This window comes from Acinetobacter sp. TSRC1-2, from assembly GCF_049895885.1.
Taxonomy (GTDB): domain Bacteria; phylum Pseudomonadota; class Gammaproteobacteria; order Pseudomonadales; family Moraxellaceae; genus Acinetobacter.
Genome location: NZ_JAFCTF010000006.1, coordinates 114,155 through 171,374 on the forward strand (window position 1 = coordinate 114,155; position 57,220 = coordinate 171,374).

The 57,220-nt window shown below is 38.9% G+C and carries 57 protein-coding genes, 1 tRNA gene and 3 pseudogenes (2 of these 61 cut by a window edge); 31 read left to right on the forward strand and 30 right to left on the reverse strand.

The genetic code is table 11. From position 1 onward, the window contains the following. The 4 genes from rnk to ACP69Y_RS08410 all read left to right on the forward strand — a co-directional run. Positions 1-33: the final stretch of a nucleoside diphosphate kinase regulator gene (gene rnk / locus ACP69Y_RS08395; RefSeq protein ID WP_425917824.1), read on the forward strand. Its footprint begins 372 nt before the window's first position; 33 of the gene's 405 nt are visible here — the last part of the coding sequence; the start codon falls outside the window, past its left edge; its stop codon occupies positions 31-33. Positions 34-73: 40 nt separating this feature from the next. Then, positions 74-217 carry a hypothetical protein gene (locus tag ACP69Y_RS08400; RefSeq protein WP_425917826.1) on the forward strand — a complete coding sequence of 48 codons (144 nt, stop codon included), beginning with the start codon at positions 74-76 and terminating at the stop codon, positions 215-217. Positions 218-332: 115 nt separating this feature from the next. Further along, on the forward strand, positions 333-569 hold the full coding sequence (locus ACP69Y_RS08405; RefSeq protein ID WP_425917827.1) for a TauD/TfdA dioxygenase family protein: 237 nt from the start codon (positions 333-335) through the stop codon (positions 567-569). A 301-nt stretch (positions 570-870) separates the two neighbouring features. Continuing rightward, complete coding sequence (locus tag ACP69Y_RS08410) at positions 871-993, forward strand: hypothetical protein (protein WP_425917829.1); 123 nt, start codon at positions 871-873, stop codon at positions 991-993. Between the two features lie 121 nt (positions 994-1,114). On the opposite strand, the gene slyD is transcribed toward ACP69Y_RS08410, so the two are convergent. From slyD to ACP69Y_RS08425, 3 genes are all read right to left on the reverse strand, one after another. Further along, entirely contained in the window at positions 1,115-1,597 is a 483-nt protein-coding gene (gene slyD / locus ACP69Y_RS08415) for a peptidylprolyl isomerase (RefSeq protein WP_131213491.1), read from the reverse strand. 136 nt (positions 1,598-1,733) lie between these two features. After that, positions 1,734-3,035: an NAD(P)/FAD-dependent oxidoreductase gene (locus ACP69Y_RS08420; protein WP_425917831.1), complete on the reverse strand. Its 1,302-nt coding sequence runs from the start codon at positions 3,033-3,035 to the stop codon at positions 1,734-1,736. Between the two features lie 120 nt (positions 3,036-3,155). Further along, positions 3,156-4,466 (reverse strand): D-alanyl-D-alanine carboxypeptidase PBP6B, encoded by a 1,311-nt coding sequence (locus tag ACP69Y_RS08425; RefSeq protein ID WP_425917833.1) that lies wholly within the window; start codon positions 4,464-4,466, stop codon positions 3,156-3,158. Between the two features lie 179 nt (positions 4,467-4,645). Here ACP69Y_RS08425 and ACP69Y_RS08430 point away from each other — a divergent pair, with 179 nt between their 5' ends. The 3 genes from ACP69Y_RS08430 (at position 4,646) to ACP69Y_RS08440 (ending at position 10,167) form a co-directional block, all read left to right on the forward strand. Next, entirely contained in the window at positions 4,646-6,349 is a 1,704-nt protein-coding gene (locus ACP69Y_RS08430) for a M61 family metallopeptidase (protein WP_425917835.1), read from the forward strand. A 64-nt stretch (positions 6,350-6,413) separates the two neighbouring features. Continuing rightward, complete coding sequence (locus ACP69Y_RS08435; protein ID WP_425917837.1) at positions 6,414-7,175, forward strand: hypothetical protein; 762 nt, start codon at positions 6,414-6,416, stop codon at positions 7,173-7,175. A gap of 754 nt (positions 7,176-7,929) precedes the next feature. Next, positions 7,930-10,167 (forward strand): NADP-dependent isocitrate dehydrogenase, encoded by a 2,238-nt coding sequence (locus tag ACP69Y_RS08440; protein ID WP_425917839.1) that lies wholly within the window; start codon positions 7,930-7,932, stop codon positions 10,165-10,167. Positions 10,168-10,291: 124 nt separating this feature from the next. Here ACP69Y_RS08440 and ACP69Y_RS08445 read toward each other — a convergent pair whose 3' ends face one another. Then, positions 10,292-11,113, reverse strand: a complete 822-nt coding sequence (locus ACP69Y_RS08445; RefSeq protein WP_425917841.1) for an rRNA large subunit pseudouridine synthase E — start codon at positions 11,111-11,113, stop codon at positions 10,292-10,294. A gap of 522 nt (positions 11,114-11,635) precedes the next feature. On the opposite strand from ACP69Y_RS08445, the gene ACP69Y_RS08450 reads away from it, so the two are divergent. The 3 genes from ACP69Y_RS08450 to ACP69Y_RS08460 all read left to right on the forward strand — a co-directional run bounded on the left by ACP69Y_RS08450 (position 11,636) and on the right by ACP69Y_RS08460 (position 14,567). Next, complete coding sequence (locus tag ACP69Y_RS08450) at positions 11,636-11,776, forward strand: hypothetical protein (protein WP_425917843.1); 141 nt, start codon at positions 11,636-11,638, stop codon at positions 11,774-11,776. Between the two features lie 837 nt (positions 11,777-12,613). Next, entirely contained in the window at positions 12,614-13,867 is a 1,254-nt protein-coding gene (gene icd / locus ACP69Y_RS08455) for an NADP-dependent isocitrate dehydrogenase (RefSeq protein ID WP_425917845.1), read from the forward strand. A gap of 154 nt (positions 13,868-14,021) precedes the next feature. Beyond that, the gene (locus ACP69Y_RS08460) at positions 14,022-14,567 is read left to right on the forward strand and encodes a M23 family metallopeptidase (RefSeq protein WP_425917847.1); all 546 of its coding nucleotides are present in this window, start codon (positions 14,022-14,024) and stop codon (positions 14,565-14,567) included. A 45-nt stretch (positions 14,568-14,612) separates the two neighbouring features. Here ACP69Y_RS08460 and ACP69Y_RS08465 read toward each other — a convergent pair whose 3' ends face one another. Beyond that, positions 14,613-15,791, reverse strand: a complete 1,179-nt coding sequence (locus ACP69Y_RS08465; RefSeq protein WP_425917849.1) for a YbfB/YjiJ family MFS transporter — start codon at positions 15,789-15,791, stop codon at positions 14,613-14,615. Positions 15,792-16,022: 231 nt separating this feature from the next. On the opposite strand from ACP69Y_RS08465, the gene ACP69Y_RS08470 reads away from it, so the two are divergent. Continuing rightward, positions 16,023-17,999 (forward strand): acyltransferase family protein, encoded by a 1,977-nt coding sequence (locus tag ACP69Y_RS08470; RefSeq protein WP_425917851.1) that lies wholly within the window; start codon positions 16,023-16,025, stop codon positions 17,997-17,999. A 54-nt stretch (positions 18,000-18,053) separates the two neighbouring features. Here the strand turns inward: ACP69Y_RS08470 and ACP69Y_RS08475 are convergent, their stop codons facing one another. Then, positions 18,054-19,289, reverse strand: a complete 1,236-nt coding sequence (locus ACP69Y_RS08475) for a pyridoxal phosphate-dependent aminotransferase (protein ID WP_425917853.1) — start codon at positions 19,287-19,289, stop codon at positions 18,054-18,056. A 151-nt stretch (positions 19,290-19,440) separates the two neighbouring features. On the opposite strand from ACP69Y_RS08475, the gene msrB reads away from it, so the two are divergent. Continuing rightward, positions 19,441-19,860 carry a peptide-methionine (R)-S-oxide reductase MsrB gene (msrB, locus tag ACP69Y_RS08480; protein WP_425917942.1) on the forward strand — a complete coding sequence of 140 codons (420 nt, stop codon included), beginning with the start codon at positions 19,441-19,443 and terminating at the stop codon, positions 19,858-19,860. Continuing rightward, positions 19,857-20,339: a glutathione peroxidase gene (locus tag ACP69Y_RS08485; protein ID WP_425917855.1), complete on the forward strand. Its 483-nt coding sequence runs from the start codon at positions 19,857-19,859 to the stop codon at positions 20,337-20,339. Before msrB ends, ACP69Y_RS08485 begins: the two co-directional genes overlap by 4 nt. A gap of 549 nt (positions 20,340-20,888) precedes the next feature. Here the strand turns inward: ACP69Y_RS08485 and dapC are convergent. From dapC to ACP69Y_RS08510, 5 genes are all read right to left on the reverse strand, one after another. Continuing rightward, positions 20,889-22,058: a succinyldiaminopimelate transaminase gene (gene dapC, locus ACP69Y_RS08490; protein ID WP_425917857.1), complete on the reverse strand. Its 1,170-nt coding sequence runs from the start codon at positions 22,056-22,058 to the stop codon at positions 20,889-20,891. A 24-nt stretch (positions 22,059-22,082) separates the two neighbouring features. After that, on the reverse strand, positions 22,083-24,749 hold the full coding sequence (gene glnD / locus ACP69Y_RS08495; RefSeq protein ID WP_425917859.1) for a [protein-PII] uridylyltransferase: 2,667 nt from the start codon (positions 24,747-24,749) through the stop codon (positions 22,083-22,085). 30 nt (positions 24,750-24,779) lie between these two features. Further along, positions 24,780-25,994, reverse strand: a complete 1,215-nt coding sequence (purT, locus tag ACP69Y_RS08500) for a formate-dependent phosphoribosylglycinamide formyltransferase (RefSeq protein ID WP_425917861.1) — start codon at positions 25,992-25,994, stop codon at positions 24,780-24,782. Positions 25,995-26,154: 160 nt separating this feature from the next. Beyond that, positions 26,155-26,502 carry an L-valine transporter subunit YgaH gene (gene ygaH, locus ACP69Y_RS08505; RefSeq protein ID WP_425917863.1) on the reverse strand — a complete coding sequence of 116 codons (348 nt, stop codon included), beginning with the start codon at positions 26,500-26,502 and terminating at the stop codon, positions 26,155-26,157. After that, entirely contained in the window at positions 26,492-27,244 is a 753-nt protein-coding gene (locus ACP69Y_RS08510; protein ID WP_425917865.1) for an AzlC family ABC transporter permease, read from the reverse strand. The genes ygaH and ACP69Y_RS08510 overlap by 11 nt, the downstream gene beginning before the upstream one ends. A 101-nt stretch (positions 27,245-27,345) precedes the next feature. Here ACP69Y_RS08510 and ACP69Y_RS08515 point away from each other — a divergent pair, with 101 nt between their 5' ends. Both ACP69Y_RS08515 and ACP69Y_RS08520 read left to right on the forward strand, forming a co-directional pair. After that, positions 27,346-27,828 carry a hypothetical protein gene (locus ACP69Y_RS08515; protein ID WP_425917867.1) on the forward strand — a complete coding sequence of 161 codons (483 nt, stop codon included), beginning with the start codon at positions 27,346-27,348 and terminating at the stop codon, positions 27,826-27,828. A gap of 225 nt (positions 27,829-28,053) precedes the next feature. After that, entirely contained in the window at positions 28,054-28,230 is a 177-nt protein-coding gene (locus ACP69Y_RS08520; protein ID WP_425917869.1) for a hypothetical protein, read from the forward strand. Between the two features lie 128 nt (positions 28,231-28,358). Here the strand turns inward: ACP69Y_RS08520 and ACP69Y_RS08525 are convergent, their stop codons facing one another. Beyond that, positions 28,359-29,060: a Crp/Fnr family transcriptional regulator gene (locus tag ACP69Y_RS08525; RefSeq protein ID WP_425917871.1), complete on the reverse strand. Its 702-nt coding sequence runs from the start codon at positions 29,058-29,060 to the stop codon at positions 28,359-28,361. A 96-nt stretch (positions 29,061-29,156) separates the two neighbouring features. Between ACP69Y_RS08525 and ACP69Y_RS08530 the strand changes: the two genes are divergently transcribed. Further along, complete coding sequence (locus ACP69Y_RS08530) at positions 29,157-29,690, forward strand: DUF962 domain-containing protein (RefSeq protein WP_425917873.1); 534 nt, start codon at positions 29,157-29,159, stop codon at positions 29,688-29,690. Between the two features lie 74 nt (positions 29,691-29,764). On the opposite strand, the gene ACP69Y_RS08535 is transcribed toward ACP69Y_RS08530, so the two are convergent. The 4 genes and pseudogenes from ACP69Y_RS08535 to ACP69Y_RS08550 form a co-directional block, all read right to left on the reverse strand. Further along, the gene (locus tag ACP69Y_RS08535; RefSeq protein ID WP_425917875.1) at positions 29,765-30,091 is read right to left on the reverse strand and encodes a hypothetical protein; all 327 of its coding nucleotides are present in this window, start codon (positions 30,089-30,091) and stop codon (positions 29,765-29,767) included. 519 nt (positions 30,092-30,610) lie between these two features. Further along, positions 30,611-31,702, reverse strand: a complete 1,092-nt coding sequence (ychF, locus tag ACP69Y_RS08540) for a redox-regulated ATPase YchF (protein ID WP_425917876.1) — start codon at positions 31,700-31,702, stop codon at positions 30,611-30,613. 112 nt (positions 31,703-31,814) lie between these two features. Next, positions 31,815-32,208, reverse strand: a pseudogene (locus ACP69Y_RS08545) (ABC transporter permease subunit); the annotation flags it as partial. Continuing rightward, a pseudogene (locus ACP69Y_RS08550) lies at positions 32,188-32,472 on the reverse strand (SfnB family sulfur acquisition oxidoreductase); the annotation flags it as partial. The pseudogenes ACP69Y_RS08550 and ACP69Y_RS08545, both read right to left, overlap by 21 nt. Before the next feature lie 379 nt (positions 32,473-32,851). Between ACP69Y_RS08550 and ACP69Y_RS08555 the strand changes: the two are divergent. Then, on the forward strand, positions 32,852-33,616 hold the full coding sequence (locus ACP69Y_RS08555; RefSeq protein ID WP_425917878.1) for a glutathione S-transferase family protein: 765 nt from the start codon (positions 32,852-32,854) through the stop codon (positions 33,614-33,616). Between the two features lie 87 nt (positions 33,617-33,703). Here ACP69Y_RS08555 and ACP69Y_RS08560 read toward each other — a convergent pair whose 3' ends face one another. Then, a complete protein-coding gene (locus tag ACP69Y_RS08560; RefSeq protein ID WP_425917879.1) occupies positions 33,704-33,898 on the reverse strand; it encodes a hypothetical protein in 195 nt (64 codons plus the stop codon). Between the two features lie 1,018 nt (positions 33,899-34,916). Here ACP69Y_RS08560 and ACP69Y_RS08565 point away from each other — a divergent pair. Next, positions 34,917-35,387, forward strand: coding sequence for an Lrp/AsnC family transcriptional regulator (locus ACP69Y_RS08565; RefSeq protein ID WP_131213428.1), 471 nt, complete (start codon positions 34,917-34,919; stop codon positions 35,385-35,387). Between the two features lie 95 nt (positions 35,388-35,482). On the opposite strand, the gene ACP69Y_RS08570 is transcribed toward ACP69Y_RS08565, so the two are convergent. Both ACP69Y_RS08570 and ACP69Y_RS08575 read right to left on the reverse strand, forming a co-directional pair. After that, complete coding sequence (locus ACP69Y_RS08570) at positions 35,483-36,232, reverse strand: YebC/PmpR family DNA-binding transcriptional regulator (RefSeq protein WP_425917880.1); 750 nt, start codon at positions 36,230-36,232, stop codon at positions 35,483-35,485. 113 nt (positions 36,233-36,345) lie between these two features. Then, positions 36,346-36,927 (reverse strand): 1-acyl-sn-glycerol-3-phosphate acyltransferase, encoded by a 582-nt coding sequence (locus ACP69Y_RS08575; protein ID WP_425917881.1) that lies wholly within the window; start codon positions 36,925-36,927, stop codon positions 36,346-36,348. A gap of 1,334 nt (positions 36,928-38,261) precedes the next feature. Here ACP69Y_RS08575 and ACP69Y_RS08580 point away from each other — a divergent pair. Together ACP69Y_RS08580 and ACP69Y_RS08585 are read left to right on the forward strand one after the other, a co-directional pair. Beyond that, positions 38,262-38,549 carry a hypothetical protein gene (locus ACP69Y_RS08580; protein ID WP_425917883.1) on the forward strand — a complete coding sequence of 96 codons (288 nt, stop codon included), beginning with the start codon at positions 38,262-38,264 and terminating at the stop codon, positions 38,547-38,549. 198 nt (positions 38,550-38,747) lie between these two features. Further along, a complete protein-coding gene (locus ACP69Y_RS08585; RefSeq protein WP_425917884.1) occupies positions 38,748-38,924 on the forward strand; it encodes a hypothetical protein in 177 nt (58 codons plus the stop codon). 67 nt (positions 38,925-38,991) lie between these two features. Here ACP69Y_RS08585 and ACP69Y_RS08590 read toward each other — a convergent pair whose 3' ends face one another. The 3 genes from ACP69Y_RS08590 to ACP69Y_RS08600 form a co-directional block, all read right to left on the reverse strand. Beyond that, complete coding sequence (locus ACP69Y_RS08590) at positions 38,992-39,255, reverse strand: DNA-binding protein (protein ID WP_425917886.1); 264 nt, start codon at positions 39,253-39,255, stop codon at positions 38,992-38,994. 128 nt (positions 39,256-39,383) lie between these two features. Next, complete coding sequence (locus ACP69Y_RS08595; protein ID WP_425917944.1) at positions 39,384-39,587, reverse strand: hypothetical protein; 204 nt, start codon at positions 39,585-39,587, stop codon at positions 39,384-39,386. Between the two features lie 50 nt (positions 39,588-39,637). Next, entirely contained in the window at positions 39,638-39,928 is a 291-nt protein-coding gene (locus tag ACP69Y_RS08600) for a hypothetical protein (RefSeq protein WP_425917887.1), read from the reverse strand. A 173-nt stretch (positions 39,929-40,101) separates the two neighbouring features. Between ACP69Y_RS08600 and ACP69Y_RS08605 the strand changes: the two genes are divergently transcribed. Beyond that, a complete protein-coding gene (locus tag ACP69Y_RS08605; RefSeq protein WP_425917888.1) occupies positions 40,102-40,677 on the forward strand; it encodes a lysozyme in 576 nt (191 codons plus the stop codon). Positions 40,678-40,715: 38 nt separating this feature from the next. Here the strand turns inward: ACP69Y_RS08605 and ACP69Y_RS08610 are convergent, their stop codons facing one another. Continuing rightward, a complete protein-coding gene (locus ACP69Y_RS08610; protein ID WP_425917889.1) occupies positions 40,716-40,928 on the reverse strand; it encodes a hypothetical protein in 213 nt (70 codons plus the stop codon). Positions 40,929-40,962: 34 nt separating this feature from the next. Beyond that, a complete protein-coding gene (locus tag ACP69Y_RS08615; protein WP_425917891.1) occupies positions 40,963-42,207 on the reverse strand; it encodes a tyrosine-type recombinase/integrase in 1,245 nt (414 codons plus the stop codon). 160 nt (positions 42,208-42,367) lie between these two features. Here ACP69Y_RS08615 and ACP69Y_RS08620 point away from each other — a divergent pair. Then, positions 42,368-42,444 (forward strand) — tRNA-Ile (locus tag ACP69Y_RS08620). A gap of 366 nt (positions 42,445-42,810) precedes the next feature. On the opposite strand, the pseudogene ACP69Y_RS08625 reads toward ACP69Y_RS08620, so the two are convergent. Continuing rightward, positions 42,811-43,520, reverse strand: a pseudogene (locus tag ACP69Y_RS08625) (IS5 family transposase). Positions 43,521-44,653: 1,133 nt separating this feature from the next. Here ACP69Y_RS08625 and ACP69Y_RS08630 point away from each other — a divergent pair. Further along, complete coding sequence (locus ACP69Y_RS08630) at positions 44,654-44,854, forward strand: hypothetical protein (protein ID WP_425917893.1); 201 nt, start codon at positions 44,654-44,656, stop codon at positions 44,852-44,854. 987 nt (positions 44,855-45,841) lie between these two features. Next, positions 45,842-46,066 (forward strand): hypothetical protein, encoded by a 225-nt coding sequence (locus ACP69Y_RS08635; protein ID WP_425917894.1) that lies wholly within the window; start codon positions 45,842-45,844, stop codon positions 46,064-46,066. Between the two features lie 58 nt (positions 46,067-46,124). Here the strand turns inward: ACP69Y_RS08635 and bioB are convergent, their stop codons facing one another. Together bioB and queG are read right to left on the reverse strand one after the other, a co-directional pair. Beyond that, a complete protein-coding gene (gene bioB / locus ACP69Y_RS08640; protein ID WP_425917896.1) occupies positions 46,125-47,114 on the reverse strand; it encodes a biotin synthase BioB in 990 nt (329 codons plus the stop codon). 299 nt (positions 47,115-47,413) lie between these two features. Further along, positions 47,414-48,508: a tRNA epoxyqueuosine(34) reductase QueG gene (gene queG / locus ACP69Y_RS08645; RefSeq protein ID WP_425917898.1), complete on the reverse strand. Its 1,095-nt coding sequence runs from the start codon at positions 48,506-48,508 to the stop codon at positions 47,414-47,416. A 23-nt stretch (positions 48,509-48,531) separates the two neighbouring features. Between queG and ACP69Y_RS08650 the strand changes: the two genes are divergently transcribed. The 3 genes from ACP69Y_RS08650 to ACP69Y_RS08660 are packed head-to-tail and all read left to right on the forward strand — an operon-like array spanning position 48,532 to position 50,658. After that, positions 48,532-50,019, forward strand: a complete 1,488-nt coding sequence (locus ACP69Y_RS08650) for an NAD(P)H-hydrate dehydratase (protein ID WP_425917900.1) — start codon at positions 48,532-48,534, stop codon at positions 50,017-50,019. Next, complete coding sequence (locus ACP69Y_RS08655) at positions 50,016-50,291, forward strand: acylphosphatase (protein WP_425917902.1); 276 nt, start codon at positions 50,016-50,018, stop codon at positions 50,289-50,291. Before ACP69Y_RS08650 ends, ACP69Y_RS08655 begins: the two co-directional genes overlap by 4 nt. Before the next feature lie 31 nt (positions 50,292-50,322). After that, entirely contained in the window at positions 50,323-50,658 is a 336-nt protein-coding gene (locus ACP69Y_RS08660) for a hypothetical protein (RefSeq protein WP_425917904.1), read from the forward strand. A 9-nt stretch (positions 50,659-50,667) separates the two neighbouring features. Here ACP69Y_RS08660 and ruvC read toward each other — a convergent pair whose 3' ends face one another. Then, a complete protein-coding gene (gene ruvC / locus ACP69Y_RS08665; protein WP_131217090.1) occupies positions 50,668-51,210 on the reverse strand; it encodes a crossover junction endodeoxyribonuclease RuvC in 543 nt (180 codons plus the stop codon). A gap of 122 nt (positions 51,211-51,332) precedes the next feature. Here ruvC and ACP69Y_RS08670 point away from each other — a divergent pair, with 122 nt between their 5' ends. Then, positions 51,333-51,902, forward strand: coding sequence for an FxsA family protein (locus tag ACP69Y_RS08670; RefSeq protein WP_425917905.1), 570 nt, complete (start codon positions 51,333-51,335; stop codon positions 51,900-51,902). 143 nt (positions 51,903-52,045) lie between these two features. Then, positions 52,046-52,681 carry a LysE family transporter gene (locus ACP69Y_RS08675; protein WP_425917907.1) on the forward strand — a complete coding sequence of 212 codons (636 nt, stop codon included), beginning with the start codon at positions 52,046-52,048 and terminating at the stop codon, positions 52,679-52,681. Here ACP69Y_RS08675 and ACP69Y_RS08680 read toward each other — a convergent pair. After that, on the reverse strand, positions 52,678-52,866 hold the full coding sequence (locus ACP69Y_RS08680; RefSeq protein WP_425917909.1) for a hypothetical protein: 189 nt from the start codon (positions 52,864-52,866) through the stop codon (positions 52,678-52,680). The genes ACP69Y_RS08675 and ACP69Y_RS08680 overlap by 4 nt on opposite strands. 322 nt (positions 52,867-53,188) lie before the next feature. Between ACP69Y_RS08680 and ACP69Y_RS08685 the strand changes: the two genes are divergently transcribed. Next, positions 53,189-53,434, forward strand: coding sequence for a hypothetical protein (locus tag ACP69Y_RS08685; RefSeq protein WP_425917911.1), 246 nt, complete (start codon positions 53,189-53,191; stop codon positions 53,432-53,434). Between the two features lie 52 nt (positions 53,435-53,486). Here ACP69Y_RS08685 and metK read toward each other — a convergent pair whose 3' ends face one another. Next, on the reverse strand, positions 53,487-54,653 hold the full coding sequence (metK, locus tag ACP69Y_RS08690) for a methionine adenosyltransferase (protein ID WP_425917913.1): 1,167 nt from the start codon (positions 54,651-54,653) through the stop codon (positions 53,487-53,489). Between the two features lie 848 nt (positions 54,654-55,501). Here metK and tkt point away from each other — a divergent pair. Beyond that, on the forward strand, positions 55,502-57,220 hold the 5' portion of the coding sequence (tkt, locus tag ACP69Y_RS08695) for a transketolase (protein ID WP_425917915.1). It continues 270 nt past the right edge of the window; 1,719 of the gene's 1,989 nt are visible here — the first part of the coding sequence; it begins with the start codon at positions 55,502-55,504; the stop codon falls past the right edge of the window.

A 57,220-nucleotide genomic window follows, 5' to 3' on the forward strand; every position in this document is an offset into this window, starting at 1 on the left:
TATCAGCCAGAACGTGAAGGCGATTATCTATAATTGTTTTGAATAAATAGCCCCATGTTTAGGGGCTTTTTTAATGGGTAACTTTAAGCTTAAATTTTTTGCTTATTTTACTGAAGAGGCTGCTAAAAGGGCACTGTCTAAATCAGAAAGCTTCAACGCTTTAGCAGGTATTGTACTGATCACTGTCAAAGCTTTGACAGTGTTTAGGGCGTATTAAGGGCAGACTATATTTCAACAACACAACCTTGCAATAAAATTGAAATATAAGGAATAGCCAGAAGCCACACTCAAATAAATACCTATGTCCAAATTACAAATATCAACCTATTTAAGTGAAACCGATTACCGGCCGCATTGGTGCGGAAATTGAAGGGATCAAACTCTCTTCAACTCTAGATCAAGAAACGGTGTATAAAATTAACCATGCTCTGGTCAAGTACAAAGTTATCTTCTTTAAAAACCAGCAGCATTTAAACGATGATGAACAGGAAGGCTTTGCTGCATTATTAGGTACGCCTTTGAATCCATCCAACGGTTCCGGTAAAAAGTGGAACCGCACATGTGCTTGAGCTGGATTCACGTGGTGGACGTGCAGATACTTGGCATACCGACATCAGCTTTATTGAAAATTATCCAAAAGCTTCCATTTAACGCAACAATAGATTTTACGTTCTCAGCAAAAATTGGGTGATATGTATATGTTATTGTCTGGGCGTATGCAGATCGGCTGACTGCTCAGTGACGGCAAGTTTAAAGTCAGTGATTAGGTGAAAAGGTATTCGGTGTTTAATCGGGTACTATTTTTACAGCAAAAATCGCTAAATTTTGATTTTTATGCGGTCCAGAAAGTCGAAGTTGCCGTGATGGCAGGTGTCCCGACAAACCTTAAATAAGCAACTGCAATATTTTATCCAACAACGCATTGTAGAGTGGAGTTATAGCCAAATTCGTATTATCGATATGCAGCGTTTAAAACAAATTAGCCAGTTCTAGAAATATTACTAAAATTCTTCAGCTAACTGAAATTCTCTCGGGTGATTGAATGAGGTATAAAAAATTTAAGGCAATAAAAAAGGCAAAGTAAACACTTTGCCTTTTATGATCTGTACCGATCTTAGTGGTGATGACCACCAGCGCCGTGTACATGACCGTGTTCTAATTCTTCAGCAGAAGCTTCACGAATTTCAACAATTTCAACTTCGAAAGTCAAGTCTTGACCAGCAAGCGGGAAGTTAGCATCCACAACAATTGTGTCGCCTTCAACTGCTTTAACAGTCACGATTTGAACGCCGTCATCAGTTTGAGCTTGGAATTGCATACCAGGTTGGATGTTGTCCACACCTTGGAACATTTGAGCAGGAACTTCTTGAACCATTTCTGGGTTATATTCGCCATAACCTTCAGCAGCAGGAACGTTTACAGTAAATTTATCACCAACAGTTTTGCCTTCTAAAGCATTTTCTAAACCTGGAATGATGTTACCTGCACCGTGCAAATATGCAAGTGGTTCACCTTGTGATTGGTCGAGAGTTTCGCCTTCTGCGTTAGTCAACGTGTAGTGGAAAGAAACCACGAGGTCATTTGCAATAGCAGTCATGTTATTGATCCATTCAATTTTTAAAGGGGACATCATAAAGTGAAAAGCAGATTTTGTAGATCATAATTATCAAAAATACTGCATTTTCTACGTTTTTAATGGCATTTTGTTAATAATAGGGGCGGTTTTTTAAATTTCAATGCAATTTTATCTTTGGACCTGTTTTTCTTGTGACAAAATCTTTGGCAGTCAAAATTCCTGCATGGGTATAACCATGAATTGCAGCTTGATGCAGTCGATATAAAGAAACATACATCGATTTTGCGATAAAACCTTGTACATTGACTTGTCCGAGTAATTCGCCCACTGCTTTATTATGACTTAATGACACCAGTGAACCTTTGTCGGAAAATTTGAACATCGGTTGTGACTTGCCTTGGATACGAGCTTTCATGGCATCGACCAGAAAACTGGCTTGCTGGCTGGCCACTTGAGCGCGTGGACCGAGTACCGGTTCATCCGCAGTGGGCTGGCAATGAGCACAGTCACCAAAAGCAAAAACATTTGGGTCAGATAAGGTTTGCAGCGTTGCATACACTTTTAGCCGGTGAATATTGTCTTTTTCAAAATCTTTTAATTGTTCCAGAACAACTGGGGCTTTAATCCCTGCTGCCCAGATTTTCAGTTCTGCATCTATAGAGGTTCCATCGGCAAAGTAGACTTTGTCCTCATCCACTTTTGCAACCCGATGTTTGGTCAAGACCTTAATTCCAAATTGCTCAAGTTGATGGCTGGTGTGTTTAGCAATGGTCTCAGAAAGGGCAGGCAATATTCGGTCGGCCGCTTCTATGACAGTAATATTGACATTTTTCGGGTCAATTTTATTTAAACCATATTTAAAGAAAGTCTGTTTGGCTTGAAACAGTTCGGCTGCAAGCTCTACGCCTGTTGCACCCGCACCAATAATCGCGATATTCAATGCGCGGGTAGTTTTATGGTTTTGGGCTTCTAGATATAAATGCAGTAAATCTTGCTGAAACACATCTGCCTGTTTACGGCTATCCAGAAAATGACAGTACTGTTTCACACCTTCGGTATTAAAGTCATTCGAAGTCGAACCCACAGCAATAATCAAGGTATCGTAATCCAAGTGAATAGACTTTGGGGTTTCATCTGGCTTGGTTCGATCGGGTTTGGATAGCTGTGCTGTTTCAAGCGTGATTTGTTTAGCAGCCCGATCAATCTCTATAAAACTGCCTAAGACAAACTCATAATGATGTTTGGAGGCATGGGAGAAATAATTGGTTTCTTCGGCATGAGGATTGAGTGTGCCCGCTGCAATCTCATGTAATAACGGTTTCCAGATATGGGTCAGTTTCTGATCCACCAAGGTGATTTTGGCTTTATTACTTTTACCTAACGTATTACCCAGTTGGGTGGCCAGTTCTAAACCACCGGCACCACCACCCACAATGACAATTTTATGTAGATTGCTCATATTTAACCTATTTATTATTTTCAAGACAAAAAAGAAGACGGCATCAATATGACATCTTCAATTCATTGCTTTTGTTTAGATTGTTATACAGCTTACATAATTTAAAGAAATGTCACGCAATTAGCCTAGAGGATAAGTTTTAACTTCCACTTCATCACTGGAGAAAAAAGTGAAAAGCTGTTTAAACCAGATGGCAATTTTCTGGAAGAAATTGGCTTCTTCAATGTGTACATCATTTTCAATGGCAATAGTGCGAATCAATTGGTTGTTTTGATAAACTTGCACGGTGGCCAATTCCATCACTTTGGCTAATGGGGCGGTCAGGAGTTTTTCTTTGATTTCGATATTTAAGTGAGTTTTGGTTTCTTGTAATGGGTCGATCGCCTGAATTGTTCCATTACCTGTATTCAACATAATGCGCTGATTGACAGTGTCATAGGTTTGCAGATCAATCGCATAAGGCTGGTCATATAAAGACGTGGTAATAATTTGCGGTTTGCTGGTTTCCAGTTTGAACATTTTCAAAGTGGACTTAATCACCGGTAATTCAGCAATCAGCTGTTTATCTTTAATCGCCACTTCATTGCGAGTATAGGTATAAGCCATGTTCAGCAGGGTATGGGCAATTTCAGCACGTTTTAAAGCGTTTTTTGTACCCATCACCACCACAATCAGACGACGTTCAGGCAATTCAGGATTAGCCGTAGGACGGTGTGCAGTAAGTGCCAGGTTATAACCTGCAGCTTTGGTAAAACCTGTTTTTAAACCATCAACACTGGGGTCAAATTTGAGTGCCAAGTTGGTTGCACGATGAAAACGCTGGTTATAACTGAAACTCGGCATCACTGAATAATGCAAATATTCAGGTGTCTCTGCTGTAAGTGCTTGACCAAGTAATGCCATATCATGTGCAGAGGAAAAATGATCCGGCATGGTCACACCTGGCGCATTGGCGAAATGCGTATCGTTCATTCCCAAGGCTTTGGCCTCAATGTTCATGCGTTCAATGAAAGCCGGTACTGTGCCTGAAATGCGTTCAGCTAAAGTCACAGCCGCATCATTAGCTGACATCACGATCAAACCCGCCAGCAGCTGATCAACAGAAATCTGCTCACCTTCTTTAAGATACATTTGTGATTCATCCCACTGCACCATTTTGACCACCGGTGTTGCAGTGATGATTTCATCCTTTTTTAAATGACCTGCCTGAATTTCTTTGAACGCGATATAAGCAACCATCATTTTGGTCATGGATGCTGGTGCACGTTGCTCATGGCTATTGTGCTCAGCAATCACTTGTCCAGATTGAGTATCCAGAATGGTCCAGGCGGGCGCTTCAACACTTTCCGGAACGAGGTTCAGTAATGCAGCACTGACTATCGTGGAGCACAATAAACTAAGAGATGCGAGGAGGTAGATGACAGCTTTCAATGATGTTCCTTTATTTGCCAATCCATTGGCTTTAAAATGCAAAAAATCATGGGCATGCTATGCTTTTTTTTAAAAAATGGCTAGTCAGAATTGTAGACAAATGTGACAGTTCGCATTGCTTTACAAAAAAATGCTAAGCTAATTGCCAAGTTACCTTTTTTTATTTTGTATTGCCCCTTATGTTGCATTATCAAATCGAATTTGACGATTATCGTCAGCATCTAGTTCACGTGACACTTCGCTTTTTAGCAAATCCTACCCAAGTACTATTACTACCGACCTGGATTCCGGGAAGCTATTTAATTCGCGAGTTTTCCAAGCATCTTGAGTCAGTCAAAGCATATGATGAAGATGGGCGTATTCTGCAAATTAGCAAATTTGAAAAGAATAAATGGCGTTTATTTAATACCGATCATGAACTGATTACGGTTGAATATGACGTTTATGCCTATGACCTGTCTGTGCGTGGTGCATATGTGGATCAAACACGTTTATATGTAAATCCGGCCTGTACCTGTCTAGGACTAGAAGGTCAGGAAGATAAAGCCATTGAAGTTGAAGTGTTCCTGCCGGAAGAACTAAAACACTTCCAATTGGCCACAGGTTTGGAAAACAAGAGCTTGGTTAAAGGTCGTCATACTTTAAAAGCTAAAAACTATGCGCAGCTGATTGATTCGCCATTTGAACTGGCAGATCAAACCCGTTTTAGCTTTGAAGCCAATGGTATTCCGCATGAGTTTGTGGTTTCAGGCAAACATGCCATGAATGCTGAACGTATGCAGCAAGACATTGAAAAAATCTGTAGCACAGAAATTTCAATGTTTGGTTCGGCGCCATTTGAAAACTATACCTTTATGACGATGGCAACAGGCAATAGCTATGGTGGTCTAGAACACCCGAATAGCACCAGCTTGATTACGCCACGTGATGACCTGCCAAAAGCGGATGAACCGGTTGAGCCATCAAAAGATTATCAACGTTTCTTGGGTTTATGCAGTCACGAATATTTCCACTCTTGGCTGGTGAAATTTATTCGCCCGGAAAACTTTGTCAATTACGATTTGAATAGAGAAGGCTATACCTCACTACTTTGGATCTTTGAAGGCTTTACCTCTTATTATGATGATCTGATTTTGCTGCGTAGCGGTGTCATCAATCAAGAATCCTATATTGCTTTATTAAAAGCGCAGATTGATCGTTACTTGCAAAATCCAGGTCATGCGATTCAAACCGTGGCGGAATCTAGTTTTGATGCGTGGGTAAAATTCTACCGTCAGGATGAGAACTCGAATAATGCAGGTACAAGCTACTACAACAAAGGTTGTTTGGTGGCGCTGTGTCTGGATTTAGGATTGCGTCTTAAAGGTTCAAGCCTTGATGCACTTATGCGTAAGCTGTATGAAAATGCGCAGAAGGGCATTCAAGTAAATGAGCGTACCATCTTTGATTTGTGTCATGAATTAACGGGCCAAAGCTGGCTTGAACAAATTAATTATTTGATCAATACCACAGACGAATTGCCACTGGATCAGTTGCTGCCTGAATTTGGTCTAAGTTTTGAATTGAAAAATGAAAAAGCTTTGCCATTCGGACTCAAAGTTGCAGATAAACCTGAAGGTGTGGCGATTCAACAGGTTCGTCGTGACAGTACAGGGGCTAAAGCCGGTCTTTCTGCCAATGATGTGATTGTTGCGATTGATGGTTTAAAAGCGTCGGAAAAACTTGTTGAGAAATATTCGAAACAAGAAGGCACTTTCGCTGTGTATGCATTCCGCCGTGATGAATTTATTCAGTTTGAAGTCCAAGGTGGTGCAATTGATTTGACCACGGTTGACTTGAAAGTTGAAGATCAAGCGAAAGCAGAGAAATGGTTGAAAGCTTAATTTGCTAGTTTTATTAAAGTCATGTAAAACCGATGCTTAGGCATCGGTTTTTTATTGGTATTAAATGAATAATAGTAGTGAAGATAAAAGATTTAGAAAAGTTTGTTATGTTGCAACTGGTATATGGATAGTTTTTTTCTTTACGATTTATATTTTAGGATGGTTGGAAAGACCCACAACATTTAATGAGCTTGGTGACTTTCTGGCAGGTATATTCGCACCAGTAGCTTTCTTTTGGTTAATTTTAGGATATGTACAGCAGGGTAAGCAGTTAGATCAAAATTCTGTAGCTATTAATCAACAGGCTAAAGCTTTAAATCTCCAAATTGAAGAAATGAAGGTTAGTACTCAAATTCAGCAAAATTTTGCCTCAATTCAAATGGAGCAATTACAAGCATTATATTTAAGTGCAAAACCAGATATAGAAATAGTTAGTGGAAGTTGGGAATGTGCTTCGAACTTAGAGAGTGAAGAAGAAACTAGCGCATATAAATTACATTTAATAATAATCAACTATGGTCTGGGGCAGGCAAAGGGTATTAAATTTTATTATCATGATGGCGATCAGATTGATTTACCTCTAGATAATTCTAAGTATATTGAAAATAAAATTATTAAATTAGACAAAAATAGAGAGGAAAAAATTGAACTTTTCATTGACCAGAGTGTTGTTAAAATAATTGAGGACGAAGGAACTAAAAGTTTTAACTTGAAACTTAAATATCAAGATATGTATAAACAACCCTATGAGGTTGGATTCCTAATTTATTTTGTAGGATCAGATATGAATTTAAAGAGTGGTGATATTATTTATCATAAAGATTAATTTCTAGTAAATTTAAATCAATCACAAAATGACAGGCACTTCCGGAAAGAACAAATGCTGATTTTTTGCCTTAAACCAGTCATTTATTTTAAAGGTTCCTTTTTGTAAGTTCATATCTTTTAGATAGAGTTCAAAAATTCGACCTTACTCATTGGTCTTCACTTCACCCACTTATCAACACGTACATTTTTGATTCTTACACAATGTACCGCTGACGTTTATCGCTCGAAAGCCTTTAAAGTTTAGTAAAACTTAAGTAAGGAGTGCAGACCTCACAATGAAAATTTTTTCGGCTGATCAGGGGCAAATTTGCATCGTATTCCTTTATAGATAATTTATTTCCATGATACCCAACATGTTTTAATAAATTGGGTTGTAAAACGGTAAATCAATCAGTTTAAATTTTAATCAATATTGTGGGTAGTTTTTGTTTCAAGTTATTGATAAATATATATAATATCTTATTTAAACCTTGAGCCATTACTCATGCAATTAGGTGTGCCAATGTAGCCGTAGAGACCGAATACAAGTACCTATATTCGAAAAGAGACGAAATTTCAAGTAGAATATAAGAATTGGTGAACAACACCGATGTATACGAATTTTCAGCCAGACAGCAAGATGAAAAGATATTGTTGTTTAGCTGAGGTGCAATGAGCACCGATACTTTCGATGTTTTATTTAAGCAAATCGGTTCGCAGGGTCGGGTCAAAAGCTCGATCTTCAAAACTCAATCCAACGCAAGGGGCTATATATGGCTGGTGGAAAGTCAACAATCATTTACACACTGACTGATGAGGCGCCATTATTGGCGACTTATTCGCTACTGCCGATCATTGAGACCTTTACTAAGCCGGCCGGTGTCGAGATTGTCAAAAGTGACATCTCTGTAGCGGTTCGTGTGCTCGCAGAATTTGCAGACTACCTAAATGAAGAGCAGAAAGTTCCCGATACCCTCGCGGAGCTAGGTCGTCTTACTCAAGATCCAGACACTAACATTATTAAATTACCGAATATCAGTGCCTCTGTTGGCCAGCTAACAGCGTGCATCAAAGAGCTTCAATCTAAAGGCTACGCGATTCCTGACTATCCGGAAAATCCAACGACTGAAGAAGAAAAGTCAATTAAGGTTCGTTATGGCAAATGCTTAGGCTCTGCTGTAAACCCTGTATTACGTGAAGGTAACTCTGACCGTCGTGCGCCTGCTGCTGTAAAAAATTATGTGAAAAAACACCCGCATTCAATGAGCGAGTGGAAACAGTGGTCACAAACCCACGTTTCACACATGAGTGAAGGCGACTTCTATCACGGCGAAAAGTCAATGACCCTTGATCGCGCTCGTAATGTAAAAATGGAACTCATCACCAAGAGTGGTGATACCATCGTTCTTAAGCCAAAAGTTGCGTTGAAAGATGGCGAAATCATTGACTCGATGTTCATGAGCAAAAAAGCACTTTGTGACTTCTACGAGAAAGAACTTGAAGATTGTCGTGAAGCAGGCATTTTGTTCTCTTTACACGTTAAAGCAACCATGATGAAAGTTTCACACCCGATCGTATTCGGTCACTGTGTGAAAATTTACTACAAAGAAGCGTTTGAGAAACATGGCAAGTTATTTGACGAGCTAGGCATCAACATCAATAATGGTATGGCTGGTCTTTACGAGAAACTTGAAACTTTACCTGCATCACAGCGTGAAGAAATCATCCGTGACTTGCATGCGTGCCAAGAACACCGTCCAGCACTTGCAATGGTCGATTCAGCAAAAGGCATCACTAACTTCCATTCACCAAACGACGTAATTGTAGATGCTTCTATGCCTGCAATGATCCGTGGTGGCGGTAAAATGTGGGGCGCTGACGGCAAACCTTATGACTGTAAAGCAGTTATGCCTGAATCGACTTTCGCACGTATCTACCAAGAAATGATCAATTTCTGTAAGTGGAATGGCAACTTCGATCCAAAAACAATGGGTACTGTACCTAACGTTGGCTTGATGGCGCAAAAAGCGGAAGAATACGGTTCACACGACAAAACTTTCGAAATTCCTGAAGCGGGTATTGCCAACATCACTGATCTTGAAACTGGTGAAGTGTTGATGACTCAAAACGTTGAGGAAGGCGATATCTGGCGTATGTGTCAGGTGAAAGACGCACCGATTCGTGACTGGGTGAAACTTGCGGTAAATCGTGCGCGTAACTCTGGCATGCCGGCGATCTTCTGGCTTGACCCGTACCGTCCACACGAAAATGAATTGATCAAGAAAGTTGAAAAATACTTGAAAGATCATGACACGACTGGTCTTGATATCCAAATCATGTCACAAGTACGTGCAATGCGTTATACGCTTGAACGTGTTGCTCGTGGTCTAGATACGATTTCTGTAACAGGTAACATTTTACGTGACTACCTGACTGACTTGTTCCCGATCATGGAATTGGGTACGTCTGCGAAAATGCTTTCTATCGTGCCGTTAATGGCGGGTGGTGGTATGTACGAAACGGGTGCAGGCGGTTCTGCTCCTAAACACGTACAGCAGTTGGTTGAAGAAAACCACTTACGTTGGGATTCACTCGGTGAGTTCATGGCGTTGGCTGTTTCTCTAGAAGAGATGGGCATCAAAGAAGACAATGCTGCTGCGAAGTTATTGGCTAAAACTTTAGACCAAGCGACTGGCAAATTGCTCGACAATGATAAATCACCTTCACGTCGTACTGGCGAGCTCGACAACCGTGGCAGTCACTTCTACCTGGCAAAATACTGGGCTGAAGAACTTGCTGCGCAGGACGAAAATGCTGAATTGAAAGCGAAGTTTGCTCCGCTTGCAAAAGCATTGGCTGAAAACGAAGACAAGATCATTGCTGAACTTGTTGAAGTTCAAGGCAGACCAGCAGACATCGGCGGTTACTACGCTGTTGATCAAGCAAAAGTGAATGCAGTAATGCGTCCAAGCGCAACCTTGAACGCTGCTCTTGCAACTGTTACAGCTTAATTAATGTAATGCAAAGCCGACTTTGTCGGTGATGTAAAAAAGCCGGTGCATATGCACCGGCTTTTTTTGTCCGCAATTTTTACAGCATGAACTTTCCTAAAAAGGAACCTGTTTAAACTAAATCTTAACGACCATTACGTCCACGGCCACGAGGGGTTTTGGTATTTGGGCGTGTTGTACCATTGGTTTTACGACGGGGTTTATCCGCATCATCCATTTGCCAAATACGCGTTGTACCACCGCCAGCTTTTTTCTTGCCTTTAAATGGCGCTTCGCCTCTTTCTTCACGAGCTTTATCTTTAGCAACCGAAAAGTGCTGTTTTTTGGTCGAGGTCTTTTTCGCAAAAGAACGACCTTCATACGGTTTATCAGCAGGAACATCTTTAAAGTCTGGGTAAAGTAAAGGTTCGATCTCGACTTGCTCACCCGGTTGCAAGCCAAGTTTTACAATGCTAATGCTACCAATTTGAGTACGAATCAAACGTAAAGTTGGAAAACCAACTGCAGAGGTCATACGACGAACTTGACGATTGCGACCTTCACAAATTTGAATTTCCACCCATGAAGTTGGAACACTCGCCCGGAAACGTACAGGTGGTGTCCGTTCCCATAACCAATCAGGCTCATCAATTTTTTTTGCCTGAGCAGGCAGGGTGATGCCATCTTTAAGCTCAACACCTTTACGAAGTTGTTCTAAAGCTTCTTCAGTGATGTCACCATCGACCTGTACCACATAAGTTTTAAACTTTTTGTTGGCAGGGTTGGTAATGAACTGGTTCAAACCACCATGATCCGTTAAGAACATCAAACCTTCTGAATCTAAATCAAGACGACCAGCAATACGCAGGTCAGGGTCTTGAGTAAAATCAGCCATAGTTTGATGTTTCTCATCGGCACGGAATTGGGAGAGAACGTCATAAGGTTTATTAAGAATAACTATTTTCACAGTAACCTACTAAAAAGATTAAATATAATTTGTTGTGGTTTTCGAGTTACCCGTTTAGTTACCCGTTTTGGGAGGTGGGGGTAAAAGGTGGTAAAGAAAAGCCCACTATGTGGGGGCTATCATATCAGATTCTGTTTTGTGTTCTTCAACTTTATTCTTGACCTATGATGAATACTAAAACCTATTATTTTATAAAAGTTGAATAGGCTGTTTAATTTTATAGAGTTCAGCAAGGCATAAACTATTTAGTCCGAATTCTGTAAACAATGTCGACTTATGAAACTTACTTTAAAGTTTGTAACCTTAAGAGATAACTTCCTTCCCCGGTTGCACTGTTTATTGTGGCTTCTGAAATCAATCATACTATGATAAATAAAATTCATGCATTCAAGAGCTAAGTTTTAATTTCGTATATGATGGCTTACATGCAGTACAAAAAATAATCAAAAGTGATTTGGAAAGCTACAAATTTGAATGATAGTTTAATATTCATATATTTATTTTAATAATTTGAGGTGAAGAATGAAAATGTTGGCCCTATTAAGTGCAGGTATAGCAGCGAGCTATTGTTATAAAACCGTGAAGACAAATAGGCAAAATTCGTTAAAACCTAACTTTGATGAAATTATTAAACAATCGCTACTCAAAGATTTCCTGACCTAGCTCAGGAAAATATTAAGTTTGATAGGTTTGATAAAATAAAGAGGCTATTGAAATGATATGAGTGAAGAACTCAGTTATAAAGAATTTCATTAACCCTATTAAATGTTGGGAATTTAGATAAATTTCTAAAAAATATAACTTAACTAGAACATTTGGAAGTAGCTCACTTTTATAAAACCTATTTATTTAACAGGGTAGCAGTGATACCTCGTTTTTATTTCAATAATTTAAAACAAAAATTATAAAATTGTAAATTAAAAAGACTATTTAAGTTGGGAGAATTAAATAGGCTTTTTACTAACTTCTAAATTAAATTTAATAATATTCTTACCGTGTACAGGTTATAGCAATGAACTTTCTGTATCTATGGATAATATATTAAGGGATTTTAGATTACATTAGATCACATAAGTATGATGCCGACTGGGGTTCAAAAGAGAAATGATTTAGTCGTTTTAACTGAACTTGGCTATATCACGATCAGTAAACTTTACTTTAAAGATACCGGTTTTATATTCAATAAGAATTGATTGAAAAAGATTAAAGTTATGATTATGTGTTTTTAACTTATATAGAGTAGATAAATATAAGTCATTAAAGAATGAGGAATGTAAAAATATTAAGAATGACGACTTTCATAGAAAATGACCATTTTGATAATCATCAAGACCAGAGCGTTAAGTTTTATTTCAGCGAAAAATGGGGTTATTTCCCGTATAAATCTCCAAAAGACTAAAATTCGATTAAAGTATTATGCGATAAGATAAAAAAAGTTGAAAGTATTGCTTCTTGGCAATTATTTTTAAAGTCGTTTGCTACAAAGGGAGAACTTGTACAATGGGTTATCAGAAGATCATAGTTCCTGTGGATGGTAGCAAAATTACCGTAAATGCAGATTTATCACTTAATGTCCCAAACAATCCGATCATTCCTTTCATTGAAGGTGACGGTATTGGTGTAGATATTACACCAGCGATGAAAGCAGTGGTAGATGCCGCGGTTCAAAAGGCTTACGCTGGCAAACGTTCGATCGAGTGGATGGAAGTTTACTGCGGCGAAAAAGCAGATAAAATCTATGGGACTTACATGCCGGAAGAAACGTTTGAAGCGCTTCGCGAGTTCGTTGTTTCGATTAAAGGTCCATTAACGACTCCTGTTGGTGGTGGTATTCGTTCTCTCAATGTCGCTTTACGTCAAGAATTAGACCTTTACGTATGTGTACGTCCAGTTCGCTGGTTCGAAGGTGTTCCTTCTCCAGTTCATCACCCTGAACTGACTGACATGGTGATCTTCCGTGAAAACTCTGAAGATATCTATGCGGGGATTGAATGGAAAGCGGATTCACCAGAAGCTAAAAAAGTCATTAAATTTCTGAAAGAAGAAATGGGCGTGACTAAAATCCGTTTTGAAGATAACTGTGGTATCGGGATCAAGCCAGTCTCTAAAGAAGGGACACAACGTCTGGTTCGTAAAGCCATTCAATTTGCAATCGACAATAACAAGCCTAGCGTGACTTTAGTTCACAAAGGCAACATCATGAAGTATACCGAAGGTGCATTTAAAGAATGGGGTTACGAAGTCGCGCTTGAACGTTTTGGTGGCGAGCTTCTTGACGGTGGTCCTTGGGTGACAATCAAGAGCCCTAAAAACGGTAAAAACATTATCATTAAAGACGTCATTGCTGATGCGTTCTTGCAACAAATCTTGATGCGTCCATCGGATTACTCAGTCATTGCCACGTTGAACTTAAACGGTGACTATATTTCTGATGCACTTGCAGCGGAAGTGGGTGGTATTGGTATTGCTCCTGGTGCAAACATCGGGGGTGCAATCCAAATGTATGAGGCGACTCATGGTACTGCACCTAAATATGCTGGCCAGGACAAAGTAAACCCGGGTTCAATCATTCTTTCTGCGGAAATGATGCTGCGTGACATGGGTTGGACTGAAGCGGCTGACTTGATTATCAAGGGTATTTCTGGTGCGATTGCTGCTAAAACTGTGACTTATGACTTTGAGCGTTTAATGCCTGACGCGACTTTATTACGTTGCTCTGAATTTGGTCAAGCAGTCATCAACAACATGGAATAAGTTGAAGACTTGAGCTGTGGATTAGAAAAACCTGCACGTGTTGCGGGTTTTTTTATATTTACAGAAATCATATTTCATTCAATAGAATTAAAAACTTAAGATGAAATTGATTAAATCACTTTAATTCTTGAAATTAATGCAGCAGCATCGAAAAATGTTCAAAAAGATTTCCTGCATGAGTTTAATGATGACATTCATGCTGCTTTCAGGTTGTCAGCCACCATCCTCTGGCGAAGCAGTAGGCCTTCGTTATCCAATTTTATATATGCAATTGCAACAAATGGACTTGCCTGCACAACTTGCAATGCCGGTTGAAAATATTAAAGCTCGTCAGATTAATGATACTTGGGGTGCAGCACGTAGCGAAGGACGCAAGCATGAAGGTATCGATATTTTTGCCAAGCGAGGAACTTCTGTACTTAGTGCAACACCAGGGATTGTCACTCGAGTCGGAACTAATAATTTGGGGGGTAAGGTGGTCTGGATTACGGGGCCGAATTTAAGCCGACATTATTATGCGCATTTAGACGATTATGCTGATCAGATTCAAGAAGGAGACTGGGTAGAAGTCGGTCAAGTGATTGGTTATGTAGGAAATACCGGTAATGCTAAAAATACCTCGCCACATTTACATTATGGTATTTATCTCAATGGGCAAGGTGCCATCAATCCTTATCCTTATCTGGTTCCAGATTCTTAAAAGTATCAAAATAAATCAAAATAAATCAAAATAAATCAGAATAAATCAGATTTCTCTAATCCTGTGACATTGATCAGATCGGGTATACCAAGCCAATTGTAAAGTTCCCAATAATAGAACCACAGTAGCCAATATAAACTGTTGATGATAAGTTACACCGAAATGTTGCAGGGTACTAAAACTTAATCCGCCAATCAGCTGCACAGATGCAAAACACAGCGTCGCAATACTCCAGAGCTTTTTATACGCCAGGCCATACAGTTGTAAAATCGTATAAGAGGTCAAAAACACCACGGCCGGATTGAGCATGCCGGTAAAAAAGGATGAGGCAAAAGTCAGCAGTGGACTGGTGTTTAATGTGGCAATAAAAATTGCCACAATGTAGAGACTATACAGAATTTTCAGACTGGTAAAATTTCCAAATTTTCTTGCCAGTGAGTAAGCGGCAAAAGCCCCCAAAGCGCTGCCTACGCCATACAGAATCCAGTTAAAATTGATCCAGAACAGATTCAGTCCCAGTTCATGGCTGAGATAGTCAATCCAGAATAATGAATGCGGAATATAGGCAAATGCACTGCAAGCATACACAATCATCAAGCTATAAAAGATTGCATTGAGTGGGGTCTTAGATAGACTCTGAACGGTTTGTGCAGACAAATGATACTTAAATTGTTGCAGTAGCACACTTAAGCAAATACAAATAATCAGCGCAAATCCACATAAAATAAGCCAGGCTGTCTGTATCGAAATTTGATCCAGATAAGGCAAGAAAAGCGTAGCCACTAAAACACCAAGACCAATTCCACTAAAACCAATAAAATTAATTTTAAAACGATCCTGGATATCACAGCATTGTGCAACCACACTAGGGGATAAGATCATTAATAAGCCACCGCTGATCCCCGAAATCACACGCCAGAAGATATACCAAGCTTGAGGGAAATTTGCAAAAGCACAGCACATTAAACTGAACATTCCCGCAATTGCGGCAATCTGAATGTAAAGGGTCATGCTTTTGTTTTGAGGCAATCGCATGGCTGCAAAAGCACCCATCAGATAGCCGAGTAAATTGGCACTCCCTAAAAGACTGGCAAAACCGATTGACCAGTCAAATGCTTCACGTGTGCTGGGTAACAGTGCGGTATAGGAAAAACGTAAAATACCAATTCCTAAACACATGCTGAGGCATAAAAAAAGACTAAGCTTGAGATTGTTTGAGGACATCCGTGTGCTCGCAGCTATTTCGTATTGATTCAACACAATAGATAACATGACTCCCAAACAATGAATAGGATCAGACCTTACAAACGCTACAAAAATATCGATATTCGAGTCATTAAGTAATATTTAAGACTGCTCTTATAGAGTTGAGTGACATATAGCCCTTTATTTTGAAAATTGAATTTTTTCAATAAAGGCATACAATGCCGCTAATTTATTATACTTTTTGGAATTATGAACTTTTCATATCGCGCTGATATAGATGGCTTAAGGGCTATCGCCGTTTTAATGGTGATTTTTAACCATATCGGATTATCTTTCTTTTCTGGAGGATATATTGGTGTCGATGTCTTTTTTGTGATTTCAGGTTATTTGATTACCCTCATTTTAACCCATGAGATTCAGTCCAAACGGTTTTCCATCGCACGGTTTTACAAGAAGCGTGTGGTACGTCTAGCACCTGCTTATTTTACGGTGCTCAGCGTTGTCAGTGTCATTGCCTGGCAGGTGATGCTACCTGGTGACTTGACCCAATATTTTGATAGTGTCATGTACGCAACCTTGCTGATGGCAAATATCTATATGCGCAATGAAGTGGGAGATTACTTTAGCCAGAGTGCTGAAGGTATTTCTTTACTGCATTTATGGTCGCTTGGGGTAGAAGAGCAGTTCTATATTTTCTGGCCTTTGTTGTTATTGCTGTTTGTTGGAAAGGTATCGCGTAAATATACCTGGGCTATTATCACGACCTTAATCATGACCTTATTGGTTTATGCCCAGTATAAATTGACTCAAAATGCAGAGAAGGCTTACTACAGTATGCCAGTACGTGCCTTTGAGTTGCTTATTGGTGCATTGATTGGCTTTTTACCACAACTTAAGCTGCCAAAAAAAATAGTGCAAAGTCTGGTTTGGCTCGGTTTAATCGTATTGTTTGCGGCAGCAGCATATTTTAATGAAAAGACTCCATTTCCGGGAGTAATGGCACTTATCCCGTGTTTGGCGACAGCCTTCATTATTTATCTTGGGCAATGTTCACCTTCAAGTAATGTGTTACTCAACAATCCTCTGAGTACCTGGATTGGAAGAATTTCTTATCCTTTGTATTTATGGCACTGGCCTATTATCGTATTGTTTGGCATTTATATGCGGCCATTAAATACAGAAAATCAGGCTGTGATTGTACTATTGTCTATTCTGTTGGCATTTTTAACCTATCAACTGATTGAAAAACCAAGCAAACGTTTTGTGATGATGGCTAATTACAAAGTGATAATCATTGGCTTTCTGGTGCCAGCCCTCAGTTTTATTGCTATTGCCAAGACCATCAATATCAATAAAGGTTTTCCAGATCGATTCCCCGAGTCTGTTTATATCAAACAACAAGCACTTAATTCATTTGCGCATGTGATCCGAAATAAATGTATGGATATTGAGGACCCGAAAGCATTACCTGCTCAGGATGATTGCATATTGGGCAAAGCGAAAGCCAGCGTCGATTTTTTATTGATCGGTGATTCTCATGCCAATGCTTATACCGCGATGCTGGACGTATGGGCTAAAGATGCCAATTTACGCGGCTATGACGTCACTCAAAGTTCAACTTTTTATTTACCTGAGGTGCAGCGTTTTGAATCTAATTTTAATCGTTGGGAAGAGCTGAGCGAATTTAAATTAAGAAATGAGGCCATTACCGCTCATCTTGCAAAAACACATTATCCAAGCATTATTTTAGCGGGTTCATATGTACCGTATTTTGGGTCTGAGGTAAAACTTGAAGATGGTATTCATCATTCAAATGAAGAAATATTCAAAAACGGTTTTATGAAAGCGCTGGAAATTGCCTATCAGTCCAGTGATCAAGTCATATTGCTCAATGATGTCCCTCGCTTAGATCAAGACGGGGTGCCGGCCGATTGTAATCTACGCAATGAAATTTTAAATACTCAGGATCAATGTACTGTTTCTAGACGCAACTATGAGGTACAGCTCATGAAATTTAATCGAATTGTTGCAGAAGCAAAACTGAAATACCCTGACTTGAAAATTATTGATCCTGCGAAGGCGATGTGTAATCAGCAGGCCTGTAAAATTATGATCAACAATGTGCCTTTATACCGAAATAAAGACACCAACCATATTAATAATCAGGGTTCGCGGCAATTAGGGATTGAATATTTAAAACAGTATGGCAATCCGCTTAAAGACTAACAGCAGCCATAAAAAAACCGCGTTATCAAACGCGGTTTTTCTTCATTTCAGAAATTAGCGCATTTTTGCCAGGAAGCGACCTAAACGGGTAATGGCTTCACGAAGTTCATTTTCAGCTGGCAAGAACACTACACGGAAATGATCAGGAGTCGGCCAGTTGAAACCCGTCCCTTGAACCAGTAACACTTTTTCAGCACGTAAAAAGTCGAGCATGAATTTTTCGTCATCTTGAATCGGATAAATTTCCGGATCAAGTTTAGGGAAACAGTACATTGCACCTTCTGGTTTGACACAAGATACGCCCGGAATTTCATTCAACATTTCCCAGGCGATATTTCGTTGTTCATATAAACGACCGCCTGGACGAATCAAATCATTGATTGATTGATAGCCACCAAGTGCTGTTTGAATGGCATATTGTGCTTGGTGGTTGGCACATAGGCGCATTGAGGCCAACATGTCTAAACCTTCAATGTAGTCCATTGCACGTGATTTATCACCGGTAATGGCCATCCAGCCTGAACGGAAACCGGCAATACGATATGCTTTAGACAAGCCATTAAACGAGATACAGAGTTGATCGCCGGCAAGCGCAGCCACAGCGACATGTTCAATACCGTCATAAACAATTTTGTCGTAAATTTCATCTGCAAATAAAATAAGATCATATTTTTTTGCAAGTGCAACAATCTGTTCTAGTACATGGCGTGGATAAACTGCCCCCGTTGGATTATTTGGGTTGATAATCACAATACCTCGGGTATTGGGCGTGATTTTGCTTTCCATATCCGCAATGTCAGGATACCAGTAGTTTTCTTCATCACATTTGTAATGAATCGCCGTACCACCTGACAAGTTTACCGCAGCAGTCCACAAAGGATAATCCGGCATGGGAACCAGCATTTCATCGCCATCGTCCAGCAAGCCTTGCATTGCAATGACAATCAGTTCGGACACGCCATTACCGAGATACACATCATTAACGTGCATGTCGCGAATGCCTTTTTGCTGGTAATACTGACAAATCGCTTTACGCGCAGGGAAAATCCCTTTTGAGTCTGTATAACCCACGGCATTAGGTAAGTTTAAAGCGACATCATTAATAATTTCTTGTGGCGCTTCAAAGCCAAAGGGGGCGGGATTACCGATATTGAGTTTAATAATCTTATGCCCGGCTTCTTCCATTTCATTGGCCGCTCGTAACACAGGTCCGCGAATGTCGTAGCATACATGCTCGAGCTTAGACGATTTCTTAATTTCGCGAGGCGTAGTGTTACCTAAAACGGACATATTTCCATCCAACTATATAAGGGTTCGAAAAAATAGATTACTGAAATATCACAATCTATATTGAAATTTAGCTAGATATTTTTTTAGCTCTAGCGTAAATATGAAGTACTGAAGCATGACACTGAACGTCAAAGATTTAAAGGAGTTAGTGATGGGAAAACTCAATAAAACAGACCGAGAATGGCAAAGAGAGTTATCACCAGACGAATTTCGCATTACGCGACAAAAGGGGACCGAGCCAGCATTTACAGGAAAATACTGGAATACCAAGCAAGCAGGAACATATATTTGTCGCTGTTGTGGCGCTGAATTGTTCTCTTCAGACACTAAATATGATAGTGGTAGTGGCTGGCCAAGTTTTTACAAACCGATTGCCAGTGGTGCAATTGATGAGAATCAGGATGCGACGCATGGTATGGTGAGAACAGAAATTGTTTGTCATCATTGTGACGCACATTTAGGACATGTTTTTGAAGATGGCCCACAGCCAACAGGGTTACGCTATTGCGTAAATTCAGCTTCATTAGAATTAAAAACACAAGAAAAAAATGACGAGGAAACATATCCATGACCAACATTTATCAGTTTGAGGCTGAGTTGTTAGATGGAAAAAATAAATCATTTGCCGATTATGAAGGCAAGGTTTTATTGATTGTAAATACTGCTAGTAAATGCGGTTTTACCCCCCAGTTTGCAGGTCTTGAGAAATTGTATGAAAAATACAAAGATCAGGGATTGGAGGTTTTGGGATTCCCTTGTAATCAGTTCGGCGGGCAAGATCCAGGATCGAATGATCAAATCGGGGCTTACTGCCAAAAAAATTATGGCGTAACATTTCCTATGTTTTCAAAGGTCGATGTAAAAGGCCCAGAAGCACACATTTTATTCCGTTATTTGACCAATAACAGTAAAGGAATTCTAGGCAATGGGATTAAATGGAACTTTACCAAGTTCTTGATTGGTAAAGACGGCAAAGTGTTAAACCGTTTTGCACCGACCACGAAACCTGAGGATTTAGAAAGTGAAGTAGAAGCTGCTTTAGCCAAGTAGTTTTGCATAAAGAATAACAATTAAAGGCGATCGAAAGATCGCCTTTAATTCATTTATATTGTGTAGGAAAATGTCAAAAAAGCCATTTTTCCAAGTTTAACTGCATTGCTATTGGTCTGTGCGCCAAGCACAGTGTTTGCAAATAGTTAAAAAATTGATGCATTGTCGCAAAGCCTAACCACACCGCAAAAAAGTATGCACTGCCACTATTGGACTATAAAATCATTCAAAACTGCTGAAGAAAAGTTAGCAGATTAACTCTGCCAACACTCAATTTTACCGCAACAGAGTTAAGCCTGCTAAATCACCAGTAAAAGTAAAAATGACCGTGAGAGCAAGTAGTGGGATGATTGACGAAGTCGAAATATTAAAAAGTACCGGCTTAAAAGTACTGGATGCTAATAGTGATTGATGCGGTGATGCAGGCAAAACTTGAATCTATTGCCATGGTCGATCGAAATATTACCTGTAACTTAATTCATGAGCTGGAAATAAATAATCCACTGTAGAAACAGTGGATTATTTTAAATCAGGTGAGTACTTAAAGCATTAGAGAATGGCTTTTAGGCGCTGAATTGCTTGCTCACATTGCGCAATATCTGCAACCAAGGCTAAACGTACGTGATTTTCACCCGGATTGCCGTGTTCAGTATCACGAGACAGGTAACGTCCGGGAAGCACTTTAATATGCGCTTTTTCCATCAGCATTTTGGCAAATGCTTCATCATTGTCTACTTTTAACCAGTAATAAAAACCTGCATCCGGTTTTTTCAGTGGCAATAAGTGCCCTAACTCTTTCTGGAACAGATCAAACTTGGCACGATACAGCTTACGGTTTTCTTCCACATGTGTTTCATCGTCCCAAGCGGCAATTGATGCCAGCTGATGTTGAACCGGCATCGCTGCACCATGATAGGTACGGTATTGCAAATATGGCTTAAGTAAGGCTGCGTCACCAGCGACAAAACCTGAACGCATGCCCGGTAAGTTTGAGCGTTTAGAAAGTGAATGGAACACGACACAGTTTTTATAGTCGTCACGTCCAATTTCAGCGCAAACTTCAAGTAAGCCCACTGGTGCTTCAGCAAACCAGAGTTCTGAATAACATTCATCCGATGCAATAACAAAGTTATATTTGTCTGAAAGTTCAATCAATTTCTTGAATTGTTCTTTAGACAATACAGCGCCAGTTGGATTGCCCGGTGTGCAGACAAAGAGTAATGCTGTTTTTTCCCAGACTTCCGCAGGAACGGCATCAAAATCACCGAGGTAATTGTTTTCTTTTGTGCAGTTAATGAAGTACGGTTTTGCACCGGCAAGCAAAGTTGCACCTTCATAAATTTGATAGAACGGATTTGGCATCACCACATACGGTGCATCTTCACGGTTCACCAAAGCTTGAACAAAAGAGAAGATCGCTTCACGTGTTCCTGAAACGGGAAGAACACTAGTTTCAGCACTAATACTATTCAGCTTGAAACGACGGGTCAGCCAGTTGGCAATGCTTTGGCGAAGCTCTGGCAAACCTTTACTGTTCGGGTAAGTCGATAAATGTTTAAAGTTGTCAATAATTGCTTGTTTTACAAACTCTGGCGCAGGATGCTTCGGTTCACCAATCGATAATGGAATCAGTGGTAAATCTGCAGGTGTTATATCTTGAAAAAGTTTATTTAACTTTTCAAAAGGATAGGGGTGCAATAATGACAAACTTGAGTTCATGAAATCGATACCGCTTAATTTAAGTTAATGTTGGCTAGAGACTTGATTCGAGGCTTCATCCAATGCTAATTTTAATTGTGCAGCAAAAGTTTGAGCTTCTGAATCGGACATCGGAATGCCATCTTTTTTAGTGACAAAGAAAATATCTTCTGCGCGTTCACCCAAGGTCGCAATTCTAGCAGAGTGAATATCTAAACCTTGCATCATAAATAAACCGCCTACTTTGGCAAGCAAACCCGGATGGTCAAGTGTTGCTATTTCCACCATGTTTTGCTGTAGCGCAGCATTCATGGTGATGTCGACAGTATTTTCAATATCAAAATGGCGTAACTGGCGTGGAATACGACGTTGCATTAGACCTGGATATTTATCCGATTGACTCAGTGCTTTAACTAAAGCTTCAATCACGGTTTCTTCACGTTCAGGGTCGGTCAGTAAGGTACCGAAACGGTCGAGAACCACATAGGTATCCAAACTAAATGCAGTGGAAGCAGTAATAATTCGCGCATCTTGAACGTCTAGATTCATACGGTCAAATACAGCAACTGTGGTGGCAAATAAATTGGGCTGATCTTGCGTATAAATAAAAATCTGCACCGCATCTTGGGCGTATTGACGATGGGCCCGCATTAACACCAACGGTTCAGTGTTATGACCATGTTGCAAGATTGCACGGGTATGCCATGCAATTTCATCGGCTGATTCCTTAATGAAATATTCATCGCCGAGTTCCTGCCAAACGGTTTCTACATCGTAGAGCGAGAAATCATTGACCAACAGTTCACTGGCTGCAAATTTGGTGTCTTCAATCAGCATTTGATAATCGACAGGACGCCCAAGACCGGTACGAATCACATCACGTGCGTGGGTATAAAGCTGACGCATTAAGGAAGCACGCCAGGTATTCCAAAGTTTTGGATTGGTCGCGTTAATATCTGCTACTGTCAATGTATACAGATAATCCAGATGTTCCATATCACCGAGTTTTTCAGCAAAAGCTTGAACCACATCAGGATCGGAAATATCTTTCTTCTGCGCCGTCATCGACATGAGCAAGTGGCTTTGAATCAGCCATGCCACCAGATTGCATTCACGTTCTGTAAAGCCATGTTTGCGACAGAACTTGATTGCATCTTGTGCCCCAAGTTCGCTGTGATCACCACCGCGACCTTTGGCAATGTCATGGAATAAAGCAGCCAAATAAACAATATCGCGACGTGCCAGACGCTGGAAGACTGAACTGACCACAGGGAAATTTTTGGCAAATTCAGGCTCTTTAAAACGGTTTAAATTACGCAGCAATAATAGGGTATGCGCATCTACGGTATAAATATGGAACAGGTCATATTGCATCAGGCCCATAATTTGGCCGAATGCAGGAATATAATTGCCTAAAACGCTGTATCGCTTCATCGCAACCAAAGTGTCATAAAGACGATGCGGTGAACGAATAATCGCCATAAATAAGGCTTGATGTCGAGGATTATCTCTATAGCTTTGATCAATACGTTTTGCAGCAAGGATCAGAAGACGTAAAGTACGTGCGCGAATGCCTTCTATTTCAGGGCGATTGGCCAATAAATAGAAAATTTCTAGAATGGCACTTGGTCGTTCCGAGAAAATTTTGTGATGCTGTACCGCAAGTTTGCCATCTACCAGTTTGAAGTTTTCATTAATTTCTTCAATTTTGCGTTCATAGTTGGGCAAACGTGGCGTAATCACCGATTCATTAAAGTAAGCCAGCAGCATTTCATTGAGTGTTGAGACTTGCTGTGCGCTACGATAATAACGCTTCATAAATTGTTCAATCGGGTAGTTTGGCGATTGATGTTCTTCACGCGTGTAGCCAAAGAGTGCTGCAATATCGCGTTGGTAATCGAACAATAGACGGTTTTCATCGCGCTTGGTTAAGCGGTGTAAGTGATGGCGGATTTCCCACAAAAAACTTTCCGCTTCTTCTAAAACCCCGAGTTCAAAATCGGAAATAAAACCTAAATGCACCAGATCATAAATACGATTGACCCGGAAATGGCGTTTCGCAATCCACCCAATCTGATTGATGTCACGAATACCGCCCGGTGCATTTTTAATATCCGGTTCTAGATTACTTTCAGTATTGTTATGTTGGGCATAGCGTCGTGCCTGCTCATCCATTTTGGCATCAAAAAAGGTCTTGTCTGTCCAGGTTTGCGAAACAATACGACGCGGCCATTTGGCTAAATGTTGATTGCCAATAATCAAGCGTGACTCAATCAGGGCAGTGGCTACAGTTAAATCACTGGTAGCTTGTTCCACACAATGGGAAATGGTACGTACACTAATGCCGGGCTTGAAATTGCCCACGTCCCAAAGTGATGAAATAAAGATTGAAATCAATTTTTCCTGATCGGGAGTGATTTCATCTTCCGATAAAATCATGATGTCGACATCGGAATACGGCAACATTTCCCGACGACCATAACCGCCCACGGCAAATAGACCTAAATCCGTCTGATCCAGTTCGGCATGTTTCCAAAGAAACTGTAATGCTTCATCAATCAAATTGGATCGGGCTGAAATCACCTCACGAATCGACTGTCCATTTTCAAAACCTTGTTGAAGCTGCTTTTCAACATCTGTACGCCATTGATTAATCGCCTGAATGTCATGGTTACTTTTAACGTAATTCAACAGCGGAGAGGTATTGATCATGAACAGGGGTCCGTAAATAAGGTGATACGTTTAGTTTTGCTGGACAATGACTTGAGTCGCTGTATGTAATGCAAGTTCACGTGCCTGATCGGTTGTTTCAGCACGTGCCGTTGCCACACCCATGCGACGACGTTTAAAACCTTCGGGTTTACCAAAAAGGCGTAAATCGGTGTCCGGATTAGACAAAGCAAGATTTAAGCCAGAAAAAGACAGATTGGTATCATCAACGCCTGCATAAATAACCGCACTTGCTGCAACACTATGGCGTGTGGTATTGACCGGGAGGCCTAAAATGGCACGTGCGTGTAGTTCAAATTCGCTCTGGAATTGCGATGCAAGTGTCACAAGCCCCGTGTCATGCGGGCGTGGTGAGACTTCACTAAACCATACTTTATCGCCTTTGACAAACAGTTCGACCCCAAAAATACCGCAACCGCCCAAGGCTGCTGTTACTTTATGTGCAATCCGTTTAGATTCCTCTAAAGCTGCCGGAGTCATGGCTTGCGGCTGCCAGCTTTCGACATAATCGCCTGCATCTTGACGGTGTCCGATTGGATCGCAGTATTGGGTTTCGATTTCACCCGTTTCTGCATTTTTAGCACGAACTGTCAGTAAGGTAATTTCGAAGTCAAAATCAATTTGTGATTCCACAATGACTTTGCCTTGATTCACACGACCGCCAGTTTGAGCATATTCCCAAGCCGCATCAACCTCATCAAAATTTTTAACCCGCGATTGTCCTTTACCTGAAGAAGACATCACCGGTTTGACGAAATTTGGATAGCCAATGTCATCACAAGCAGCGCGGAAAGATTCAATCGAGTCGGCAAAACGATAAGCAGAAGTTGGTAGACCCAGTTCTTCGGCGGCCAAACGGCGGATACCTTCACGGTTCATGGTGAGGTTGACGGCTTTTGCTGATGGAATAACAGTCGCAATATTTTGTTGTTCGATATCGACTAAAACTTCAGTCGCAATAGCTTCAATTTCAGGAATAATTAGATTGGGTTTAACTTGTTGTATAAGTTGTTTGAGTTGTTCGGCATCTGCCATATTTAAAGTATAAGCATAATGTGCAACTTGCATGGCAGGTGCATGATCATAACGGTCTGCTGCATGGACTTCCACACCGAGACGTTGTAGAGAAATCACCACTTCTTTACCCAACTCTCCTGAACCTAATAGCAAAACTTTAAACGCAGAAGCTTGAAGGGGAGTACCAATAGTCACGCTCATGTAAATCATCCATGCTTGATTTTATGGGCTTTTAGCATAGCAGAACTGATTGGTGTGTTAAGCCTGGATTCACATAAAATAATGATATTGTCTAACAATTTTATTTATAAAGTAGTTTGAAAAATCTCCCTAAATCCCTCTTTGTAAAAGAGGGACTTTTATAGGGGATTTAGAAGGAAAAAGGCACATAGGTATAAATCAAACCATAGGTCACGGCTGCGGTTAGAGTCGCAGGAACAATTTGCTTAAACTTAAAATACAGTCCGACTAAGGTTAAAAAACCCATCAGCATGGCAAAGCTTTTATTTGGGGTTTCCAACAGCGGCGGAAGGGTTGCAACGACCAGCATGGAACTAATCGCGGCAATGCCAATACTGCCTAAGGCAATTTTGATCCAGACCGAACCACGCTTTTGCGAATTTTTCTGGTGTTTTTGAAGCACATAAAAAGGACCGAAACGTGAAGCAAAATTGGCAATCCCGACAATGATCCCCACCAGAATAATTTCAAGATTCATGAGGCTCTCCAAACTCATCATGCTGTTTTAAAACATAGTGCTTAAATAAACCGGCTAAAATACCAGATAAAATTCCAATGAAAATCGCAGCCGATAAATTAATGAAATAGCAGGCGATAGCGGAAACTATTAAACAAACAGCGACGATAAAGGTGTGTTTCTTTTCAAAGGCGGCAAGCAGGAAACTTAAGAACAGCGCAGGAAGCAGGAAATCCAGTGCTGCTTGTAAGAATTGCGGCAAATTGCTGACCTGATCTGCAAATAAGCCACCCAAGAACGAACCTAAAGCCCATGATATCCAGCTGAACAGGCTTACCCCTAACATCCAGGACTCCGACCATTCTTGACGACGTTGCGATAGTTTAATCATCCCTGAAGCAAACACTTCATCGGTTAAGCCCCAAGCCCAAAAGGCTGTTTTCTTTAGGTTTAATTTATCTTGAATTAGGTTTTGCAGCGCTGGGCCATAGAGTAGATGACGAATGTCTAAGGCAATTACCGTGAGCGCTGTCATCCAGATGGATGTACCACTACCCAGTAAAGCCACCACTAAAAATTGACTGGCACCAGCATACATGGAGCAGGATAAAAACAGCGCTTCCCAAGGGGTAAAGCCAAATTGTGTCGCAGAAACACCGAAAGCAAAAGAAACTGGAAGATAGGTAAAAATAATGGCTTGACTATCTTTAGCGCCTTGCCAAAAGCCAGCAGGTTGTACTGGAGGGATTTTGTGCTCAGACACGACACACCTAAGGAGAGTTAGACAATGAGGGTAAAATGTTGATTGAGTATTCTACCCGAATTCACTAGCATAGTGCCGAAATGTTTGTATAGGCAGCTGATATGTTTGCGTTCGAATCACGTGCAATAGTGATGATCTCTGTGCTGTGCAGTATTTTTGCATTGCAGGCTTGTGGTCAGTCTTCTGAACAACCCGAGCAGAAAGTTGAAATTAAGGCTGCACCGAAGCTCACAAATGATGCGACCACTTATGCCAATGAAGCCTGGAAATTCATCAATCAGGTCGATGGTTTGGTATATGCAAAACAACTGGATGTGCTTGAAGAACAGGTCCGTAAGCCTGCCCGCAAGTTAAGTACCGATTGGCGCATTAATGTCAAAATGACCGACTCGGTGACTGAAGGCAAATATGCCCTCTGTCGTAAAGCGTTGACCAGTCTGGAAATATGGGCGCGCGAAAGCATAGATCAATCAAGTTCGGTTGCACAAAAGCAGGCAGATTACGAACGAGATAAAGCACAGTGCAAGGATGCAATTGATAATCCTGCGCTGGGAAATACTGACCCGAAAAAGAAAGGGGTTTAAGAAAGATAAAGCGAGGCAGATGCCTCGTTTTTTTTCGTCCATTTTTTGAATTTTATTTCTACTTATAGTTTTAAAAAATGAATAAGAGAATAAAACGATAACTTAATAAAAATATAGAATTATCATTAAGTGATAATATATTTATAATAATACCTGCAGAATCTACAATTTTTTTGATAAAAATCTAAATAATTTCTATTTAGTTAATAGTTAGGAGTAAAAAAGATGCTTGACAAAGTGTTTTTTTTAATAAGTTTAGCGCTCGCAGTAAGTGCTTTTAGTAGTGTGGTATATGCGTCTGAACAAGTTGAGGCGATTCAATCTTCCTCAAATAGCGAACAGGAAGTTGCGCCATGTACAAATGGTTTTGATGATGTAAATGTTTGCCAGTTACGTTCGTAATAGATCGCTATAAGAATGATAAGTGCGATATTAATATAAACCTAATGAGGCCTGAATAAGATAAATACTGCAACGGTATTGCCTCTTAATCATTCATACCTTTTTTAATATCTAATATATTTTGGTATTCAAAGGCTTGGAAAAGCATGCGCAATTCGATGCAATTCTGGCAAATCTAAAATTTCAATTTTCCGAAAAGAAAGTCGCAAAATATTCTGCTTCTCTAAGGCTTGTAATTCCTGGTTCACGGTTTGTCTAGAACAGGTCAGCATTTGCGCCAATTGTTCTTGAGATGAATGAATGACATTCTTCTCAATCATCACATGATTACCATAGCCATTTAAAATAAAGATTAAGCGCTGCGCTAAACGTTGGGTGAGGCTTTGGGTCTGAATTGCAATGAGCTCTAAAAAAGCAAATCGTAACTTTTGACTGGTCAATTGTGCAATGTGATACCAAAAAATGGGATGTTCTGCGAGCAACTTTTGCATGGCTAGACTTGGAATATGCAGGATTAGACTTTTTTGAATCGCAATGGCATCGTGCGAGCGGGGTTGAGCATCGACCAGTGAGATTTCGCCAAACCACATAATCGGTTCTACAATCGCCGCTACAGATTCTTTACCTTCAATATCAATATAACCCAGGCGAACAGCACCTTCTAAAACAGCATAGATGCCATTGAATATATCCCCCGAATGAAAGATGGCTTGTTCCTTAGTAAAATGCTGTTGCACCGCATGGCTCACGATGAATTCCTTAAACAGCACAGGCAATTGTGCAAACCATACATTCTGCTCTAAATGTTCAATATAAATGGGTTCCAGCACTTCAATTCCTTTTTGAGGTGAGTTGTCATTTAGCCGACAACTTTGTCTTTGGTTTTTTTATATAGTGAAAGGATGAGTGTAGCAAGGAAGAACAACATGACCAAATTAGAACAGCTGTTAAGCCAGTATGCAGCGTATCACCTAGATCACAAAAATATTTTGACGCATTTTGTGGGTATTCCTTTAATTGTCTTTGCGATTCTCTGTTTAACTGCAAGAGCAGGGATGATGCTGTCAGGACTGGAAATCACCTTGGCATTAGTGCTGATTGTAGTCACCAGTATTTACTATTTTAGCCTCGACCGAATTTTTGCTTTGATCATGTTGATCGTTCTGATCGCTGCCTATCCCTTGGCTTTGAAAATTGCCCATCTAGAACTTGCAGTTTGGTTAAGCTTAAGTATTGGTATTTTTGTGGTGGGTTGGGTGTTTCAGTTTGTGGGACATTTTTATGAGAAGAAAAAGCCTGCTTTTACCGATGATATTATTGGTTTAGCGATTGGGCCCTTATTTGTTTTGGCAGAACTGGTGTTCATGCTCGGTTTTCGTAAGGAGTTGGAGCAGCGTATGCTTGATCATGCACGTGTATTACGCGCTGAAATGGATGTCAAGACTGTGAATATCACTTAACATGAATAGCTTAAACATCAAAAAGCCGGTTTATTGAACCGGCTTTTTTATATACCGTTATGAGGCAGGTCGTTTTAATATTTGGGTGCCTGTTTTTCAGGGGTTTTGTTTTCGTGCATATTTTCATGCATAGGGGCTTGAGGTGCAGTAGTTTTAGAGACGGAAGTTGCAGCTTTTTTATCCGTTTTCATCATGTTGTGATCTGAGTTCATCATTTGATGCTCTGCTTTTTTCTCATGATTTGCTTTATGTTTTAGCGCGTGGGCAGTTGAAACACATTTACCACCTTTATGATTTGGACCTGTACCTCCCATCATGGTTGTGCCTTTAGGGTAAGCAAATGCAGTCGCACTAAGCATAGTGAGGATAGCTGCTGTAAAGATTGTGCTGAGTTTTTTCATTTTCTTTATTCTGAAATAAAGGCATTAGTGCCTGTAGATAAATTAGGCAAATTTGATCAGGGATTAAGTTGTAACCTGGTTGCTGAACAGCAAGATTTTAGGATGAAATTGTCGGCATATTTTTAGTTTTAAGCGAACATTAAGCTTATGTTGTATCAAATTAAATCAGAATAAAATAATGAATTGCGCTTATATAAAATAGCCTAAGCTATTAGGCATTAAAAGCATTCATATTGAACACTTCATCTAATGCAAAATTATAAGATCTCTGATCAACTCGCAAAGTTAAATCAATCAAATTGAGAGAATTCAGGCAGAACAGTACTTCTTTTTATCAACCATATTTCGAGGCTTCCTGAACTTTAAACTACCTTCATATTTAGCCGGAAAAAGGGGAGAATGTTTGAATGCTTGGATTAAAGCTGCATGTTGTAGATGCTTAAAGCTTTATATTGAGCCAATTTTAACAATCTAAGAAAATAAAAAAGCCAGCGTAGCGCTGGCTTTTTCGCTGTCAGACTAGACGTTAAAACGGAAGTGTAAAACATCACCGTCTTGAACGATGTAAGTTTTACCTTCTAGACGCCATTTACCGGCTTCTTTCGCGCCAGCTTCGCCGTTGTATTGAATGAAATCCTCATAAGCAACACATTCAGCGCGAATAAAGCCTTTTTCAAAGTCAGTATGAATCACACCAGCCGCTTGAGGTGCAGTTGAGCCAACTTTAACTGTCCAAGCGCGAACTTCTTGTACGCCTGCAGTAAAGTATGTCTGTAAGCCTAGAAGTGAATAACCTGCACGGATTACCACGTTAAGACCTGGTTCTTCCATGCCCATTGCTTCTAAGAATTCAGCACGGTCTTCATCTTCAAGCAAAGAAATTTCTGCTTCAATTTGATTGCAAAGTGGAACCACAATCGCATTTTCTTCAGCCGCTAATTTTTTAACTGCATCTAAATGTGGATTATTTTCAAAGCCGTCTTCAGCCACGTTGGCAATGTACATGGTTGGTTTTAAAGTCATTAAACCAAAACCACGAACCAGTTTACGTTCGTCATCATCAAGGTCAGCTGCACGAGCCGGTTTACCTTCATCCAGCAATGGCTGGATTTTCTCCAAAATTGCTTTAACAGCAATCGCTTCTTTGTCGCCACTTTTTGCAGATTTTGTTAAACGGGTGATGGCTTTGGCAACAGCTTCAAGGTCAGCCAGTGCAAGTTCGGTATTGATGGTCGCGATGTCATCAAGCGGGTCAATTTTACCATTAACGTGAATTACGTTTTCATCTTCAAAACAACGAACCACGTGTGCAATTGCATCGGTTTCACGGATGTTGGCAAGGAACTGGTTACCCAAGCCTTCACCTTTAGATGCCCCTGCAACTAAACCAGCAATATCCACAAATTCCATAGAGGTCGGAATCACGCGTTGCGGTTTTACAATAGCAGTCAACTTGTCTAAACGTGGATCGGGTACAGGAACGATACCGGTGTTTGGTTCAATGGTACAGAACGGGAAGTTTTCTGCAGCAATCGCAGCTTTAGTCAATGCATTGAAAAGTGTAGATTTACCAACGTTCGGCAAGCCGACAATACCGCAATTAAAACCCATGAAATGACTCACAAAGTATACTTTAAAAATTGTGGCTGATTTTACATGAAAGCCACCATAAAGTCAGGTCATGGCTTTCATGTTTATTGAAAACAACTGAAATGTATCTTCTTTAAATTTTACGTTTGTCGAGTTGCTTGGCAAGGGTGTCGCCCGTCGCTTGAATCAACATGACTAAAACAATCAGCACCACAATAACGGCCAACATGATTTGCATATCAAAACGCTGATAGCCATAACGGTAGGCAATATCACCCAAGCCACCTGCGCCCATGGCACCAGCAATGGCAGAGGAGTTAATTATGGTGACTAAGGTCACGGTAAATCCAGCCACAATACCCGGTAAAGCTTCAGGAAGAAGCACATGCCAGTCAATTTGTTTACGATTAGCCCATGGCTTGTGCGGCTTCAATCAGGCCTTGATCGACTTCACGCAAACTGACTTCTGCAATACGTGCAAAGAAAGGTGTCGCGGCAAGGGTGAGTGGAACAACAGCTGCCCATAAACTGCCCGTGCAATAAAACTTTTCACCATTGACCACAAAATCGTGCTCAGTTGAACTAATGGCGGTTTGCTTTTGTACGGCATTTTGGGTTTTAAATTCTGCCAACGCATTACCAAAACAAGTACCTTTTAACACTTCGGCATACAGTTTTTGTTGTTCTGTACCGGTATTACGTAAAATTTTTAAACTATAAAAATGATTTTGTGGGATTGGTCCAATCGAATCATCAACACCACTCATTAACGCAATGACTTGAGCTACGGTAACGACACCTTAAGTAGATATCGAAACGCTATAAGTAATTGCATTCAAAATTAAGCAATTGCTTTTGCAAAGCTTATGAAAAATCGTCTTTAGGGTAAAAATGCTAGTTTTGAATGAATTTGAATAAGTTAAGTGTTTAAAAAATCAGCATGATTTGGCTTGATCCATATTTTTATTTGAACCTTGATTTATGGGTTTATCTGCTTTAAAGATAATCAAGACAAAAGAACGTATAAAAATAAATAATCTGGCAGTGCACTCTGGACTCAGGTTTTTGAATAAAAAGTACATTGTATTTCTAGGGCGGGGTGTCTAAAGTATCCGACTAAGGTCGCTGGTTTTTTATAGCCAGAACTAAAAAAACAACTGCGGAGATTTTATGCGAATTTTATACCAGTTTCCTTTATCTCATTTTTGTGAGAAAGCTCGCTGGTTGCTCGATCATAAAGAATTGGATTATGTTGCGCATAATCTGATCCCAGGTGTGCATCGTGCATTTGCACAATTAAAAACAGGGCAAAATCGTTTACCCATTTTACGTGACCAAGACCGTTGGATTGCTGATTCGACTGAAATTGCACTGTATTTAGATAAAGCCTATCCAGAACATTCTTTGCTACGTGCTGATTTGCAACAGCGTGAGTTAGCTTTAGAAATTAATCATCAAGCCACAGAGTTGGGGATGCATGTGCGTCGCTGGGGCTTGGCGCATACTTTGACTGAAAGTGAGGAATCTCTCGATATTCTGATTGGTGAAAAAGGCTATTTACGCCAGTTTGAAAAATATTCAAAACCGATTATCAAAGCATTGTTGTCTAAAGGTTATCAGCTGAATGCGGATAAAGTGGCGGAGTCTAAACAACGCATGGATGCTTTAGTCGAGCTTCTGAACCAGCGTTTAATTGAAAATCATGGACGTTATTTTGTCGGTGAGCGTTTAGGTTTGGCTGATATTGCAGTCTGTTCAATGCTTGCTCCACTTTTGGAAATTCCCGGTACGCCGTGGGAAAAAGAGCATGGTGAAGATTTGTCTGAAGAATTTAAAAAATATAAAGAGACTTTAACTGAATTGCCGATCGGGCAATATGTACTGCGGATTTATCAAACCGAACGCAATGCCCGTGTGGACTGGCGTGGTGTTTAAAACGTAATTCAGAAAAATATGCGCTCTATAGCGCGTATTTTTTTGCTTATTCATTTCAGTAAAAATGACTTAACCAAATACAATCGGCTAATCGAGTTCTAAACTTGATGTTGAGGTCGGTAAACATGATGCAGCGTAACTCGGGAGCGTGCCGCTACCCAGAATTTTGCGAATCGAGTCTATGACACCCGGTGCAATATTGCCTAAATCGATGTTGCCTAAACTCTGGTTGCCTTGTAATAAATCAGAAAGGTTGGGGAAGGTTGCTGGAGTATCGCCCACTCATTGACCCATACCTTCGACGATGCTGCCAAAATCAAAACTGTTTAAAGCAGATGAAATATTTTCGATAATACCGCCAAGATTTAGATTGTTGTCATTCGAGATTTAAATTGTTGTCATTATTGGGATTACTTAATAATCCACGCTAGTCTATACCATTGAATTCGCGTTCACTCAGACTACCAAGTAAGTTCGTGAGGGAAGAAATGTCGATGTTGTCACCGATCAAGCCGCTTACCAGTCGAGAAATGGCCCAAATATCAAGTTTGCTATTATTGCTACTTAGCAGCCTATCCAATAAATTGGTCATTTGAGTAATATTAAAACTACTTCTATTCGATTGAGTCAAACTGCTGATCAGGCTTTGAATATTTAAACTTGAGATATTTTAACCACAAAACTGAATCAATAAAGTGCCGAGATTTGTTGTACACAGATTGCTTCCAGAAAAGAGGTTTTTTAATAATGAACTAACTCACGGTGGAGTGTAGGATCCAATCAGATCCGTAATAATATTGGTGAGGGTGCCCGACGTATTTCCACTGAATGAGCCGCCTAATAGACTTTTAGTTTGCGTTTCGGCAGTTAGACAGGACTCGCTATGGGTTTTATCAAGTTTAGAAGTCGTGACCATTCCTTGTGTAATATATGTTTTTTAAAATGTGCTATTTTTATTTTTGGTAGAGCGCTTCTCTTTTAATCTATTTTATACAGCTGTAAAAGATAGGCGGTGATCGTATTTTGCATACTTGAATTGATTAGTTTTATCTTAAAGTTAGTTCTAAATTTAAATGTTTTAAAAATAAAGATTTAATAAAAACTATTATTGTTCATTTTTTATAGTTAAATGACCAATAGCCATCGAACTCAGCATGAATCAATATTTTCTTTATGAATGGACTTGGCGTTTGGAAAATATTTTCAGAATATTAAAGCTTTATAAAAATAAATAATGATTGTATAACAGAGATGGCGCAATATTTTGCACATCTAGTGATTATTGATGAAGAGTATAAAAATGGAACTGGATCGTTTCGATAAACAAATTCTGGAAATTTTGAATCAGGAAGATGCGAATTTAAATGAACTTTCAGAACGGATTAATCTTTCTGTAAGCTCTGTGCATCGAAGGATTAAGCATTTGATTGAAGCCAATATCATGACGCATTTAAAGCGTGATATTAACTATGCCAAGTTAGGTTTTAGCCTGCATGTTTTATTACAGGTATCTTTAAATAAACATGATACTGATACCTTTGCTAAGTTTTTAGAAGAACTGGAAAATATTCCAGAAGTGATTAATGCCTTTTTAGTCACAGGTCAATCTGCCGATTTTATTGTGGAAGTGGTCGCAAAAGATATGGAAAATTACAGTGAAATTCTTTTAAAACGTATTGGTAAAATTGAGCATGTTGTAGCACTGCATTCGAGCTTTGTGATTAAAGAATATAATGTGTTGAACTGTAGTGGCTTACTCAACCGGGTATGAGGCGAAAGTTTATTTTTATATCAGGACAGTGGTTATTTGTTTTTTAAAGCTTATAAAAAACGCACCCTGCGGTGCGTTTTAGATTCGAAAAAATATTAGCCTTCAAGCTGCTCTAATACTTCATCTGAAAATTCTACGTTAGTATAAACGTTTTGAACATCATCAAGATCTTCAAACATATCAATCATTTTCAAAATCATTTTGGCTTGATCGACGTCTGTAATTTCAGCTTTAGTTGATGGACTCATCACAACTTCAGCATTGTCGGATTTCAAACCTGCAGCAGATAAAGCATCCTGTACATCACCAAAGCTTTCAGGGGTTGTGATGACTAAGATTTGATCTTCATCAACTTCAATATCTTCAGCACCGGCTTCTAAAGCCACGTCCATGATTTTATCTTCTAAAGAAACATCTTCAAAAGTAATTTCACCACGTTTGGTAAACAGATAAGCCACTGAACCTGCTGTACCTAAGTTACCATTGGTTTTAGAGAAGCAATGACGAACGTCAGGTACAGTACGGTTTAAATTGTCTGTCATTGTTTCGACTAGAACAGCTACGCCACCCACACCATAACCTTCGTAAGTGACTTCTTTTAAGTCGTCGTTATCTTCGCCACCCGCACCACGTTGAACAGCACGGTTGATCACATCACGTGTCATATTTACAGACAGTGCCTTTTCGACAACAGCACGTAGACGAGGGTTACTTGCAACATCTGGACCGCCGAGTTTTGCAGCTGTGGTTAATTCACGAATGTATTTGGTAAAAACTTTACCACGGCTAGCATCTTGTTTTGCTTTACGATGCTTGATATTGGCCCACTTGGAATGACCCGCCATGCGAAATATGCTCCTTGTAGATTGGCTTTATGCCTAATCGAATGTGTCAAATTCTACCATAAGCCCTTTTTTCTTAGAAAGGGCCAGGTTTTGAGTTTTTAAACAAATCCCACTTAGATTTTATCTTCAGTAATGGTTTTAGGTTCTGGAATAACAATATCTAAACCTACCTTATCTTTATAAAGTTGTTTAAGCAAAGCTAAGTCATGGTTGATTTCAGTCGGGTATATTTTTCCTAAAATGCCGCCTTGTTTGGTATTCGAATTGGCATACATTAAAACGATAGGAACACCAGCTGCTTTGGCAATATGCCAAAAACCTGTACGAATCGGTCTTTTTGTTTCACCAGTTTTGGCACGCGTGGCTTCAGGTGCAATCACCAGATTGAATTTTTCATTTTGTTGAAAATGCTCAACCATAACAGACACGATATCCTTATTGGATTTACGATCGACTGCAATACCGCCAATGGTTTCTAATAACGGTTTCATCGGGCCCTTAAATAGTTCTTTTTTAATCAAGGTATGAATTTTCATATCATAAATCTGAAAGAGGGCAAGGGAAAGAACTGCATCCATCATCGAAGTATGTTCAAAGCCTACAATGACTTGTTTATTCTCAAGCACATCGGGTTCAACATGATAGGTCCATCCCGCAAGTTTAAATGCAGATTCACCAAGAAATTTTTTTAACATAGGAGGAAATTAGATAATTCGAAAGTGAGCTAATTTCTGCTTGTTCGTATTTATAGTCAAGAGTGTATGTGTTTAAAATGAACAAATAAATGCAGGAGGGATAGAGTTTTGAAAAATGGCTGTATTAATTGTTTTTATATATAAATAGGTTTAAATAAATATTTTAAATGTATTACTTAATAGGAATTAAGACTTAATAATGGCTTAAAATGGCTATTCAGATCAAAAAATACCTATTAGACTTTTGTCGAAGATAAAAGCTTTTGAACAAATTGTTCAACTTTGCTTCTGTTTAATGAGGATTGAAAAGAATGATGTATTTTTCGACTTTTTTATTGGCGTTTGGGTTGTTTACGCTGGTTATTGTGTGGTCTTTGATCGAAATTCTTTTAGAATCCCGTAAAGAACGCAGTTTTGGTTCTTAAACAGGTTGCTAATCTAACTTTTAGAAAAATTAATTCCTCTTTTTAATTTTTGAATAAATACTGAAAATAAGGGCTAAGTAATTAAATTAAGACCTTATAAGTATAATAGATTGTCATTCTCTTATCGTTTAATGTTGAGTCTTAAAATTGCTTAGCAGAATAAGATGTCGTTTTAGTATCAGGATTTATTTTTTAAAATAAAAAGTATTGCCCTTTAATGTTAGCGATGAATTGCGACTTTTTAGAAATATAAGTTATAAAATAAATGATTAAAAGAATTGTTGTGTTACTGTGCAATTGAAAGCAAAAATGCTTGTTCTTTGAAAAAATCTTCGTTAGTATTTCCTCGCTTGAACTTTTTGATATATAACAATTTTAGCTCATAGGGCCTACAGCTCAGCTGGTTAGAGCAGCGGACTCAAAATTCTAATTCCTCCTATAAAATTCGCAATCCTCTACAATATTTCGCAGTATCTCACTTCTATTAAATCCATCAAAATCCAATAAATACAATATATTGAAATATCTAACACTTTCTGGCGATCTCATGAAATAATTCTAGCGTCTACTATCGGTCTACTTATTACGCTCATTTATAGACCTCAAGTAGACTGTTAAAAGTTGGATATTGACTGTTTTAAATAGAGGGTAGTTGAGAACTCGATCTTTTGTGTTTTTATAGTTCTAAATCAGGTTATGTGGGTTCTCGATGAGCGTGATAGGGGAGCCTTTCACGAGTATTTGGTAATAAGTGTAAATGGGCTTAATAGAGCTTTGATACAGATCAAGGGTATATATTTATCAGACTTACATTGACTAAAATTGACACAATGTAGAGATAGTAAAATAAAACCTAAAGAGTAAATTAGACATTCAATGATATTTCACAACTAAAGGATGGAAATTAAAATGACTAATCAACAACAAGGTGGTCAAGGTCAACAAAGCGGTCAAGGCCAACAAGGTGGTCAAGGTCAACAAAGCGGTCAAGGTCAACAAAGCGGTCAAGGCCAACAAGGTGGTCAAGGTCAACAAGGTGGTCAAGGTCAACAAGGTGGTCAAGGTCAACAAGGTGGTCAAGGCCAACAAAGTGGTCAAGGCCAACAAGGTGGTCAAAGCCAACAAGGTGGTCAAGGGCAACAAAGTGGTCAAGACCAACAGAACCAGCAACAACAAGATGATAAACAAAATCAGTAGCCACAAAATAAATAAATTTTACTAAGTTAGTAATAAAAACCTAACTTAATAATGAAATATAAATGTCCAAAAGAAACTGAAATAAAATGTTGATTCCTTAATAACCCTGACTTCAAAAATCGGGGTTTTTACATTTTTTTGATGAAAAATATCTCATTATTTCTATTTATTTTCATGAATCCGTAAATGGAGGACAATATGAGCATTGACCCAAAAGATAGAAAAATTTTTATTGCTGTAGTGGCAGTAATGGTGGTGATTGCAATAATTATATATACCATCTATCAAACAGACTCAAATAGAATGGGAGGAATGAATAAAATACAAGGTTATTCACTCCATATTCCTGTTCACCCAATCAATTCAAATGTATAAATTAATATTAAAGTAAAATGGCCAATGAAATTAAAAGATAAGAAAGCCCTCGTAGGAGGGCATTTTATTAGGCGGTATGTTGAAGCCGGTTATTGTCTATAAAACCTAAAACATCTTCTTTCTTATACAGAACAGTTTTAGCTGTTGGTTTAGTAAAGGGAATTCTACCACCTTCGCATCTTTTCTTTTGAAGCCATGCCAGGGATAAGTGATAAACCAATGCAATTGTCTCTGGAGTAAATTTAGGTTCCATCGGTGCATTGCGAAAATCTTTAATTAAGGCTTTCTTTTGACACTCAGACCTTTTATCAATTTTAGTTAAACGGCCCATCAAGAAATCTCCTTCAAGCTTTCAACTGCATCTTTAGGTAAATCATTTTCAATGGCAATCATGGCTACCCTCTTGAATCTTTAAGTATTCAAATTTTGCTGCAGCCCAATTCTTTGCATCGTATGGGCTCATATCTTGTTCTTTGCACCAGTTCGTGCACTAGATAAACTGAGCATGATCAAATTCCACCATCCTCTCCAATTCGCTGCTTTAAATTTTGCATTGGTCACCAGCTCTTCAATTTCACCAACGCCAACATTGCTAAATATATGTGTCATCTTGGCCCCGAATACTGTAAGTGTTCGGGTGATCGTGGAGTATTTAAAGTTCATTAAGGCTCCCCAATAGCTGCATTGAATGGATCTAACTCAAGACGACGTTTTTATACAAGTTCCATTAATCGCGGTTGAATATCTTCATCACATGCCGACACATCAATTTCCAAACCATCCAATTCAGTTAGGTCTTCAGCTTTTTGAATACGCACTGCAAGTGAGGACTGGGTCTTAGGAGGATTGAGTTCCACCAGGCATTTATTAATAGCTGCAATTAGGGGTTTACGTTGTTCTATAATCCATGACTTCTTAAACTTGATTTGATCATTTGCCTCTGCAGGTGAAATTGATTTAGTTACTCGCTCAATTAAGTCATTAAGTAATTCTTGATGAACCACATCCTCATCCACCTGAATTGTTTTTTCTATAGCTATATCGCCAGTCCATCTGAAACTCTTTTTTACACCACAGTAAGTATTTTAATTGCACTATTTACCCGACAGCTTTATAGCTAGGGGAAAGGTGGGGCGCGTCCTAAATTTTTCACTACAGATAAAGAGGGTGACACCCAATGAAACAGATTTTTGATTTCTTGCGAAAGATTAGTAGTGGAAAGCTCACTCAAAAACAGGTTGAAGCTGCAGACAAGTTAATTGCAACCGCATACGATGATGTGGCCGGAATGCTTGGCATCGCTATAGATGTGATGAGTACAAGTCAAAACGGAATCAATCTACTTTCAAGTTTTGAAGGGTGTGAGCTTGCAGCCTATTTATGTCCAGCGAAAGTATGGACTATTGGCTTTGGCACTACAGTCTACCCAAATGACCTGAAGGTTAAAAAAGGTGATTCTTGCACACTGGAACAAGCTAAAAAATTTAAAGCGCATGATCTAAAACGTTTTGAAAAAACAGTTAATGATTTGGTTAAAGTACCACTTACACAAAACCAGTTTGATGCGCTTGTATCACTCACATACAACATTGGCACAGGTGCTTTTGAAAAATCTACACTGCTTAAAAAATTGAATGCTGGTGATTGTCAAGGTGCTGCAAATCAATTCACTGTATGGAATAAAGGCAGCGATAAAGTATTGCAAGGCTTGGTAAATCGTAGAGCTAAAGAGCGTGAGTTGTTTTTGAAGTAGTAATTTAAAAGCCCTCAAGTGAGGGCTCCACACCCTACTCAATAATAAAAATAAGGATCTTGACTATTTCTAGTCACCTTATCGCAATCCTTACACTTAATACTTTCAATCGAGTAGCGCCCATTACTTTGTTCACCTTCTGCAGCAATAATAGAAAAGTGTTGGGTGTTATTAAAACTATAATCATCTTGCACTCCACAGATGGAACACTTGATAATTTTTCTATCGCAGTAGATGTGTTGTTCGCTCATTATTTATTTCCTTATCATTAAGTTTGTATTTTCACTACTTCTCATCATCTAATATTGTTTTATATTCACCTAAAACAATATATTCAATAGCATTCATTGCCTCTCTTAATTTCCTTTCACTGACCTGCACATAACCTGCAGGCATATCGCGATCATCTTCTTCTTTGTGATTTAGCAGACGCTTGATTGTGTATCGCCCGTAATCCAGATTTTCAGCAATAGATCCAAACGTCCTGCGCAAATCATGGAAGCTAAATTCGATCCCGCATGATTGATTAATTTTTTGGCGCACTTTGGAAATATTAACAATGTGGCCTGAAGCAGATTTAGCAGAAGGAAATACCCATTCTGTAGTTGCTTGAGCATGACGTTTTTTCATTAACTCAAAAAGAAAGTCGCCCATTGGTAATGTATGAGGCTCACCATTCTTTGGATTTATTGAGGTAATGCGGCCATATTTTAAATCGATACTCGACCAGAGGAGGGATTCACAGTCTTCACGTCTAAATCCAGTCAAAACTAAAGTAAGTAAAAAATCCCGATTAGTTTCTAATTGTTGGCCACGATCTTTATACTGAAAAACAGCTTTAATCCAATCTGGCATTTGATCTTCATTAAGATAAGTTTTGCGTCGTCTGATTTTATTCCATGCATTTTTAGCATTTAAGGTTTTAATTGGATTATCAGCATCCAGAATAGGTTTATCCTTTTCATCTAAATAATGCTCAACTGAATAATTATAGATAGCACGAAAAACACGCATGGCCATATTAGCTTGAGCTTTGCTTCTTTGGGATAGTTCTGAATGCTTGGCTTGAATCATGGTTTGTGAAATATCATCCAGCTTTAAATGATTCCAATTCTTTAGATAGTCATCAACCACGATGCTATAATCCTTAATACTTCTTGGTTTTAAGCTTTTATGGAATAGATAATTATCAAAAGCCGTTTTTAATGTTGGCTTACTTCTAGATAAATCAGTTTTAGCCTTTTCATTAGCAATAGCTTTTTTCTTTACTTCATTTGGATTGATACCCTGAGACATTTGAGCAAGTTTGTCTCGAGCAATGTCACGTGCCTGAATTAGCGTCAGGTTTCCGTGTAAACCAATTGTAGACCGAACGGTTTTGCTTAGAACCTTCTTTTCAACAATATAGGTCTTACAGGTGGAATTCACCCGAATAGCAAAACCAATAAGCTCACTATCCCGAAAAATGGCAGGAGTCATTTCGAGTTGATCAATAAATGTCTCTGTGAGCTTTACTCTTGATGATGACATCGCTAGAATCGCTATCAATTGCAATACTTTGCAATATAGCACAATAATTTCTAGCGTCTACTATAGGTCTACAAGTAAAAAACACTTGCCCAATAACGAAATGTTAGATAGTATTACTGCACAGCCAAGCTACTGAATATAATAGCTTTGCAATCTTATAGGGCCTATAGCTCAGTTGGTTAGAGCAGCGGACTCATAATCCGTTGGTCGACAGTTCAAGTCTGTCTGGGCCCACCAAATAAAACAACCATTTAGGTGTACTAATCCTAAGTGGTTTTTTAATATCTAAATCCATGTAAGCACTATGTGAAATGCTACCTGGTAATCACTGCAAAGAAATAGAAGATCATCTAGTAAAAGAGAACAAAATAGGTTAATCAAATCAGTCTGCCTATCTATTGTGGTAAGCAGACTTTTTTATCAGGAAAAAAGTAAGATAAGATCAGGACTGGAATAACTATGCGTAATCCTGCTGAGCTTGCCAAATTAGATAGTAATTAAGTATTGGTTGCTAATTAATCACTAAATGGTTTAAATATAAACAATTTTTAAGAGAAATAACTTAAGCTAGGGTCTGTTGACATTTACTGTTCATAATTAAACCTATAAAGGTAGCCATAAAAATATACAAGCTAAAGCAACATAACTTTGATAATTTCTTTTGAGCTTGTCATATCGAGTAGCTATTCCTCTAAATTGCTTTAATCTACAAAACATATTTTCAACTAAATGCCTGATTTTATATAAATACCAATCCATATGATCATTGTTCGATTGGCTATTTGTTTTCTTTGATATATTCGCTTTTGTTCCTGTTTTTCTGATCTGTTCACGCAGTGGTTCTGAATCATAACCTTTATCTGCGCATACCACTTTTGTCTCTTTTAAATCTAATGTTGATATTAAATCAGGTGCAACTTTAACATCATGGGTGGTTCCATTGGTAATCATGAAATCAATAGGATTGCCATGTGCATCAACAATCAAATGTATTTTTGAGGAGTTTCCTCCTACACTTTTAGAAATAGATTGATTCGCTATGCCGGCAGAATGTTGATGAGCACGTACATGAGAGCCATCAATAAAAATCCACTCCATATCGGGGCATGATGCTAGTAATTTGAACAATCTAAGTAACTTACCGCTGCTTGACCGAAATAGGAAGGAATATCTCGCCATGGACAGCCTGTTCTAATTCTATAGAGAATAGCTTCAATAAAATTACGTAAATTTGAGTTGTGGTGAATGGATAAATTACGCAGAATAACTTTCAACTTTTGCCAGTGTTGATCTGTCAGCATGGTACGAGGCATAGCGAATAGTAAAATTAGGTTTGACGATTTGATTTTACTACTTCGCTATTTTTTAAGCTAAAAGTGTCAACACACCCTATACATCTTCAAACATAAAACTTGTATTTTCTATACTTTTTTTTGATTTTTTGATGGTATCTTATTGTTATTCCAAGAATTTAAAAACAAGAATAAGAAACCTGTGAATTGAAAAGCCTACTTAATTAGAGAGAATTAAGTAGGCTTTTTATTAATTCTTTTAAAAGTTATTTCTTCTTAAGAAATATAACTTTCATTACGAAAAATTAGTAAAAGCTAAATTAGCTAAATAAAATTTAATAGGTTTTAACTCGCTATTTTTCAAAAATATAAATGTACTTTTTGGTATATTTCGTTATTGAAACGCACTAATAAAAAAGTAAATTGATAAGTCTACTTAACCATAATATTAATGATATGCAAAATAGAAGATTAGCAATTTTGCTCGGCATATTAATGATGGGATCTTTATGCCTCATGATATCAGTATATGTTCAGGCACAAAGACAGAAGAGAGAAGAGATTCAACGAGTTGTAAAAGAGGCAGAAGAGGCGCTTAAGAACCAGACTTTTGGATATTAGTTCGAATTGAAATCGTAAGTTATTTTATTAATTATTAAATTGAATTTTAAAGTAATTTTTTGCCAATGATTAAAAATCAAGTTTATATATAATATGTATTTAGAATCTATCGCTGTAGTTTCTGATTTTAAGTTTTAACCTCCTTATCAGGAGGTATTTTTTTGCCTGAAATAAAGGAGAAGTAAATGCTCCAATTCTTCCGAAAACTATTTTGCTTTCATGCTTATGAGTTCGATTACCATCATGAGCATGGATATACACAAGAATGCCGTAAATGTGGTAAACATGATTAATTGATTGGCTGACCAAACGGACGTTTTACGATACATAGGACCTTGCTAAGTATATATTATTAGAAGGGTTTTTATTTTATTACGTGTGATACTTATAACATGATGGGTACAAATTAAACCTTACGCAGACACTCCTAGTATTTAAGAGTCAGTTACACAAACGATGATTGTTGACTCTTGAATAATTCTATCGAATGTTTGAGCATAATATTTTCTTGTTTAAATAAGTGATTGATCGCCATGATAGATGAAGAAAAGCCTTTAGATTTCGAAGATGATAGTGAGCCTCAAGATTTCGAAGATGAAGAATTTATTGACGATAAGAAAGAGGATGAGATGTACAACACTATTACTAAAGATGGTTCAAGTGTTGATCCAGCGGATGATGGAGTGCGTCATATTCGTCCAGAGGACGGAGATCCCATAGAAATCGAAGAGTAGAGAATAAGCCCAATTTAATATTGGGCTTTTATTGCTTATCAAAAGAGAATTAAAGCATTTTTTTCTTAAAAATAATCAAAATGGAGAAACAAATGTTCCGTAAACCTCGCCCAAATATGAATCAATTTAGTGTAACTTTTCTTATTGAGGGTTTACTCATGCCAGATCGTGTACAAAATAAAAAAATTGCAGTTCTGTTGTGAGAGATTGGCAAAATATCAAAGTTTAATCCGTTCCAAGCTTGAGTGTCATCAAATGATGACCAGGGATGAAATCATGAATGGGCTAAAGAACATTTTAATAATTTACTGTTCCAATATTTATTTAAAAAAATCAGAAATTTTTTCTATTTAATGTCTATAAATTAGCCTTACAGTTAAATTTAGCTTTAGCCTCATTATATTGAATGATTTTTTCAGTTCGTCATAATCAATTGATACAAGTTATTTTTTTGTTTTTTTGTTTTAAATTATTAATTATATAAGATATTTTAATTTTATTTTTCACGCATTGACTGACAAGATTTATTACAACTGACTCACTATTGCTATAATTTTAATGGATTTTTTTGATTCTTCTACAGTGACGAGAGCAGCTTTATTTTTGTAATTTGCTCTAAAAATTGTTGCTAAGTTATTTGAATTATCTCAAAAATATGGTAATAAATAGGTGTGATGATTTTTTAATCACAGTGTTGTTTCAGGATGAAATGTATTTAAAAAAACTGAATTTTAAAAACAAGCAAAAGGGAGTTTAGAAAATGCTTCAATTACTTATGAAATTATTTTGTTTACATGTGTATGAGTATGAGCACATGGAAGAAATTGGGGAACATCATAAGGAATGCAGAAAGTGTGGTGTTAATAAGCCACTTTAATTGAATTCTATTTATAACAGGAAGTGAGCTTTAGCTCACTTCTTTGTTTTCAGCGCAAAATTAGTAATAATTGATAAGTAAAACTTTTTACTTAGGCAAGGCTAAGGCCAATGAACAAAGATTTTAAAGTGCAAACTTATATTGTAGATGGGCGTCTAGAAGATACTTTAACGTGGTTATGTCATCATCAAGACAGTTTTGATTCATTCACCTATGATGCGATTTCTAAAGAATTGGTGGTGCATCATGCAAATGGTACGGATATCATTCGAGTAGGGGATTATTTAAACAGCAGTTATGGAATTTTAATCACAGCCCATAACTTTGCAGAATAATTTTTCTCAATAAAAAAGCCCCAAGCGGGCTTTTTTATGAACATTTCAAATCAAGAGCTTAACTTGCCATGGCATCTACAGATAACTCTTTAACTGTCGGTTTTGCTTTTTCAGCAACCAAGCCTAACTTATCAAATAATTGTCTATCTTTACCTTCGCCAGCATTTGGAGTAGTCAAAAGCTTTTCACCAGAGAAAAGAGAATTGGCACCCGCCATGAAAGCTAAGGCCTGATCCGCATCTGATAGAGACTCACGCCCGGCAGAAAGACGAATATAGCTCTTAGGCATAATAATTCGTGCAACCGCGATAGTACGAATCCATTCAGTGACGTCGAGTTTCTCTACATCTGCAAGTGGCGTACCTTCAATAGGAACTAACATATTGATAGGTACAGATTCAGGATGAATTGGTAACGTTGCGAGTTCGTACAAAAGACCAATCCGATCTTTGCTGTTTTCACCTAAGCCTACAATCCCACCACTACAGACTTTCATACCTGCTTGACGGACATGATCCAAAGTATTTAAACGATCATCATAAGAGCGTGTGGTAATCACATTAGGATAATATTCGCGAGAGGTGTCGAGGTTATGGTTATAATAGTCTAAACCCGCCTCACTCAGGCGTTCTGCTTGAGATTGATTGAGCATGCCTAAAGTCATGCAGGTTTCCAAGCCCAGTGCTTTCACTTCACTAACCATTTCCAATACATAAGGCATGTCGCGTTCATGCGGATTACGCCATGCAGCACCCATGCAGAAACGTGAAGAACCTGACGCAAGCGCTTCTTTGGCTTCTTGAATCACTTTATCGACAGCAATACGTTTTTCAGCTTCAAGTTTTGAGTCATAACGCGCTGACTGAGAGCAATATTTACAATCTTCAGGACATTTACCTGTTTTAATTGAAAGTAAGGTGCTAACTTGAATGGTATTCGGATCAAAGTTTTCACGATGAATGCGTTGTGCTTCAAAAACTAAATCCAAAAAAGGCTGGCTATACAAAGCCTGAATTTCTTCACGTGTCCAGTCATTACGTACATTCATTGGCGAAAATCCATAATCATCATTATTTATTATTTATCATACCTAATTTAAACTAAATCTAAAGGCATAAAAAGCCAAATTTTATAGTATCTATCGATGGTTTTTAGTCAATATTACGAGTTATAAGATTGTATATTTATTTACAAAGTAGGCTTAATTCCTCTTGATATGGTTGCAAAGTTTTTAATGAGATTTTTTAGTTTGTTTTGAAATGGATACTATTTTTTTTACAGAGATAAAACTTTGCTTATATCTGGAAAATAAGAAAGCTGAAAAATGCTTTGAATTGAAGGCAATACTTAATTGAATTTAGCCAGCTGTTCCTGGATTGCCCAGTCAATATGGACTTGCACAATCTCATCATGTAATTCGCGAGTTTGTTTTAAAGTTGCAACAATTTCATGAGAAAAAGGTGCATTTCCTAAACCAATCGCAATATTTCGCATAAAACTTTGATAACCGGTACGTCGTATTGGACTGCCTTCAGTCTTGGCTAAAAAGGTCGGTTCATCCCAGTGCCATAAATCCAGTAAATTGATCTGATCCAAACCATGTCGGGGATTAAAATCTTCAATCGTGGCTTTTTTAGCAAAACTATTCCACGGACAAATCAGCTGACAATCATCACAGCCAAAAACACGATTACCAATGCCCCGGCGTAAATCTTCAGCAATGATGCCCTTATATTCAATGGTCAAATATGCAATACATTTACGCGCATCCAGCATATAGGGTTCGACAATGGCTTGGGTGGGACAAATATCGATACACGCGGTGCAAGAGCCGCAATGCTGGGTTGCAGGGAAGTCGAAGGGTAAATCCAGTGAAGTAAAGAGTTCACCCAAAACAAAAAAGGAACCTGATTTTTTATGAATCAATAAGGTGTGTTTACCGGTCCAGCCCATACCTGCATTTTCTGCTAGAGATTTTTCAAATACCGGTGCAGAGTCAGCAAAAGGACGCGATTCAAAATCTCCAACCTTTTCACGAATGATGCTGGCTAAAGTTTTTAAGCGGCCGCGCATGGTTTTATGGTAATCGCGACCACGGGCATAGCGTGCAATGATGGCGGCATTAGGCTCATCTGGGACATAACGCGATTTAGGGGTTTCTACCAAATAATTCATTCGTACGCAAATAATGCTTTTGGTGCCGGGAACCAGTAGAGTTGGATCAGCACGTTTTTCTAAATTTTCTTCCAGAAACTTCATATCACCATGATAGCCACGCTTTAAATATTCTTGAAAACGTGGCAACTCTGCTTGAGCATCCGGTTTGGCGATGACACAATCACTAAAGCCTAATTGCAAAGCTTGCACTTTAATCCACGCTTTTAGCGCTTCAGGATCAGTTTGATCTAAAGGTATTTTCTGTGACGCTGTGGATGTTGCCATAATTTAATAAGAAGGGAAGAACAATGCGTCAGCCAGTTTATCATAGCCCAGTTTATTTGAGCCAAACTATTCAAGCATGGGAGCAACGCTGGTTTGCCAAGCAAAACAGTTCTTATGCCTTGATGCAGCAAGTCGCCTGGATGATTGCGCAACGGCTAGTTCCCATTTTTCAACAGCATCAAATAAAAAATATCGCTGTATGTTGTGGACAGGGAAATAATGCAGGTGATGGATATTTAACGGCTCAATATTTAAAACAGGCCGGTTTTAAGGTCGAGATTTATGCCGCTGAATTGGGTTCTTCTAAAGATTTACATACGGCTTATCAAGACGCTATCGCTGCTGAAATAAAAATTCATTCAGGTTTTAATTTTCAAAAACAATATGACTGTTATATCGATGCTTTATTTGGCATCGGTTTAAACCGTGAACTCAGTCCAGATTGGCAGCAGATTATTCAAAGTATGAATGCTCAATCCGCTTTGAAAATTGCGATTGATGTTCCCAGTGGTTTACAGGCCAATAGCGGTCAGCCCCTACCATGCGCAATTAAAGCCGATTACACTTTCTCAGCTTTGGGGTTAAAAGCAGGATTGTTTACCGGACAAGGCAAAGAGTTTGCAGGACAGATTGAGGTTATTTCCCTGATTCCGACAGATGCAGAAGTCAATCCAGTCGCCCAACTCTCACCTGATACAATTTCATTGCCCGAGCGTCAGGCATTTGGCCATAAGGGCAGCTATGGTCATGTACTTGTGGTTGGTGGACATGCGGATATGGGCGGTGCGGTGATGATGGCCGCCGAATCAGCTTTTAGTGCAGGTGCAGGTAAAGTCACCATTGTCTGTCATGAAAAACATCACACCGCTATTTTGGCGCGTTCACCGAATATTATGCTACGTGATATCAATGCATTGACCAAAGCCGAGATTCAGCAATTATTAGAGCATGTCGATGCAGTCAGTTTTGGTATGGGTCTGGGACGTGATCCCTGGTCTGAACAACAATTTTTTAAATGGTTCCCGAAGATCAACACAGCTGAACATTTACATGTGGTGCTCGATGCCGATGCTTTATGGTTCTTGGCCGAGCATCCGGAATTATTAAAACCAGAGAGTTACGCGACACCGCATCCGGGTGAAGCTGCAAAACTTCTAAATTGTTCTGTGAAAGATATTGAAAATGACCGAATTGCAGCGATTCATCGACTGCAAGAAAAATACGCAGGACAATGGGTGCTCAAAGGTTCTGGCAGTTTGATTTTGGAGGATCAGCTGTGGATTTGTATTGCAGGCAATGCAGGAATGGGAACGGGTGGTATGGGAGATGTGCTGGCAGGTATGGTGGCCAGCTTAAAAGCCCAATTTGGAGAGCAAATTCATCTGCATGAAATTGTCACCTTGCATGCTTTGGCAGGGGACGGGTTGGCGAAAAAAGGGATGCGGGGTATGCAAGCCCATCATATGAATGAGGCGGTTTATCATGTGGTGAATCAGGGAAAGCATAAATGAATAAGGCGATTAAACTCATCATTCAGGGTAAGGTACAAGGTGTGGGTTACCGGCGCTGGTTTGAGCAGCAAGCCTTAGAATTAGACCTTACAGGCTATGTGAAAAATCTGGATGACGGTGAAGTTGAAGCCGTTATTGTCGGTACGGAAAATCAGCTCCATACAATCATTGAGCGTAGTTATATGGGGCCATCACATGCCAAGGTTTCAGAGATCATTCAAATCGAATTTGAGCAAGCACAGGATTTTATCGCATTTGAAATGTTGCGATAAATATGACGTTGATAAAAAATAGAAGAGAGTAATGATGGACAAATATCTGGTTGTGGCGATTGTGATTGTAATTTGCATTGTTATGGTGATTTACACGCAACGTGGTGGGAGTTCAAGTCGTTCAGGCAATTTTTCCTTTAAAGACATTGTGCAAAAAGAATTCATGAAATATAAGGTCATTGAAAGGAATCAAACCATTATGATTTGCGAGATAAACCATCGCAATGAACCGGATGAACTGGTTTTGATCCGGATTGATCCCAATCAGAAAAAGAATATGCGAAGCTTTGGTCGAAGAGTCATTTTTACTTATTCCAAGCAACCCTCGATTGGTGAAATGCGTAAAGATTTCGCGCCGTATCTTTAAATATTCTAGTTATCTTCTTCTGCTGGTACGGCCACGACCGCGTGCCATACCACCCAAGGCATTCAGTACCGCCATTTTACTCATACTGCCTGAAGCATGGGCATGACAAATTGCAGCGGCTAAAGCATCGGCAGCATCTTGCTGAGGTTTAATGCTTAAATTTAAAATGCGCATCACCATCATCTGAACTTGTTCTTTATCTGCTGCACCATAACCCACTACCGATTGTTTAATTTGTCGTGCTGTATATTCAGCGACTTGTAAATCCAGATTTACCAAAGCAGCGATAGCAGCACCACGAGCTTGACCGAGCTTTAACGCAGAGTCAGGATTGACTGCCATAAAAACTTGTTCAACTGCCGCTTCTGTCGGACCATGGAATTTAACAATACGTTCCACCCCTGCAAAAATTCGTTTTAAACGTTCCGGCATTTCAGGAGTTTCGGTACGAATGGTTCCTGCATCCACAAAAGTCAATTTTTGCCCATCTTTTTCGATAATACCGTAGCCAGTTAAGCGAGAACCCGGATCGATACCAATAATTAATGACATATAAAGACTTTAAAAATAGAATAATGCCCATATTGTTACATAAGCGTATCAAAAAAGCTTGATCGTGATTAAGCACTTGAATATTGCACCCTATTTATTTTATTGAGATTTGATTAATTTTTATGAAATTATTTCTTATTGTTTTGGCTGGCTTAATCCTTGAAGTCTTTGTCTGGATTGGCGTGGGTGACCTCGTCGGCAGTATGTGGTACGTATTTTTCTGGTTTGTTGCTGCCTTTTTCATCGGGATCAATATGATCCGTACCCATGCGTCTGGTCTGCAACAAATGAAACAAGGTCAAATGGCAATGGACCCAAGTCTAACCAATAATTTACCTAAAATTATTGCGGGTTTGTTGTTACTGATTCCAGGCTTAATCACTGATGTACTTGCCCTGTTAATACTCATTCCACCAGTACAACAAGCTTTGAAAGCTGTGGCAATGAAAGCCATGATGAAACGCCAGCAAGCCATGATGGATAAAATGATGGGTGGCATGATGGGCGATATGAATGGCATGGGCGGGGGTGCGCAAGGCCAAAACCCATTTGCAGATATCATGCGTCAAATGCAGGACATGCAACAACAGCAAGGTGGTTCACCGCGTCATGACTCTAGTGTGATTGATGGCGAAGCGCGTGAAGTGACGCCTGATGCGAAAAAAATTGAAATGAAAGATGTGAATAAATAAGTTTATTGATCCGCTTTTTTAAGCCGAATCATGATGATTCGGCTTTTTTATTGCTGCTAGATTTGTATTAAAGGTAGGGCGGGAAGCATGCAAAAAATTGAACAAATGATATAATACGTGTTTTTAAAATCTCCTCTATTTCTATGTCATTGCTTTTGACCATTTGTGCACTGCATTTTGTTGTACAGCTTAGCCCCGGACCCGATGTTTTACTGATTGCTAAAAGTTCAGCCTCGACATCAAGGACGAATACATTAAAAATTATTTTGGGTATTTCAGTCGGTATAGTGGTTTGGGTAGTACTGACCCTACTGGGCTTTACTGTGCTGATTGAGCAATTTCCATGGATACAACAAGTTTTAATGTTGGCGGGTGGACTGTTTTTGGCTCGAATGGGCTGGGCAATGCTCAATGGCGGTTTAAAAACCCTGGAGCAAGAAACCAGTTTGGATGATGGTCAACAGGCTGTACCTGATTCTAAAAACCACTTTTTATTGGGGCTGTTTACCAATTTATCCAATCCTAAAACCCTGATTTATTTTAGTAGTGTGTTTTCTTTAGCTTTAAGTTCATCCGCATCGACACATTTAAAAACCCAGCTTGCAGTGATTATTCCACTACAAACCTTTTTGGTCTTTGCACTATTTATGCTAATTATGTCGATGCCAAAAATCAAAGTCGCTTATCAGCGTTCAGGGAGTTATATCGATATTATTTCTGGGGGATTATTCCTGATTTTTGCAATCTGGTTAGGAATCGATGCATTTGCGATGTTTTAGTCTTTTTTGACGGAATCATCATTAAGATGCGTAGATGGGGGAGTAGCAGTGCTGACTTCCTTATTTTTTTCGCCTTGAGAATAGCGATTAGGCTTTAAGGTCGCTTCAGTATTTTCTGAACCTTTGTAGCTACGGCTACGGTTAGCACGTTCGCGTAAACCACCTTTTTTAATCAGTTGAACCATCACACACTCCAGATCATTGTCTGCCATTTTACCTAAAAAATTGAGAAGTATCTGTTTTTTGCAACTTTAAGATTCAAAACTTGTTTTATTGCATTGTGTTACAAATGATGTCTTTTGCATTCGATGACATAAATTAATTTATCATATAAATGAATGGTTTATAATTAAAATTTGAAAAATTATTTTGGGGTATATTTTAGTTATTGATAAACAGCCTTGTATCTCGCTAAAGAGTCACATAAGATTTTATTGATATTACCTTCCATCAAAAAATAGGGTGGAAATATAAAAACAAGAATGTGCGTAATGTAGGAGCATAGCTATGCTATATCAATATCATTGTGCGTGTTGTGATCAGGTTATTGAGTCAACCCATCATAAAGAATGCACAAATTGCGGTTCACATAATATTAAAAGTCCGTATGGTTTCTGGATTTTCTGTATTTTGACCTGCCTGGCAGCAGTCATCGTCTTTAAGATCGTGCATGTGTATTTACAAGATCATCAAGAAACGCCGGTGCAAATTTCATTATTAGAAGTTCTTCAGCAGGGAGGAAAAATAAAATAATGATTTTTTACGTAAAAAAAAGCCCACAGATGTGGGCTTTTTTATGAAAAAACTACAGGCCGGCAGAGGCTTTAAGCGCTTCCACTTTATCTGTTTTTTCCCAAGTAAATGCAGTGTCTGAACCTTCGCGACCGAAGTGGCCATAAGCAGCAGTTTGCTTATACATCGGTTGAATCAGGTCTAGCATACGAGTAATGCCGTATGGACGTAAGTCAAAGTGTTCACGAACCAATTGAATGATCAATTCTTCAGATACTTTTGCTGTATTGAAGGTATTGATTGAAATAGAAGTTGGCTCTGCAACACCAATGGCATATGACACCTGAATTTCACACTTGTCCGCAAGACCAGCAGCAACAATGTTTTTCGCTACATAACGGCCTGCATAAGCAGCAGAACGGTCAACTTTAGATGGATCTTTACCAGAGAAAGCACCACCGCCATGACGTGCCATACCACCGTAAGTATCTACAATGATTTTACGGCCGGTTAAACCGCAGTCGCCTACAGGACCACCAATCACAAACATCCCGGTTGGGTTGATGTGGAATTTGGTGTCTGCATGGAACATCTCAGCAGGAATCACTTTTTTCACAATTTCTTCAATCACAGCTTCTTTTAAAGCCGCTTGTGAAATTTCAGGATCGTGTTGGGTAGACAATACAACCGCATCTAAACGAACTGGCATGCCATTTTCATATGCAAAAGTCACCTGACTTTTCGCGTCTGGACGTAACCAAGGCAAACGTCCACTACGGCGTAGTTCAGCCTGTTTTTCCATTAGACGATGTGCATAAGAAATAGGAGCAGGCATTAAAACATCAGTTTCACGACTTGCATAACCGAACATCAAGCCTTGGTCGCCAGCACCTTGATCTTCAGGTTTTAGCCGGTCAACACCTTGAGCAATTTCAGGGGACTGTTTTCCAATCATGTTGATGACAGCACAGGTTGAACCATCAAAACCAAGGTCAGAATGGTGATAACCAATTCCATTTACGGTTTGACGTACAATTGCTTCGAAGTCAACATTTGCTGTTGTTGTGATTTCACCGGCAAGTACTACCGCACCCGTTTTTACAAGCGTTTCACAAGCAACCCGTGCATATGGGTCTTCTGTTAAGATTGCATCCAAAATAGCGTCACTGATTTGGTCAGCCATTTTATCCGGATGGCCTTCGCTTACAGATTCCGAGGTAAATACAGCGTACTCGCGCATAAGTCCTATCACAGTTAATTTTAAAGACCCGATATGTTACATCGAGTTAGACTTTTGGACTAGTTCTACACGACCAAAATGACTGAAATTATTTCAATTTCACAACTTTTTAATTGATATATGCATTTAAAAAACTGATAAGCAAAAGAAATTGCGCTTTAAAGTTGGAATTTTCGCTATGAAGATTTTTAAAGCATAAATATTTAATCAGCGAATAAAAGCATATTTATTGGAGAGTAAAATAAGATTCCTAAGATTTTTTATAAAATTTTTATATTAAAATAGTGATTATTATCAAAATATTAGTTTGAATTAATTGCATTGAATGATTGGTTTTAGATCACTCTGTTAACCTTATATAAATAATAGCAACAGTCACAAAATATACACTTTAAATAATTATGTTTTTCATTAAATATTTAAAAAGATGAATTTTATTCAACTCTTGTCTCTATTGGATGTTAATTGATCAATTTTGTTTAATAAAACTTTATTGAGGGCATCATTTGATGATAATTCACCTATTTGTAATTAAATGCTAAAAATAAGTCCTGTGAGAAGGGAAATGTTTGAATAGTATTTTAATTAAATACCTATAAAGTGCTTTATCGTTAATATGTCGTATATCAGTTTTAAATTAAATCCCTGCCGCTATGCACTCACTCGCCAATCCTTAAAAGCGATGTCAAATTGAGCTTTACCAGCCATTAAAATATATACAGTCACGAATAAATGTTGAAATGTTGACTATTAGGCTTTACCCCTTGCTGTTTTTTTAAGACAATACAGCCAGCTTTGAATTTTCCTATTCATCATCTTCTTTAAACGATTTAGTTGGACTCTGACCTATGACAACCCCGCTTAATGAACGTCGTATTGCAAACGCAATTCGTGTATTGGCAATGGATGCTGTGCAAAAAGCAAATTCAGGACATCCAGGTGCTCCAATGGGGATGGCAGATATCGCTGATGTAGTATGGCGCGAATTTTTAAATCATAACCCGACAAATCCACAATGGGCGAACCGTGACCGTTTTGTATTGTCGAACGGTCATGGCTCAATGCTTCAATATGCATTATTACATTTGACCGGTTATGCACTTTCAATCGACGATTTGAAATCATTCCGTCAATTACATTCTAAAACACCTGGTCACCCTGAATTGGGTTATGCACCAGGAATCGAAACGACTACTGGTCCATTAGGTCAGGGTATTGCCAACGCGGTTGGTTTTGCTTTGGCAGAAAAAACTTTAGCGGCTCAATTCAACAAAGACGACATTAAAGTTGTTGACCATTTCACTTACTGTTTCTTGGGTGATGGTTGCTTAATGGAAGGTGTTTCACACGAAGCATGTTCTTTGGCGGGTACTTTAGGTCTGGGTAAGTTAATTGCTTACTATGACGACAATGGTATTTCAATTGACGGTGAAGTAGAAGGCTGGTTCTCTGACGATACAGAACAACGTTTCCACGCTTACGGCTGGCAAGTGATTAAAGTTGATGGTCACGATAGCGATGCTTTACGTGCTGCAACGAACGAGGCAAAAGCTGAAACTGCTAAACCGACCCTTATTATCTGCAAAACAGTGATTGGTTTAGGTTCACCAAACAAACAAGGTAAAGAAGATTGCCACGGTGCGCCGTTAGGTAATGATGAAATCGCATTAACTCGTGAAGCACTTGGCTGGAAAGAAGAAGCATTTGTTATTCCTGCAGACGTATATGCTGCTTGGGATGCAAAAGACAAAGGTTCTAAATCTGAAGCTGCTTGGAATGAAGTATTTGCTGCTTATGCTGCAAAATACCCAACTGAAGCTGCTGAACTTAAACGCCGTTTAAGTGGTGATTTACCTGCTGACTTTGCTGCCAAAGCAGATGCATATATTGCTGAAGTGAATGCAAAAGCTGAAACTGTGGCAACACGTAAAGCGAGCCAAAATGCACTTCAAGCATTTGGTCCGTTGCTTCCTGAAATTTTAGGTGGTTCTGCCGATCTTGCAGGGTCTAACCTGACGCTCTGGAAAGGTTGTCAAGGTGTTCAGGACAATCCTGCAGGTAACTACGTACACTATGGCGTACGTGAGTTCGGTATGACTGCAATTGCCAATGGTGTTGCACTTCATGGTGGTTTCATTCCTTACGTAGCCACATTCCTCATGTTTATGGAATATGCACGTAATGCAGTACGTATGTCTGCACTCATGAAACAGCGTGTGATTCATGTTTATACACATGACTCAATTGGTTTAGGTGAAGATGGTCCTACACATCAACCTGTAGAACAAATTGCATCACTACGTGGTACTCCAAACTTAAATACTTGGCGTCCATGTGACACCGTAGAAGCAGCGATTTCTTGGAAATCTGCACTTTTACGTTCTGAAGGTCCAACTGCCTTAATCTTCTCTCGTCAAAATTTGCCATTCCAAGCGCGTACTGATGCTCAAATTGCTGATGTTGCGAAAGGTGGTTATGTACTTGCGAAAGAAAAAGGTGAATTAAAAGCAATCATCATTGCAACAGGTTCTGAAGTATCTCTTGCGATGGAAGCGTATGCACAACTT

Bases quoted from the DNA above. Each gene is read 5' to 3' on its own strand.
- ACP69Y_RS08565 (WP_131213428.1), top strand. From the start codon at position 34,917: ATGGAACTGGATCGTTTCGATAAACAAATTCTGGAAATTTTGAATCAG.
- ACP69Y_RS08535 (WP_425917875.1), bottom strand. From the start codon at position 30,091: ATGAAAAAACTCAGCACAATCTTTACAGCAGCTATCCTCACTATGCTT.
- ACP69Y_RS08440 (WP_425917839.1), top strand. From the start codon at position 7,930: ATGGCTGGTGGAAAGTCAACAATCATTTACACACTGACTGATGAGGCG.
- ygaH (WP_425917863.1), bottom strand. From the start codon at position 26,502: ATGAATCTTGAAATTATTCTGGTGGGGATCATTGTCGGGATTGCCAAT.
- ACP69Y_RS08530 (WP_425917873.1), top strand. From the start codon at position 29,157: ATGACCAAATTAGAACAGCTGTTAAGCCAGTATGCAGCGTATCACCTA.
- ruvC (WP_131217090.1), bottom strand. From the start codon at position 51,210: ATGTCATTAATTATTGGTATCGATCCGGGTTCTCGCTTAACTGGCTAC.
- glnD (WP_425917859.1), bottom strand. From the start codon at position 24,749: ATGATCAATACCTCTCCGCTGTTGAATTACGTTAAAAGTAACCATGAC.
- ACP69Y_RS08595 (WP_425917944.1), bottom strand. From the start codon at position 39,587: ATGAACTTTAAATACTCCACGATCACCCGAACACTTACAGTATTCGGG.
- ACP69Y_RS08650 (WP_425917900.1), top strand. From the start codon at position 48,532: ATGCGTCAGCCAGTTTATCATAGCCCAGTTTATTTGAGCCAAACTATT.
- ACP69Y_RS08460 (WP_425917847.1), top strand. From the start codon at position 14,022: ATGTTCAAAAAGATTTCCTGCATGAGTTTAATGATGACATTCATGCTG.
- dapC (WP_425917857.1), bottom strand. From the start codon at position 22,058: ATGAACTCAAGTTTGTCATTATTGCACCCCTATCCTTTTGAAAAGTTA.
- ACP69Y_RS08655 (WP_425917902.1), top strand. From the start codon at position 50,016: ATGAATAAGGCGATTAAACTCATCATTCAGGGTAAGGTACAAGGTGTG.
- ACP69Y_RS08400 (WP_425917826.1), top strand. From the start codon at position 74: ATGGGTAACTTTAAGCTTAAATTTTTTGCTTATTTTACTGAAGAGGCT.
- ACP69Y_RS08435 (WP_425917837.1), top strand. From the start codon at position 6,414: ATGAATAATAGTAGTGAAGATAAAAGATTTAGAAAAGTTTGTTATGTT.
- ACP69Y_RS08575 (WP_425917881.1), bottom strand. From the start codon at position 36,927: ATGTTAAAAAAATTTCTTGGTGAATCTGCATTTAAACTTGCGGGATGG.
- ACP69Y_RS08485 (WP_425917855.1), top strand. From the start codon at position 19,857: ATGACCAACATTTATCAGTTTGAGGCTGAGTTGTTAGATGGAAAAAAT.
- ychF (WP_425917876.1), bottom strand. From the start codon at position 31,702: ATGGGTTTTAATTGCGGTATTGTCGGCTTGCCGAACGTTGGTAAATCT.
- ACP69Y_RS08660 (WP_425917904.1), top strand. From the start codon at position 50,323: ATGATGGACAAATATCTGGTTGTGGCGATTGTGATTGTAATTTGCATT.
- ACP69Y_RS08520 (WP_425917869.1), top strand. From the start codon at position 28,054: ATGCTTGACAAAGTGTTTTTTTTAATAAGTTTAGCGCTCGCAGTAAGT.
- ACP69Y_RS08585 (WP_425917884.1), top strand. From the start codon at position 38,748: ATGAGCATTGACCCAAAAGATAGAAAAATTTTTATTGCTGTAGTGGCA.
- ACP69Y_RS08430 (WP_425917835.1), top strand. From the start codon at position 4,646: ATGTTGCATTATCAAATCGAATTTGACGATTATCGTCAGCATCTAGTT.
- ACP69Y_RS08615 (WP_425917891.1), bottom strand. From the start codon at position 42,207: ATGTCATCATCAAGAGTAAAGCTCACAGAGACATTTATTGATCAACTC.
- ACP69Y_RS08555 (WP_425917878.1), top strand. From the start codon at position 32,852: ATGCGAATTTTATACCAGTTTCCTTTATCTCATTTTTGTGAGAAAGCT.
- ACP69Y_RS08630 (WP_425917893.1), top strand. From the start codon at position 44,654: ATGATAGATGAAGAAAAGCCTTTAGATTTCGAAGATGATAGTGAGCCT.
- icd (WP_425917845.1), top strand. From the start codon at position 12,614: ATGGGTTATCAGAAGATCATAGTTCCTGTGGATGGTAGCAAAATTACC.
- queG (WP_425917898.1), bottom strand. From the start codon at position 48,508: ATGGCAACATCCACAGCGTCACAGAAAATACCTTTAGATCAAACTGAT.
- ACP69Y_RS08610 (WP_425917889.1), bottom strand. From the start codon at position 40,928: ATGAGCGAACAACACATCTACTGCGATAGAAAAATTATCAAGTGTTCC.
- purT (WP_425917861.1), bottom strand. From the start codon at position 25,994: ATGATTTACATGAGCGTGACTATTGGTACTCCCCTTCAAGCTTCTGCG.
- ACP69Y_RS08675 (WP_425917907.1), top strand. From the start codon at position 52,046: ATGTCATTGCTTTTGACCATTTGTGCACTGCATTTTGTTGTACAGCTT.
- metK (WP_425917913.1), bottom strand. From the start codon at position 54,653: ATGCGCGAGTACGCTGTATTTACCTCGGAATCTGTAAGCGAAGGCCAT.
- msrB (WP_425917942.1), top strand. From the start codon at position 19,441: ATGGGAAAACTCAATAAAACAGACCGAGAATGGCAAAGAGAGTTATCA.
- ACP69Y_RS08680 (WP_425917909.1), bottom strand. From the start codon at position 52,866: ATGGTTCAACTGATTAAAAAAGGTGGTTTACGCGAACGTGCTAACCGT.
- ACP69Y_RS08475 (WP_425917853.1), bottom strand. From the start codon at position 19,289: ATGTCCGTTTTAGGTAACACTACGCCTCGCGAAATTAAGAAATCGTCT.
- ACP69Y_RS08450 (WP_425917843.1), top strand. From the start codon at position 11,636: ATGAAAATGTTGGCCCTATTAAGTGCAGGTATAGCAGCGAGCTATTGT.
- ACP69Y_RS08515 (WP_425917867.1), top strand. From the start codon at position 27,346: ATGTTTGCGTTCGAATCACGTGCAATAGTGATGATCTCTGTGCTGTGC.
- ACP69Y_RS08590 (WP_425917886.1), bottom strand. From the start codon at position 39,255: ATGGGCCGTTTAACTAAAATTGATAAAAGGTCTGAGTGTCAAAAGAAA.
- ACP69Y_RS08470 (WP_425917851.1), top strand. From the start codon at position 16,023: ATGAACTTTTCATATCGCGCTGATATAGATGGCTTAAGGGCTATCGCC.
- ACP69Y_RS08465 (WP_425917849.1), bottom strand. From the start codon at position 15,791: ATGTCCTCAAACAATCTCAAGCTTAGTCTTTTTTTATGCCTCAGCATG.
- ACP69Y_RS08685 (WP_425917911.1), top strand. From the start codon at position 53,189: ATGCTATATCAATATCATTGTGCGTGTTGTGATCAGGTTATTGAGTCA.
- ACP69Y_RS08580 (WP_425917883.1), top strand. From the start codon at position 38,262: ATGACTAATCAACAACAAGGTGGTCAAGGTCAACAAAGCGGTCAAGGC.
- ACP69Y_RS08670 (WP_425917905.1), top strand. From the start codon at position 51,333: ATGAAATTATTTCTTATTGTTTTGGCTGGCTTAATCCTTGAAGTCTTT.
- ACP69Y_RS08605 (WP_425917888.1), top strand. From the start codon at position 40,102: ATGAAACAGATTTTTGATTTCTTGCGAAAGATTAGTAGTGGAAAGCTC.
- bioB (WP_425917896.1), bottom strand. From the start codon at position 47,114: ATGAATGTACGTAATGACTGGACACGTGAAGAAATTCAGGCTTTGTAT.
- ACP69Y_RS08570 (WP_425917880.1), bottom strand. From the start codon at position 36,232: ATGGCGGGTCATTCCAAGTGGGCCAATATCAAGCATCGTAAAGCAAAA.
- ACP69Y_RS08420 (WP_425917831.1), bottom strand. From the start codon at position 3,035: ATGAGCAATCTACATAAAATTGTCATTGTGGGTGGTGGTGCCGGTGGT.
- slyD (WP_131213491.1), bottom strand. From the start codon at position 1,597: ATGACTGCTATTGCAAATGACCTCGTGGTTTCTTTCCACTACACGTTG.
- ACP69Y_RS08635 (WP_425917894.1), top strand. From the start codon at position 45,842: ATGAACAAAGATTTTAAAGTGCAAACTTATATTGTAGATGGGCGTCTA.